Source organism: Peribacillus sp. NPDC097198, assembly GCF_044762055.1.
Classification (GTDB): Bacteria; Bacillota; Bacilli; order Bacillales; family DSM-1321; genus Peribacillus.
In genome coordinates, this window is the sequence record NZ_JBIWDO010000007.1 from 230,686 (window position 1) to 287,918 (window position 57,233).

A 57,233-nucleotide genomic window follows, 5' to 3' on the forward strand; every position below is an offset into this window, starting at 1 on the left:
ATGCCGAAGAAGGAAATCAAACCGAGGGTTTATCAGTTGAATGAAGCTCAAACGTTGTTCTTTGGTGGATTGGCTCGTTTGGATTATGTATCAGGAGGCAGACGCTCTCTGACATGTTATCTTTCCAATGAATTGAACATTCACCGTACGAAATTGGAGAAAGCGGATGAATTATATAAGAATCATGCTGGAGAAATGCTGACGCCTCCACGTCCGGCTCAATTGGAAGAATTCCCGAAATTGATTCCGCATGAGTTTACTTTAAAAGAAGGTAAAATGGATATTGTGTTTTCAGGTCTTGGCTGGGTTACAGTCAATGAACCAGGAGCAAAGGTCGTTGCGCATGTACCGAAGGGCGTTAACGTAATCGTCCGTAAATCATTAATCTAATCCATAGGGGAAGGGATTCCATGAAGAAGATATTTGGTGTAATAGGGGATCCAATTGCTCATTCGATGTCCCCGGACATTCATAATGATGCTTTTGAAAAAGAAAATATACAGGCCGTTTATCATCATTTTCATGTCAAACCAGATAGTTTGCCTGATGCGATAAAAGGCATGAAAGCCCTTGGTGTATCAGGGTTTAACATAACGATTCCACATAAGACCCCAGTCATTCCCCTACTCGATGAGGTAGACGAATTGGCGCTTGCCATCGGGGCAGTAAATACAGTTTTTAACGAAAAAGGCCGCTTTATAGGGTATAATACAGACGGAATAGGATTTTATAGATCTTTATGCGATGAAATATCAGGTGACATTAAGGCTAAAAAAACGTTAGTGATCGGAGCGGGCGGTGCTGCACGTGCCATTTACTTTACCCTTGTTAAAGAAGGGGTAAAGCAAGTTGATATCGCGAACCGGACGAAGGATCGGGCAGCCCACCTTGTTTCTGATTGCCCATATGATAAAGAATCAAAGGCGCTCACGATTGACGAGGCGGAACAAAGCTTATCACAATATGATTTGATCATCCAAACAACATCTTGCGGGATGAGTCCGAAGTTGGATCAATCCCCAATGAAGTTAGACCAGCTTAAGGCCGGTGCATTTGTCAGTGACATTATCTATAATCCTTTGCAAACGCAGTTTCTACGTGAAGCCAAGGAAAAAGGAGCGGTAACGCTTAATGGACTTGGCATGTTCGTCAACCAGGCTGCGTATGCTTTCGAGATTTGGACCGGAATCAAGCCGGACACAACAAGAATGACAGATATTGTCTTGAACAAACTAGGAGGTAACACATGTTAACAGGAAAGCAGAAAAGATTTTTACGTTCAAAGGCCCATCATCTAAATCCAATTTTCCAAGTTGGAAAAGGCGGGGTCAATGACAATCTCATCAAGCAAATTGGTGAGGCGCTAGAAGTACGCGAATTGATTAAAGTGAGCATCCTGCAAAACTGTGATGAGGAACGTAATGAAGTAGGACGTGCTTTATCAAAAGGTGCAAGAGCGGAATTGGTTCAAATTATAGGTAATACAATCGTATTATATAAAGAATCAAGAGAAAACAAACAAATTAAATTACCGTAAGGGACCTACCTATCTTATGAAAAAAATTGGAATTCTTGGCGGTACATTCAATCCTCCACATATCGGACATTTAATTATTGCTAATGAAGTGCTAGATGCTCTAGAGTTAGATGAAGTCAGATTTATGCCCAATCATGTTCCTCCCCATAAGGAAAAAACGGAGGAAGTTACCGATTTGGACAGGATGGCTATGCTTGAAGATGCTATAGCCGGGCATCCCTCTTTTTATATAGAAGGTATTGAAATTGAAAGAAAAGGCACATCCTATACACATGATACAATGAAATTGCTGAAAGAGCGTGAACCTGACACAGAATTCTTTTTCATCATTGGTGCGGATATGATCGAGTATTTACCTAAATGGCATCGTATTGACGAGCTAGTCAAGCTTGTGAACTTTGTCGGGGTGAAACGGCCGGGCTATAACGAAAAAACGGACTACCCTATTACGATGGTTCAAGTCCCACAGATGTTCATCTCCTCCTCCATGATCCGAAGGAAGTTAAGGACAGGGAAAACCGTGAAATACTTATTAGCCGATCCAGTGGTGAAGTATATAAAAGGGAATGACTTATATGAATCGTGAGGAAGCATTAGCGCTTGTCAGAGAACAAATCACCGAGCGTAGATATATTCATACTTTGGGCGTGGTCGAGTCTGCGATTGAACTTGCAGGACGATATGGTGCCGACGTCAAAAAGGCGGAACTCGCAGCCATTTTTCACGATTATGCAAAATTTCGTCCAAAAGAGGAAATGGAGCAAATCATCATCTCTGAAAAAATGGCACCGGACCTACTGGAATACAATATGGAGCTTTGGCATGCCCCGGTTGGTGCTTACCTGGTAGAAAAAGAGGCCGGGATCACCGATCGTGAAATACTTGATGCAATCGCCTATCACACGTCAGGCCGGGTGGGAATGAGCCTTTTGGATAAGGTCGTCTATCTTGCCGACTATATTGAACCAGGGCGTTCTTTCCCAGGGGTCGACGAAGTGAGGCAGACAGCCAAGGAAAACCTGGATCAGGCTGTCATACAGGCTTTGCGAAATACAGTGGCCTTTTTAATGAAAAGAAATCAGGCCATTTACCCTGATACATTTAAGACATATAATGATCTAATCATGAATTTGAAGGAGAAGATGTAATGACTGAACGTGAACTTCTAACAATTACAGCAAAAGCGGCGGACGATAAAAGAGCGGAAGATATCGTTGCCTTAAATATGAAGGGAATTTCCTTGGTGGCGGATTACTTTTTGATTTGTCATGGTAATTCCGAAAAACAAGTACAAGCCATCGCACGTGAAATGAAGAGCAAAGCGGACGAAGCGGGCATCAATGTTAAGCGCCTTGAAGGGTTTGATGAAGCGAAATGGGTACTTGTTGACCTAGGTGATGTGGTTGCACACGTTTTCCATAAAGATGAAAGAAACTATTATAACCTTGAACGTCTATGGGGAGATGCACCTTTCGAAGATCTTGAGGGTGAACTGACTCAATGACGTACGAACGCTTTGCCTATGTATACGATGAATTAATGAAGGATGCTCCCTATGAAAAATGGTTGTTAATTCTGACGGCGAAGCTAGAGCAATATGGGATAGAAGGAAAGAAAGTACTGGATTTGGCCTGTGGTACCGGTGAGATTACCGTTGAACTGGCGCAGCATGGTTTTGATGTATCCGGTGTGGACTTATCTGATGAAATGCTGATGGTTGCCAATGAAAAAGCGGCGAAGCAAGGATTATCGATTCCTTTATTTCAGCAGGATATGGCAGAACTCGAAGGGCTTGGTCTATATGACTGTGTCACGATTTTTTGTGATTCGCTGAACTACCTTCGCGAGGAAGCTGATATTGTAAAAACTTTCAGCCGGGTTCATGATCATTTGAAGGAAGGCGGATTATTCCTGTTCGATGTCCATTCGATTTATAAGATGGAAGAGATCTTTCATAATAATACGTTTGCCGTCAATGATGAAGAAGTCTCCTACATTTGGGACAGTTTCCCCGGGGAAGAACCATACAGTGTCGAGCATGACCTTAGCTTTTTTGTCAGGGACGATCAAAGCGGTTTATATGACCGTTTCGATGAATTACATTACCAGCGCACCTATCCGATTCAACAATACAAACAATGGTTGCAGCAAGCAGGATTCGAAACCCCCGAAATACTGGCGGACCTAGAAGAAAAACCGCCCGTTAACGAAACCGAACGAATCCTTTTTGTAGCCAGGAAATAATATGGGAAATAATAAGGGCCAGACCCCCTTTCGCACGGCGATGCACGAAAGGGGGTCTGGCCCTTATTTTATTTTTTATTGGGAAGGAGTTTTGATTTTGGTTCTCGAATAGTTAGTAAGGATGGCCAAATTGTTTTTCGACTTCTTCAAGATCTTCTGCGAATTTTTCATGTGTTGCATGAAAAAGGTGATGAAACATCTCTCCGGTTTCTGCTTCTAAAACTTTGATTCCCTCACCTGTTATCCCGCCTTTTACACACACCTTTTCCTGTAAGGTCGGTAAGGTGTAAATGCCTTTACCCAGCAGTTCCCCCAATCCTATCAACATGTTCTCCGTTAAAATCGTTGCCGTTTTTTTATCGATTTTCGTCGTGTCTACCGCCCCTTCAATAAATGCCTGTGCTAAATAGCTAAAGAATGCAGGGCCACAGCTGACTATGTCAGAAGCGACACGGGTGATGTCATTATCGATGATGGTTGGCTCTGAGATGGATGAGGCAAGCTTCTGTAGCGACTCCTGCATCTCCTTGCTGCACGTTTCACTGAAGCTCAGTAACGATACCCCTGAACCGACCCGGTTCGTTATGCTGGGAATAAAGCGTGCGCATGGCCCCTTAACTTCTGCTTCAAGCTGAGAGACAGAGAGAGGGCTTGTGATGGATATGAGTAATTGTTCCTTTTTTATATGATGTTTGATGCCCTGCAATAGGCTATGGATTTGTAAAGGTTTTACGCAGAGAAAGATAAAATCAGCTTGATGGACGACTTCAACTGCACTTGCCGCCAATTGGATGCCAGGATGCTTTTCCTTCAATACTGAGGCTTTGGAAAGCGTTCGATTGGTAATGATTAAATCCTTTGGCTTCAATACCTCCGCTTCAAGCCACGATTCTATTAAAATCGTCCCCATATTTCCGGTACCAATCACACCGATTTTCTTCATGACTACAACTCCCTTCAAAGAAGCACAACTTCTCAATAAACACTATGGCCGTTTACCCTGTCCTATGACAATGGAATGATGAAATGATACGGAAGGAGCTCAATTAATTATGGAGGCAATCCTCAAAAAGAAACTAACAGTGGTAGCCGTTGCCATCGTTATTGTGGTAATAGGTTTTTATCTTTTTTTTCAACCAGAAGACGAAACGGCTGGCACAGAAGATATCTTTGCCGCTTCCGCAAACGAAGAGATGGAAGAAGAAACGAAGCCAGAAGCCGAATCGGAACCCAGAATTATGAAAGTCGATGTGAAGGGGGCCGTCCGGGCTCCTGGTGTATTTACGGCACAAGCTGGCGATAGGGTAATTGACTTGATTACCGAAGCAGGAAGTTTCACGGATAAGGCTGATATGGATAAAGTAAACCTGGCACAGCTTGTGGAGGACCAAATGGTCATTTACGTACCGAAGATAGGCGAAGAAGATGTAGAGGGTCCTGCGAATGTTGCTGCCGCTCCAACTGGTTCCATGGCTTCTGAAGGGGCATCTAGTAGTACGGGAGGTCAAGTGAACTTGAATGCAGCCACACAAGCGGACTTAGAAACGCTTTCTGGAATCGGTCCGTCAAAAGCCACAGCCATCCTTGAATATAGGGAGACAATCGGGAAATTCAAGCAGGTGGAGGATTTAAAAAACGTTTCTGGTATCGGGGATAAAACGTTTGAAAAGTTAAAGGATTCGATTACGGTTCAATAAATAATGAGAATGGGTACACAAAAGGACGGGAAGAAGGTAAAATTGAAGAAAGAAATTTACTGAGTCAAAGGGGACGACAACACATGAATCGGATTAGCTGGGATCAATATTTCATGGCTCAAAGCCATTTGTTAGCGTTAAGAAGCACGTGTACTCGTCTAACTGTGGGGGCAACTATTGTGCGGGATAACCGGATTATTGCGGGTGGGTATAACGGCTCGATTGCGGGTGGCACCCATTGTATCGATGATGGCTGTTATGTCATCGATAATCATTGTGTCAGAACGATTCATGCTGAAATGAACGCGCTTTTACAATGTGCCAAATTTGGCGTGCCGACAGCGGGAGCAGAAATTTATGTGACGCATTTTCCGTGTTTACAATGCTGTAAATCGCTGATACAGGCCGGGATCAAGGCTGTTTACTATGCAGAGGATTACAAAAACCATCCTTATGCTATTGAATTGTTCGAACAGGCCGGAGTTAAGATGGAAAAGGTTGAAGCAAAAGGGGCCATCGACGTGAATGGCAAAGAGAAGCAGGACTTTGTTTTATCTTTGTTAAGTCAACTGGAACAAAACGGTCTTGGAAAAGAGGTAGTTTTGGACCTGGAAAAGCAGGCCAAGCGGTTATTTGATTAGTAAATGAAAAGGAGGGCGGGCATGACCAGACACCTTCTTTTCTTAGCGGTTTCTGCCACATTGGGCGTTACGGCCCATTCGAATTTAAGCATGAAGCTTTTAATCTGCATTTTGTTTTTCTTATGTTTTCTTTTTTACTGGAGCGGTGGAAAGTGGAAGGTCCTCATCCTTCATATTGTCATCATGGGGATCTTTATAAGCTCCGCTTCCATAACCGAAATTCGAAACAAGTCCATATATGATGGATCGGAAATTCACTTCCTCGTAACATTTACTTCCCAGCCAAAACTCGATGGGAATTTGCTAAAAGGGTTCGTCACAAGTGAACAAGGCGAACAACTCCTCTTACGATATACTATCGCTTCCGAACAAGAAAAGGAAGGTTTAAATCAGCACTTGCGCACGGGAATATCCTGTCCGATACAGGGTAGTTTGCAGGTCCCTGAGCCACACCGTAATGAAAACGGCTTCGATTACCAGCAGTATCTTTCCCGTCAGAACACCCACTGGATAGTAAAAGCCGATTCGATCTCTTTTTCAAAATGTAAAATGTCAAAGGCTTCTCTTGTCGTCTCGATTCGCAATTTTCGGATGAAAGGGATTTCCTACATCAAAAAACACTTTCCTAAAGAATCGAGTGGCTTTGTCACAGCCCTGATTTTTGGAGATCAGAGTGAAATCGATGAAGAGGACCTTACCAATTACCAGCGGCTTGGTTTGGTGCATCTTTTGGCAATTTCGGGGCTTCATGTAAGCCTGTTAACGGGCATGTTATTTTATTTGGGAATTCGTATCGGCATCACCCGCGAAAGAATGATAATCCTCATCCTGGTCTTTTTGCCGATGTATACACTATTATCCGGCGGAAGTCCTTCTGTCATGCGTTCCTGTTTGATGGCCATGTTGTTCTTTATCCTGATGCTCTTTAAAAAAAGGCTTTCAGCGAGTGTCACGATTGGCGTCATTTATCTGGTTTTGTTATTTCTTCAGCCAAACATGCTTTATAACATTGGCTTTCAGCTGTCCTTCGCTGTCACATTTTCCATCATCATGTCCTCGGGCATCTTCTTGCACTATCCCCAAAAGATCATGCAGCTCCTCATCATTAGCACAAGCTGTCAATTGGCGGCCCTCCCGATATTGCTTTTCCACTTTTACGAAGTTTCCCTCCTGGGTGTCCTGTTGAATGTCTTGTATGTACCTCTTTATTCCGTGATATTGCTTCCATTTTCATTAATAACGGTCGTTGTGAATCTTTTAGTGCCAGCTCTCGGCCACCCACTCATAACACTCCTTAATGTGACCTTCACGCTCTGCAATCGTGCCGCCGACTTGGCTTCTGATTTTCCCCTGGCCTCGGTCTCGTTTGGTAAACCAGGCTTTATCATGCTATTGTTCCTACTTGTATCGATTTTGGGCTTGTTTGTGAATTGGGAGACTTCTTTTCGCGCAAGTAAAACTTGGTGGGGGATGTTCATTTTACTTTTACTTCTTCAATTCAATATTCAAAAGCTATCTCCCTTCGGTGAAGTGCAGATCATTGATATTGGCCAGGGTGACTCGATTTTGATTACCCTGCCGTTTAACGCCGGGAATTATTTAATTGATACAGGGGGGCAAATCGCATTTCCACTGGAGGAATGGAAGAAGAAGCGTAAGACCTATAATACAGCAGAGGATACCATAATCCCGCTATTGAAAAGTAAAGGAATCCATCATTTGGACAAGCTGATTTTAACGCATGCGGATGCCGATCATATGGGAAGTGCAAAAAAGTTGATCGAGAATTTCAAGGTGGAGGAAGTAATTATTGGTAGCTGGGGCGAGGAGCAATATCGGGATAAAGACTTTATCCCTGTAGCCCGAGACAAGGGCATAAGAATCAAGATGGTGAAAAGAGGCGACTCTTGGAGCGTTGCGGATGCTAAATTTTATGTGTTGAATCCCCACAAGAAGGAAGAAAATACGAATGAGGCCTCCGTTGTTTTGTATGCCGAGATTGGTGGGCTTTCCTGGGTTTTCACGGGTGATATGGGTGAACCGGGGGAAATGGAGCTCATCGATGCATTTCCACAACTACGGGCAGATATTTTGAAGGTGGGCCACCATGGAAGTAAAACATCTTCTTCGATCCCCTTCCTAGAGCAAATTCAACCTAAAGCTGCCATCATTTCCGTAGGAAAGGAGAATAGATATGGCCATCCACACGGCCAGGTGTTGGAGTCGATGAAAGCAAATAAAATCATGGTGTTCAGGACGGACGAAGATGGAGCCGTCATTTACAAATATACTAAAAAGGGAGGAACCTTTCGGAAGATTCTTCCATAGTATGTAGAAATCCAAAAGAAAGAGACTGCATCAGCAGCCTCCTTCAGGGAAAAATAAGTGCATGAAAATTAGGATCCTACTGCTTTAACGACGACAGCAATGGTGAACATGGCAGCGAAAAATACAAATGAAGCGATGAATCCGATTGCGGAATCAGCGACGTCATCAGTCTTCGATTGGACATTCTTTTCGAATTCGTTCATTGTTTACCCCTCCTATTTCTGCTAATAGTATAAAACATTACCAAAAAAAAATCCACAGGTCACATTCTTCATTTCCTTTACTGACAAGAGTTGTCACAAATAGTTTGCTTAATTGAGGTCAAAATAAAAGTACAAACAAAGCAAGCACGTAATTGTTCTACATGAATGGTTATCGTTTTCAAGGAAGTTTTCCTAGGGCCTTTCTTGAGAGCGTTCATATAGATCCGGAACTAGACCTTAGGGGCTAGTTCCCTTTATAGCTTGTCAAATGGTTCCTCCCACTATACCATTAGAGAAGAATACATAAAAAAGAGGCGGATTCTATTGGTATTAGACGTTTGGAAGAATATAAAAAAAGGGCAATTCGCTCCCGTATATTTGGTATATGGAACAGAAGCCTATTTAATTAATGAAACGAAGCAACTCTTGATAGAGCATGTCCTTCATGAAGATGAAATGGATTTTAACTTTTCTCAATTTGATTTAGAGGAGACACCGGTCGAAACGGCTCTTGAAGACGTGGAGACCCTCCCTTTCATTGGGGAAAGGCGTCTTGTTTTCATGCAGAACCCATTTTTCCTGACAGCGGAAAAATCAAAGTCCAAGGTGGAACATAATGTGAAAAGATTAGAAGCCTACCTCTCGGACCCTGTTCCTTATTCCATTGTGGTCTTGACGGCCCCTTACGAGAAGCTGGACGAGCGGAAAAAAATCACCAAGGAACTGAAGCGTAAGGCCGTCCTCATTGAGGCGAAGAAGCTGGGCGACCGTGAGCTTAAGGTATGGGTCAAAGAACGGGTCGCAGAATATCAGGTGCAGATCGATGATCAAGCCACGGAACTCCTTTTGGAGCTTGCGGGTACAAACTTGATGATGCTGACGAACGAACTGGATAAAATGGCATTGTATGTAGAAGATGAGAAGCGGATATCGACGGAAGTTGTCGAAAAGTTAGTGGCTAAATCGCTTGAACAGAATATCTTTACCCTGGTTGATTCGGTCTTGCAACGAAAAATGGAAAGTGCCATGACCATTCTCCATGATCTACTTCGGCAAAATGAAGAGCCCATTAAGATTTTGAGTGTGATGGCTGGACAAGTGAGGCTCATGTATCAAGTGAAGGAACTATCTCGACAAGGGTATAGTCAGCAAAAAATCGCGGGACAATTGAGGGTGCATCCATACAGGGTGAAACTGGCCCTTGAAAAGACAGGGAAATTTCAGGTGAAAGAGCTGCTTAGCATTATAGATGACTTGGCTGAGGCGGATTATCGGATGAAAACTGGTCAGGCTGATAAAGCAATCACTTTAGAATTACTACTACTGAAATTCAGATGAAGGCTTAAAGGGGAGGGGATGGAATGATTCTTTCCCCTTTTTGGGCATAAAAAAAACGACCCGGAAGGTCGTTTCGTTTTCATTAAGCGTTAAGAGCGTTAAGTCTTTTCGCTAAACGAGATTTTTTACGGGCTGCCGCATTTTTATGGATTAATCCTTTAGATGCAGCTTTGTCTAATTTTACAGCAGCTGTTAAAAGAGCTTCTTTAGCAGCTTCAACGTTTTCTCCAGCTAAAGCAACTTCAGCGTTTTTCACTGTAGTACGCATAGTAGATCGAACTGTAATGTTATGAACGCGTTTTGTGTCGTTAGTTTTCACACGTTTAATAGCAGATTTAATGTTTGGCATTCCGTTCACCTCCTACAAAGAAATCGAGATTATATGAACTCGACTTTTCAAATCCATATCAAATAGCACAAATGATATTCTATCAGACTGCTTAAGATTATGCAATACTCCAGATTGAGAATCGAAAAGTAATTATAATTTCTGAAATTAATTCATCTCGTCATAATGTATTGTACCAAAAAAATGAATAATACAAAAGCTAAAATGAAAGAATGTTTAAGAGAGATGATTAAAATACTAGATTTGACTCATATAAACAGCAGGAGGCGCTATGGTGAAACATTTGGACCTAAGTAATTATAGTATTCGGACAGATCTGGCAATTGAAGCGAAAGAAATTGCCCTTGAAATGAAAGGTGTCGTCGAAGAGAAGGATGTCTCCCATATTGAAGGTGTGATCATTAAAGAAAAAGAAGTGGATGATTTGAAGATTTCCCTAGTTGAGGTCACGGCGGAAGGGGAAAAGGAGATTGGCAAGAAAGAGGGGAGTTATCTAACGATAGAGGTCCAAGGGATCCGCCAACAGGATACGGATACACAGCAACGGGTGGAAAAGGTATTCGCCAACGAGTTAGCGTATTTTTTGAAAAGGAACAAGCTCACAAAGGAAAGCGGTTGCTTAGTCGTTGGTCTGGGTAACTGGAATGTCACCCCTGATGCACTCGGACCGGCTGTCATCGAAAACTTGGTCGTTACGAGACATTTATTCGAGCTGCAGCCGGAGTCGGTAAAGGAAGGATATCGTCCGGTCAGTGCAATTTCTCCCGGGGTGATGGGAATCACGGGGATCGAGACGAGTGACATCATCAAAGGCGTCATTGAAAAAAGCAAGCCGGATTTCCTTATCATTGTAGATGCCTTGGCGGCCCGTTCCATTGACCGGGTGAATTCAACCATTCAAATAACGGATACGGGCATCCATCCCGGTTCAGGGGTAGGGAACAAACGCAAAGAATTGAGCCAGGAAACATTAGGCGTCCCTGTTATCGCCATTGGGATCCCTACTGTCGTCGATGCCGTATCGATCACGAGCGACACAATCGATTATATCCTGAAGCATTTTGGCAAGGAACTGAAAGAAGGAGGTCGGCCTTCACGCGCCTTGGCCCCCGCTGGATTCAGCTTCGGAAAAAGGAAAAAGCTAAAAGATGAGGATATGCCAGGCGAGAAGGAACGGGAAACTTTCTTGGGAATGGTCGGTGTGCTTCCGGATGAAGAGAAGCGTAAATTGATTTATGAAGTGCTCTCGCCACTAGGTCATAATTTAATGGTTACACCAAAGGAAGTCGATGTATTCATTGAAGATATGGCCAATCTGATAGCCAACGGTTTGAATGCGGCGTTACATGAATCAATCAATCAAGGTAATGCAGGCTTCTACACCCGCTAAACGGCATTAGTGCCCAAAAATGGTGTTCTACCCTCTCTAGCAAAGTCATAAGTATTAGTAGACAAGCTATAGAGAGGGTGGACGGATGAAAAGGAGAAAATCTCCAGGTATTATTACAGCTATTCACGGATCAACGATTGTAAAAACGTTTCTAGGTATCCTAGCCTTGCTTCTTTTTGTTTTTTCCGTCAGCGGGGTCATGACTTCATTACGGCCGGAATATCGCATTACCTCGAATTCCGTACATACTGTCGCTAACCAATTTTCAGGTAAAATGCTATTTTCGATGCTGGCCAATGAAAACCATTACTTCTTCAGTGCCTTGCCTGAAGGAAAAGAACAATCGATTGTCATGGAGCAGTTAGTAAAGCTTTCGACCAACATCTCAATGGAGGATCCCCGTAGTTTGCTAGGTCGGGAATTACCAGGGTTCTCGATTTTTGATAACGAGATCCTTGTCGCAGGTGAAGGAACGAACTATACGAATATGCCGTATGAATCTCCACCACCTTTAGAGGTGATGAATGATGAAAGAGATGCATCTCTGCAAAATCTGGATGAAATAGAAGAACCTGATAAGAAGACAACGCCCAATCAACCCAAGCAAACGACCAATGGCCGCAAGGTGGTAGAAATATATCATAGCCATAATCGGGAGTCGTACCTGCCTTATCTAAAGGGTGTCACCGACCCAGATCTTGCGTATCATTCTGAAATCAATATTACAAAACTCGGAACACGGATGACCGCCGATCTCGCGGATAAAGGTATAGGAGCCTCTCTAAATAAAACGGATGTGATGGGGAACTTGAATAGCAAGGGCTTGAATTTTGCAAAAGCGTACCAGGAATCACGTAAAACCGTTCAGACGGCAATGGCGAATAATAAGGATATAGAATATCTCATCGATATCCATCGTGATTCCAAAAGGAAAAAACATACGACGATCACCATTAATGGCAAACAATACGCCAAGATAGCTTTTGTTGTGGGAGGGGACAACCCGAATTATGAAAAAAATGCGGCACTTGCCAATAAAATGCATAAAGCGTTAGAAAAAAAATACCCTGGTATCTCGCGTGGGGTCATGAAACAGGGAGGGGCAAGAAATAATGGAGTTTACAATCAAGATTTGACGGGTAATGCAATGCTTTTGGAAATTGGAGGCGTCGATAATACATTCGAGGAAATGTATTTAACGGTCGACGCATTCACTGATGTGTTCAGCGAATTGTATTGGGATGCTAAGGCTGTGGATGGCATCAAGGGAGAATCGGAAGCAAAGTAATTTGGAAGGAGCCTCTATCATGGTTCGATTTTGGTTGAAATGCACGGGCGTTTTACTTATTTTGTTTTTAGGTGTACTTATCGGGATGCAGCAGGCAAACGACGGCATGAAAAAAATGAAAGGGTATGAAGACCCCGCTTTAAATAGTGCTTTCACCATTAACCAATCGGAGCACGGAGAAATGGAAGCGGATATCCTTGGGCAAAAAGTGACGAGTCATGATATAGAGACGAAAAAAGAAAAGCTGGAGGAAATGAAAGCTTATAATTTTTTCTCCTCCCTTGGCAAGAGTCTGGGTGAAACCGTATCAGCAGCTTTTAACGCACTCTTTAATATGATTTAGTAGTAGGATAAGCCGGTAGAAAGTTCTAGAAAAAGGCTCCATTCAAATTGAATGCAGCCTTTTTTGCTATCTCCTTCTACATAATGGACTGTCCTTGTAACTATTCTGTTGAATCTTGCATTTTCTATTGATATAATGAAAAATAGTGTATTGTGTCGACTATTGGGAGTGAACGTTATGAATAGAGAAGAGAAATTAAAAAGACAATCAAAGATTCGTAACTTTTCCATCATCGCTCATATTGATCATGGTAAATCAACATTGGCGGATCGTATCATAGAAAAGACGAACGCCATGACTCAACGTGAAATGAAGAGTCAATTGTTAGATTCTATGGACTTAGAGCGTGAGCGTGGAATTACGATTAAATTGAATGCGATTCAATTGAAATATAAGGCGAAAGATGGCGAAGAATATATCTTCCATCTTATCGATACACCGGGGCACGTAGATTTCACTTACGAGGTTTCACGAAGCCTTGCTGCGTGTGAAGGTGCAGTCCTTGTCGTGGATGCTGCTCAAGGCATCGAGGCCCAGACGCTTGCCAATGTTTATTTAGCATTGGACAATAACCTGGAAATTTTACCTGTCATCAATAAGATTGACTTGCCAAGTGCCGACCCTGAGCGGGTCCGTGGTGAAATCGAGGATGTAATCGGTCTTGATGCATCTGATGCCGTTTTATGCTCGGCTAAAGCTGGAATTGGAATTGAGGATATTTTAGAACAGGTCGTAGAATTGGTTCCGGCACCTCAGGGTGATCCGGACGGACCGTTTAAAGCACTTATTTTTGACTCCGTATTTGATGCTTATCGCGGTGTAGTAGCTTACATCCGGGTTGTTGAGGGTTCTATAAAAGTGGGCGATAAAATCAAGATGATGTCCACTGGTAAGGAATTTGATGTGACCGAATTGGGCGTCTTCAATCCGAAAGTCCAAATGCTTGATGAACTGACAGTGGGGGATGTAGGTTTCCTGACCGCAGCCATTAAGAATGTCAGTGATACGACTGTAGGGGATACGATTACGAGTGCCAATAATCCCGCGACAGAAGCCTTGCCTGGTTACCGGAAGATGAATCCGATGGTTTATTGCGGTTTATACCCGATTGATGCATCTAAATTCAATGATTTACGTGATGCTTTAGAAAAACTGGAGTTGAATGATTCAGCGTTGCAATTCGAGGCAGAGTCTTCTCAAGCGTTAGGATTTGGTTTCCGTTGTGGCTTCCTTGGCCTTCTTCATATGGAAATCATTCAAGAACGTATCGAGCGTGAATTCAAAATTGATTTAATCACGACAGCACCAAGTGTTATATATGACGTTATCCTTACAGATGGAACGTCCATAAAGGTGGATAATCCATCCAATATGCCGGATCCACAAAAAATCGAAAACGTCGAAGAACCTTATGTTAAGGCGACCATGATGGCACCAACAGAATTTACGGGAACCATCATGGAAATCTGCCAAAACAAACGTGGGAATTTCATCGATATGGAATACGTGGATGAAACTCGCGTAAGTATCCATTATGAGATTCCGTTGTCAGAAATCGTCTATGATTTCTTTGATCAATTGAAATCCAATACAAGAGGGTATGCTTCATTCGATTATGAGTTAATCGGATATAAGCCATCCAAACTTGTCAAAATGGATATCTTGTTGAATGGCGAAACGGTCGATGCATTAAGTTTCATCGTCCATAAGGACTTTGCTTATGAACGTGGAAAAATCATCGTTGAAAAATTGAAGAAATTGATTCCAAGACAGCAATTCGAAGTGCCGATCCAAGCGGCTATCGGACAAAAAATCGTGGCCCGTTCTTCCATTAGTGCCATGCGTAAAAACGTATTGGCTAAATGTTACGGTGGCGATATTTCCCGTAAACGTAAATTGCTTGAAAAACAAAAACAAGGTAAAAAGCGGATGAAACAAGTGGGTTCCGTTGAAGTGCCACAAGAAGCCTTCATGGCTGTCCTGAAAATGGATGATACGACTCCAAAAAAATAAATGATAGTAGAAAAAAGAGGGTAGACAGGATCTAGCCTCTTTTTCTATCGGTCCATTCGATTAAATAAAGGTTGTGAACTTAATGATTAAAAGTGCTTACCTGCATATCCCGTTTTGTGAACATATTTGCCACTATTGTGATTTTAATAAAGTTTTCTTACAAGGGCAGCCCGTTGATGAATATTTACGGATGATGAAAAGGGAAATGGAAATGCAACTTGCTAAATATCCGACAACGGAACTGGATACGGTCTTTGTTGGTGGGGGAACACCTACCTCGCTTGACGAAGAGCAGCTATCCTTCCTTTGTGAGGCCATCAATGAGACCCTCCCTTTCGATGCCAAACAGGCTGAGTATACGTTTGAAGCCAATCCCGGGGACCTTTCGAGAGAAAAGCTTGAAATCCTCTTTCAAGCAGGCGTGAATAGGCTAAGTTTTGGGGTACAAAGCTTTAATGACGAATTATTGAAGCGCATCGGCCGAACACATCGGGCATCCGAGGTGTATGAAACCATTCAGTTGGCTCAGGATGTGGGCTTCACCAATATTACGATTGACTTGATTTATGGATTACCGGGGCAAACTATGGAAGATTTCGAGGATACACTCGCGAAAGCCCTTGCGCTGCAACTTCCTCACTATTCCAGTTATTCCTTGATCGTCGAACCAAAGACGGTCTTTTACAACCAAATGCGTAAAGGTACATTGAATCTCCCTCCACAGGAACTAGAGGCTTCCATGTATGAGCGGCTGATGGAAGAGATGGAGAGGCATGGAATGCATCAATATGAAATCAGTAATTTTGCTCGGCCTGGTTTTGAAAGTAAGCATAACCTGACATACTGGGACAATAAAGAGTATTATGGCATCGGTGCTGGAGCTCATGGATATACGGGTGGCAAAAGAGTGGCCAATCATGGTCCGGTAAAAAAATACATCACTCCTTTGCTAAAAGGTGAATTGCCTGTTTTAGATGAACATCCTGTGCCGCTCTATGAAAAAATGGAAGAAGAGATGTTTTTGGGGCTTCGGAAAACAAAAGGCGTCTCCCTAGAAACATACAAAAGTAAATTTTCTGTAGAAATGAAGGAGATTTTCGGGGAATCGCTCGAAGAACAAATGAAAAAGGGGTTACTCACGATTGAGGACGGGTTCGTAAGCCTGACTGAGCGTGGCAAATTGCTTGGTAATGAAGTGTTTCAATCGTTTTTGGGAGTGGTTAATACGGATTGATGGAAATCTCTTGTCCTATAAACGGTAATTTAGCGGTTTTCATTATTGACATCATCAGCTTCATTTGATAATTTATTAGTATATTAGCACTCAGGAAGTTAGAGTGCTAACAGAGGTGATCATACATGCTAACTGATCGTCAATTATTGATTCTGCAAGTGATAATCGAGGATTTTATCCATTCAGCCCAGCCTGTCGGGTCGCGAAGCTTGTCGAAGAAAGATGAAATTACGTTCAGCTCGGCCACTATTCGCAATGAAATGTCTGATCTTGAAGAATTGGGTTTTTTAGAAAAAACTCATACATCTTCAGGAAGGGTTCCTTCTGAAAAAGGGTATAGATATTATGTGGATCATTTACTTTCTCCTCAAGCTCCAAAAAAGAATGAAATGAAATTGTTGAAATCCGTGTTCGTGGAGCGCATTTATGAACTGGAAAAGATTGTCCAAAAGTCAGCTAAGATACTCTCTGAATTGACGAATTACACGGCAATCGTTCTTGGCCCCAAAGTCAATGAACATAAGCTGAAAAAGATTCAAATCATTCCATTGAGTCCTGAAACGGCAATTGCGATCATCATCACTGACACAGGCCATGTTGAAAATCGAATGATTTCCCTGCCTCCTTCTTTCGATATCAATGAAATCGAGAAGGTAGTCAATATTTTAAATGCCCGGTTAGTGGATGTACCGCTTGTCGAGCTGAAGGATAAGATCTATAAGGAAGTGGCGGTCTTATTGAGCCATCACATCCATAATTATGGATCGGTCGTTTCCGTTCTTGCGGACACCCTCACGGATACGAAACCGGAAAAAATATTTTTCGGTGGTAAAACGAATATCTTGAGGCAGCCTGAGTTCCATGACATTGCAAAAGTCAGCACACTTTTATCCATGATCGAACAGGAACAAGGATTTTATGATCTCATTACGAAAAACCCATCTGGCATTCATGTCAAGATTGGCCGTGAAAATCAAAATACCGTCCTTGAAGATTGTAGTTTGATTACCGCGACGTATTCAATCGGACAGGAACAAGTGGGCACCTTGGCAATATTGGGTCCAACTCGAATGGAATATTCGAGAGTAATCAGTCTCCTTTCTTTTTTCTCGAAGGATTTAACGACGTTGATGACAAAGCTGTATCAAAAATAGGAGCAAAGGTAATAGTAAGGTGGCGGTAAAAGGGTTACCACCGCCCAACCTATTACTTAAGCATAAATTTGTATAATCCTTTAGGGGAGGTGAGATTGTGGAAAATAAAAACAATGAACAGACATTAAATAATGAAACAATCGAGGAAAGCACGGAAGAAGCGGTTTTTGCTGAAGAAGTGAATTCATCGGAAGAAACTCAGGAGGAAACTCCGGTAGAAAAAGATGAGCTACAGTTGGCTCAAGAAAAGATTCAGGAACTAGAAGCTAAAATCGAAGAAATGGATAACCGTTACCTTCGTTTGCAAGCTGATTTCGATAATTCTAGACGCCGTGCAAAGCTTGATATGGAAGCGGCTCAAAAATATAGAGTGCAAGATATTGCTGGGAATTTGGTCGAGGCTCTTGATAACTTTGAAAGAGCGACTAAAATCGAAGCGGATAATGAGCAAACAAAGTCCCTTCTTCAAGGCATGGAAATGGTCTATAAAGGCATTATTGGTGCATTGGCGAAAGAAGGCATCGAACCGATCAATTCTGTCGGTGAAGAATTCGATCCGCGTTTGCATCAAGCCGTCATGCAAGTTCAAGATGAGAACTTCGGTTCGAACATCGTTGTGGAAGAATTCCAAAAAGGATATCTTCTTAAGGACCGAGTGATTCGCCCGGCCATGGTAAAGGTAAACGAATAAAGAAATCATTACATATAAATATTGGGAGGTAGTGTAACAATGAGCAAAATTATTGGTATTGACTTAGGTACTACAAACTCTTGCGTATCTGTACTTGAAGGCGGGGAACCAAAAGTTATCCCGAATCCAGAAGGAAACCGTACAACACCTTCTGTTGTGGCATTTAAAAATGGGGAACGTCAAGTAGGGGAAGTGGCAAAACGCCAAGCAATTACGAACCCGAACACAATCATTTCCATTAAACGTCATATGGGTACTAACCATAAGGAAGTAATTGATGGAAAAGAATATTCACCGCAGGAAGTATCTGCAATCATCCTTCAATACTTGAAATCTTATGCTGAAGAATATCTTGGAGAAAAAGTAACAAAAGCGGTTATCACCGTGCCTGCTTACTTTAATGACGCTGAACGTCAAGCAACTAAAGACGCTGGTCAAATTGCTGGTCTTGAAGTGGAACGTATTATCAATGAACCTACAGCTGCAGCACTTGCTTACGGATTGGATAAAACGGAAGAAGACCAAACCATCCTTGTATTCGACCTTGGTGGCGGTACATTTGACGTATCCATCATGGAACTTGGAGACGGAGTATTCGAAGTACGTTCAACAGCTGGTGACAACCGCCTAGGTGGAGACGACTTCGACCAAGTAATCATTGATTATTTAGTAGAAGCATTCAAAAAAGAGAATGGCATCGATCTTTCTAAAGACAAAATGGCTGTTCAACGTTTGAAAGATGCAGCTGAAAAGGCGAAAAAAGACCTTTCAGGTGTAACTTCTACTCAAATTTCATTACCATTCATCACAGCTGGAGATGCTGGCCCACTTCACTTGGACGTAACGATGACTAGAGCTAAATTTGATGAGCTTTCATCAAGTCTTGTTGAACGTACGATGGGACCTACTCGTCAAGCATTGAAAGATGCTGGACTTTCAGCTTCAGAAATCGATAAAGTCATCCTTGTTGGTGGATCTACTCGTATTCCTGCAGTAGTGGAAGCAATCAAAAAGGAAATCGGTCAAGAACCTAGCAAAGGCGTTAACCCTGATGAAGTAGTAGCAATGGGTGCTGCCATTCAAGGTGGCGTGTTAACTGGAGACGTTAAAGACGTGGTTCTTTTAGACGTAACTCCACTTTCACTTGGAATTGAAACAATGGGCGGTGTATTCACTAAGTTAATCGACCGTAATACAACGATTCCGACAAGTAAATCTCAAGTGTTCTCAACAGCAGCAGATAACCAAACAGCTGTGGATATCCATGTTCTTCAAGGTGAACGTCCAATGTCAGCGGATAATAAAACGCTTGGCCGTTTCCAATTAAGCGATATTCCACCTGCACCACGTGGAATTCCTCAAGTAGAAGTAACATTCGATATTGATAAAAACGGTATTGTTAATGTTCGTGCAAAAGATCTTGGTACAAACAAAGAGCAAGCCATCACAATCAAATCATCTTCAGGTCTTTCTGATGAAGAAATCGAGCGTATGGTACGCGAAGCAGAAGAAAATGCCGATGCTGATAAACAACGTAAAGAAGAAGTGGAACTTCGTAATGAAGCCGACCAACTTGTCTTCCAAACGGAAAAAACGCTTAAAGATCTAGAAGGTAAAGTAGACGAAGCGGAAGTAACAAAAGCGAACGAAGCGAAGGATGAACTGAAAGCTGCAATCGAGAAAGATGAGCTTGAAGAAATCCGTACGAAAAAAGATGCTCTAAACGAAATCGTTCAAGCTTTAACTATGAAGCTTTACGAAGAAGCGGCTAAAGCACAGCAAGCTGCCCAAGAGGGTGCTGGTGAAGCTGGAGCTCAAGACGATAACGTCGTTGATGCAGAATTTACAGAAGTGAACGAAGACGAAAAAAATAAAAAGTAACCCTTTTGGGATGCTGAAATAGTGGGTAGTGAAATGCTGCCTGAAGTAGAAAAGTCAAAGTCAGGTTATCTTGGCTTTGGCTTTTTTTACAATGGATGGAGCTAAATATAGGAATGATAGGGCTATAAAGAGATGAAATGACAGTTTGAGGGGACATTCCCACTTCTTTTATGGATGGGTGTTCAAACTGTTTGTGCTTTTCTAGTTGATTATTATCTTCCTACAGTGATAATATAATCTTTATGTGAATCGAATCGGGAGTGGATTTAGATATGAGTAAACGCGATTATTATGAGGTGTTAGGCCTTTCGAAGAGTGCTTCGAAGGATGAAATCAAGAAAGCGTATCGAAAGCTCTCCAAACAATATCACCCTGATATTAATAAAGCAGACGATGCTGCGGATAAATTCAAGGAAATTAAGGAAGCTTACGAAGTATTAAGCGATGAACAGAAAAAAGCCCATTATGATCAATTTGGGCATACGGATCCGAATCAAGGCTTCGGTGGTGGTCAAGACTTTGGTGGTTTTGGCGGATTCGAAGATATTTTCAGTAGTTTCTTTGGTGGTGGAGGTCGTAGGAGAGATCCTAATGCACCTCGTCAAGGGGCCGATCTGCAATATACGATGACGCTTTCTTTTGAAGAAGCCGCATTTGGGAAAGATACAGAGATTGAAATTCCACGTGAAGAGAATTGTGATACATGTAAGGGCTCAGGTGCAAAGCCTGGTACAAAAGTCGAAAACTGTTCACACTGTCACGGAACTGGTCAGTTAAATGTTGAACAAAATACAGCTTTCGGGCGTATCGTTAACCGGAGAGCTTGTCACCATTGTCAAGGAACAGGTAAAATCATTCCGAATAAATGTTCAACGTGTAAAGGTGAAGGAAAAGTTCAAAAACGTAAAAAAATTCAAATCAAAGTACCTGCAGGTATCGATGACGGACAACAGCTTCGAGTTTCCGGTCAAGGGGAGCCTGGAATCAATGGTGGCCCATCCGGAGATCTATATGTAGTCTTCCATGTCCGTACTCATGAATTCTTTGAACGGGATGGCGATGATATTTATTGCGAAATGCCGATTACATTTGCCCAATCTGCGTTAGGAGACGAAATTGAAGTCCCAACCTTGCATGGCAAAGTTAAATTGAAGATTCCTGCCGGTACACAAACTGGTACGCGTTTCCGTTTAAAAGGAAAAGGCGTTTCGAATGTCAGGGGCTATGGACAAGGCGACCAGCATGTAATCGTATTGGTGGTCACTCCAAAGAAATTGACGGAAAAACAAAAAGAACTTCTTCGTGAGTTCAGCGAAATCAGTGGCCAATCAGGCATTGATGAACAAGAAGATGGCTTTTTCTCGAAGGTAAAGCGTGCTTTTAAAGATAGATGACTAAAAGTAAAAGAAGAGATCGGGAGTTGGTAGGTTATGAAGTGGTCTGAATTTGCAATCCACACAACAAATGAAGCGGTTGAACCTGTTTCAAATATCCTTCATGAGGCAGGTGCAAGCGGTGTTGTCATTGAGGATCCTCTTGAATTAGTCAAAGAACGTGAAAATGTCTTTGGCGAAATCTACCACCTGAACCCAGATGATTATCCGGACGAAGGTGTTTTGATCAAGGCGTACTTGCCGGTTAACAGCTTTCTTGGTGAAACGGTTGATGCTATTAAGGAATCCATCAATAATCTCCTGCAATTTGAAATAGACCTAGGGAAGAACCTTGTTTCAATCAGTGAAGTGAATGAGGAAGAATGGGCAACTGCCTGGAAGAAATATTATAATCCAGTCAAGATATCCGAGCGATTCACCATTGTCCCTACTTGGGAAGACTATACGCCAGTAAGCAGTGATGAATTGATCATAGAACTGGATCCGGGCATGGCATTCGGGACGGGTACCCACCCGACAACCGTCATGTGTATCCAAGCCCTCGAACGTACTGTTGTACCGGGTGATCTTGTGGTTGATGTTGGAACGGGTTCTGGAGTCTTGAGCATAGCGTCCGCATTGTTGGATGCAAAACGAGTTCAGGCACTTGATTTGGATGAAGTGGCTGTTCGGTCGGCCATTCAAAATGTTGAACTGAACAATGTTCAGGAAAAGGTCTCTGTTTCGCAAGGTAACTTATTGGATGGAGTAGATGAACGGGCGGATGTCGTAGTAGCCAATATTTTGGCCGAAGTGATTATGCGCTTTACGGACGATGTTGCGAAAATCGTGAAACCTGGTGGGCATTTCATTGCCTCTGGAATCATTCAACCTAAAAAACAAGATGTGAAGGAAGCGATTCAAGCTTCCGGATTCATAATTGTGGAAACCATCCAGATGGAAGATTGGGTTGCGTTCATTGCTAAAAGAAATGATTGAATGATGAGTTACTCTGATTATCTTATCCACAGGTAATCAGAGTACCTTTTTTTACGCTCAAACCTTGGCAAGGCACAAAGCATTCAAGGGAAGATGCCTTTGACTGCTTGCCTTTGAGTTTTTTTAGACTAGACGGAGTAGGTGGCACTATGCAACGATATTTTCTTAATGAAATGGACTTTCAGGGACAAACCGTGACCATTACAGGTGATGATTTTCACCATATTGCCAGAGTCATGAGAATGGAACCTGGAGAGCGAATCATAACTGTAAAGGGCAGTGGCATGGCTGCAGTCACGGAAATCTCGGAAATTACGAGTGATACAGTTATAGGAAACATTTTAGAATGGAAGAATGAAGAAAAAGAACTTCCCGTCCAGGTGACGATAGCGAGCGGTCTGCCTAAAGGGGATAAGCTGGAGTATATCGTTCAAAAGGGGACGGAATTGGGCGCTTACAAGTTTATCCCTTTTATTGCGGCTCGTTCGGTGGTAAAATGGGACCACAAAAAGGTCGGCAAGAAACTAGAAAGACTCCAAAAGATTTCCAAGGAGGCGGCCGAGCAGTCCCACCGTACAGTTGTCCCTTCCGTAACCGAACCGATGTCAATCGCTCAAGTAACGGAGCTTGCTTCTGAATACGATCATTCATTAATCGCATTTGAAGAAGAGGCAAAGCGCGGTGAAACATCCGTGCTAGCGTCGGTGTTGGAAAACATCAGGGCTGGACAGTCGATTCTTTTCGTTTTTGGGCCTGAAGGGGGCCTAGCGGAAAAAGAAATCGAGAAATTAACATCTTCCGGTTTTGTAGCATGTGGACTTGGACCTAGAATATTAAGAACTGAAACAGCACCTTTATATGCACTTTCCGCTGTTTCTTATCATGTAGAACTTTTGAGGTGATGAAAAATGGCAACGGTCGCTTTCCATACATTAGGCTGTAAAGTAAACCATTATGAAACAGAAGCTATTTGGCAATTATTTAAGACAGAAGGATATGACCGTGTTGAATTCGAAAACACATCGGATGTGTATGTCATCAATACGTGTACGGTAACGAATACGGGCGATAAGAAAAGCCGCCAGGTCATCCGTCGTGCTATCCGTAAAAACCCGAATGCCGTCATTGCAGTAACAGGATGTTACGCACAGACGTCGCCTGCTGAAATCATGGCAATCCCGGGCGTCGATATCGTGGTGGGCACACAGGACAGGGGAAAACTGTTAGCATACATCGAACAATTCAAGGTGGAACGCGAACCGATTAATGCAGTTGGAAACATTATGAAGAACCGTGTATACGAAGAATTGGATGTACCAGCTTTTACCGACAGAACCCGAGCTTCTTTAAAGATCCAGGAAGGTTGTAACAATTTCTGCACGTTCTGCATCATTCCATGGGCACGTGGTTTAATGCGTTCCCGTGATCCAAAGGAAGTTATCCATCAAGCTGAACAGCTTGTCGAAGCAGGGTATAAGGAACTTGTGTTGACTGGCATTCATACAGGTGGTTATGGTGACGACTTGAAGGATTATAATTTGGCCATGCTCTTGCGTGATTTGGAAAAGGTCGAGGGACTTAAACGGATCCGCATATCTTCCATTGAAGCGAGTCAAATAACGGATGAAATCATTGAAGTGCTTACGAAGTCCAAAAAAGTGGTTCGCCATTTGCATATTCCGATTCAATCAGGATCAGATACTGTGTTAAAACGGATGAGACGTAAATATACGATGGATTTCTTCGGGGACCGTATCGAAAAATTAAAAGTGGCGCTTCCTGGCCTTGCCGTTACATCTGATGTCATTGTAGGTTTCCCTGGAGAAACCGAAGAAGAATTCATGGAGACATATAATTTCATCAAGAAATATAAGTTCTCTGAATTACATGTATTCCCTTACTCGAAACGCACAGGGACACCAGCGGCACGCATGGATGATCAAGTGGATGAAGATGTGAAAAACGAACGTGTTCATCGCCTGATCTCTTTGTCCGATCAGCTGGCAAAAGAGTATGCTTCTCAATTCGAAGGAGAAGTACTGGAAGTGATTCCTGAAACACCATTGGAAAATGGGCTTTATGAGGGGTACTCCGATAATTATATGAAGGTTATTTTCCCGGCTACTGAAGAAATGGTTGGAGAAATCGTAAAAGTGAAAATTACACAATCCGGCTATCCACATAGTGAAGGACAGTTTGTTACGATTGTGAAAGATCTTCCATTACAACAAGCAGCTAATCTTTAAGACGGCGATTTATCGCTGTCTTTTTTTTCTTCTTTTTAGAGTGATAACGGAACATAAGGGTATAGTTTATATATATCGTCATTTTGAAATTATTATGGTATCATGAGAGGTACGGACAACTAGTTTTTTTATGAATATTAAGGAGGATTACTAAATGACACAAAATGTAGCAGGTTTAATCGATCACACTTTATTAAAAGCGGATGCAACGAAAGAACAAATAAAAGTTTTATGTGAAGAAGCAAGAGAATATAAATTCGCATCAGTATGCGTGAACCCAACTTGGGTGAAGTATGCTAGTGAGTTATTGGAAGGTTCAGAGGTAAAGGTTTGTACGGTAATAGGTTTCCCTCTAGGAGCGTCCACTCCTGAAACTAAAGCCTTCGAAACAAAAGATGCCATCAGCAACGGTGCGCATGAAGTTGATATGGTAATCAACATCGGTGCTTTGAAGGACAAGGATGATGAATTGGTTGAGCGGGACATTCGTGCCGTTGTCGCTGCAGCGACTGGTAAGGCCCTTTCAAAGGTCATTATTGAAACATCATTATTGTCAGAGGAAGAAAAAGTGCGTGCTTGCGAAATAGCTGTTAAAGCGGGAACGGATTTTGTTAAAACTTCAACAGGATTCTCAACAGGTGGTGCTACGGTTGAAGATGTAGCGCTTATGAGAAAAACGGTTGGACCGAATATCGGCGTTAAAGCTTCAGGTGGGGTTCGTAACACGAGCGATGCTGAGAAGATCATTGAAGCAGGAGCATCTAGAATTGGTGCAAGTGCTGGTGTATCCATTGTAAAAGGCTTAACAGCTGATTCTGATTATTAATTTTCATGGCCGCATTCTTAGGAATGCGGCTTATTTTTTTTGAGGACGATGCAGCATTAAAATGAAGTTGGAAAATTGGCTTGCGAAAGGTAAAACGATCAAAGAAGTCGTAATATTAAAAATGACACTAGCATGTGCAAGCTGGGTCGCTTTATTTTCAGTGAAAAAGGCAGCCGTTCGTTCTAGAACGTCCACAAGAGGAAGGAAGGCAGCCACACCGATCACATTCAGCCATATATGTGCATATGCTGTAAAGGCAGCTTGTCTACCTGAACCGATGCTAGCCATATAGCCTGTGATACACGTACCGATATTAGAACCGAGCATCATGATGATGGAAGAAGAGACGGATAGCTCCCCACTCATTAAAAAACTCATGGCGATTCCGATGGTCGCGGAGCTAGAGTGAATCAGCGCCGTTAACAGGATACCTGCCAACAAAGCATAACTAAGATGGCTTTCTATGCCACTGAGTACATGCTGAACCGATGGATAGGCAGCGATGGGCTTGGAGAGCATCTTAAAACCGCTCATCGCCGCGAAAATGGCAGAGATGCCTATAAGGGACATTCCGGCGCTTTTTAATGCGATTTTGGGCATAAAGCAAAGAGCGGCACCGCATAAGACTCCTGGAATGATCCAGCGGTCCAATGAAAAGGTCATGAATTCAGCTGTAAAGGTCGAACCGATATTCGTTCCTAAAATGATGCCAATCGTCTGTGGAAAGGATAAACTGCCGGCGGAAACGAGACCCACAGTCATGACCATGACCGCCGAGCTGCTTTGAAGGATGCCTGTGAAAATCGTACCTGCAAAAAAACCTTTCCATGGTTTATCGGTCACCTTAGAAAGAAAGGATTTTAATTTAGCGCCGGACAGGTTGAATAAGCCGATGCGTAAAACGGCCATACCCGCTAAAAATAAAGTGATGAATAAAAGGAATAAAAGTAACTCGTACATGACCAACACCTCTTGAACAGTCTATGGCCCATAGGGGAGAGACATGCTATAAAAAACTTCAAAGTTGCAATTAGAAAAAAATATGGTAACAACATGATAATATTTCAAATAAGTTTCGTTTTATTGGTTGACCTGTCAAAGATGATATATTATAATTGTTTAGTACATGTATAACATGTTGACAACTTGAGTTAGTGTGTTGTTTTCGGAGGGAGGGAAAGAGATGTCTAAAACCGTCGTTCGTAAAAACGAATCGCTTGAAGATGCTCTTCGTCGTTTCAAACGTACTGTATCTAAAGCAGGATCGCTTCAGGAAGCTAGGAAGCGTGAATTTTATGAAAAGCCAAGCGTAAAACGTAAGAAAAAGTCTGAAGCTGCAAGAAAACGTAAATTCTAAGAGAGGGTGGAAAGATGAGTCTTCTCGAGCGTTTAAATAATGATATGAAACAAGCGATGAAGAACAAGGAAAAGGACAAACTATCTGTTATTCGTATGTTGAAAGCTTCGCTTCAAAACGAAGCCCTAAAACAGAGACAAGATTTAACAGATGATGAAGAATTGACAGTGCTCTCTCGCGAATTAAAACAACGCAAAGACTCCCTCCAGGAGTTTGAAAACGCAGGTCGTTCCGATCTCGTGGATAAAGTCCGCACCGAATTGGGATACGTAGAGGCATATATGCCTGAGCAACTATCAGAAGAAGAGATTTCTGAAATTGTTAAATCAACAATTGAGGAAGTCAATGCAACATCCAAAGCAGATATGGGGAGAGTTATGGGAGCTTTAATGCCTAAAGTTAAAGGTAAAGCAGATGGTTCTCTAGTAAACAAGTTAGTACAACAACATCTATCTTAAACTCGAAACCTAACCGCAGGCATTAGCCTGTGGTTTTTGTGTGTTTACGTGATTATTTCGCCTCTTTTAGACGTATAGTAACTAGTGAAAGGGCAGCCGATTGGTTTTATATAAATTAATTGCTTTTTAAATGAAACCTTTTTCATATACATACGTATTAACTAAGTAAGTGACGATAATAAGTGGATTCGATTAGCAAGGGTGAAATATGCCTTTTAGGTAATGGAAAGGCCGGCTTACAGGCGCTTAATACGGGAAAGGAGGCGTTCCATTGAAAATATGGCGTGGTCTATCTGTTCTCTTATTCGGATTGCTGCTTATAGTGTCTTTCTTGGTGCCGGGTGCTTCTGCAAAGGAGAAGATTGTTTACCAGGTTCCCATTCAAGAAACGGTGGAAAAGGGTTTGGCCGCCTTTTTGCAAAGGGCACTATCGATTGCAGAAGAGAATAACGCAGATCTTGTAATTTTCGAGGTGAATACCCCAGGTGGTGCCGTAGATGCTGCAGGGGAGATAGCCAAGTTACTATCTAATTCCTCAGTAAAAACAGTGGCTTACGTCAATAATCGTGCTTTATCTGCGGGTGCCTATATTTCGCTCAGTGCCGATGAAATTTATATGGTCCCCAGTGCTACAATGGGTTCAGCTGCGGTGATTGACTCTTCGGGAAATGCAGCGGGAAAAAAAGCGGAATCTTATTGGTTGGCTGCAATGAAAACGGCAGCCGAACAGAATGGACGCGATCCCATTTATGCACAAGCGATGGCTGATGAGGATATCGACCTTCCAAAATACGGAGCCGAAAAAGGAAAATTACTGACATTAACTGCTGATCAGGCAAAAAAGGCCGGCTACAGTGAAGGGACCGTTTCGGGGAAAGCTGAGTTATATAGTATACTCGGGGTGGAAGATGCGGATATTCGAACCATAGAGGAAAGCTTTCCAGAAAAGTTAGCTCGCTTTTTGACCAATCCTTTTGTGATTCCCATCTTATTGACGATAGCAGGCATCGGGATTGTGGTAGAGTTGTTTTCGCCTGGTTTTGGCATTCCTGGTTTTATTGGAATCACTGGCCTCGTATTGTTCTTTTATGGACATTTGGTCGCAGGCATCACGGGCTATGAGTCGTTAGCGCTATTCATCTTAGGAGTCATCCTTGTGCTCTTGGAGTTTTTCCTCCCTGGAGGAATTATCGGGGTGCTTGGCTTTAGTGCAATTATAGGCAGTTTATTTCTCGCTTCAGAAGATCCGGTCCATATGACCATTTCTTTGTTAATTGCGATTACCGCATCCATTTTGGTTTCTATCCTATTTGTAAAGGTGCTTGGTAAAAAAATGAACTTTTTTAGAAAAATGATATTAACCGATGCAACAAAAACAGAGCAAGGGTATGTCAGTTCCCCGAATCGCTTGGAATTATTAGGTGTTGAAGGTAAGGCAATGACAGACTTAAGGCCATCTGGAACGGCTTTAATTAATGATGAACGGGTCGATGTTGTGACAGAAGGAAGCTTTATTTCCAAAGGGACATCCATCAAAGTCGTGAAAGCTGAAGGGTCGAGAGTAGTCGTTCGGCAAATTCCGGAATCAAATCAATGAAAATAGGAAGGGTGAATGTTTAGGTGATAACTTCAGGAACAATATTTATCGTGTTGGCTGTAATTGCGGCCATCATCATCTTATCGGTATTTTTCACATTTGTACCAGTTATGTTATGGATCTCAGCTTTAGCGGCTGGAGTCAAAATCAGTATCTTTACATTAGTGGGAATGAGGCTTCGTCGTGTTATACCAAGCAGGGTAGTTAACCCGCTTATTAAAGCCCACAAAGCGGGAATCAATGTATCGACGAATCAATTGGAGAGCCATTACCTTGCAGGAGGGAATGTTGATCGTGTCGTCAATGCACTGATTGCAGCAGAACGTGCGAATATCGCATTGCCATTTGAAAGAGGGGCAGCCATCGATCTTGCAGGACGTGATGTACTGGAAGCGGTTCAAATGAGCGTTAACCCTAAAGTGATCGAAACGCCATTCATCTCCGGCGTAGCGATGAATGGGATTGAAGTGCAGGCAAAGGCAAGAATCACCGTTCGTGCCAATATCGAACGATTAGTCGGTGGTGCTGGGGAAGAAACGATCATCGCGCGTGTAGGTGAAGGGATTGTTTCGACAATCGGTGCTTCAAAAAAGCATACGGATGTCCTTGAAAACCCTGATTTAATTTCTAGAACCGTTTTATCGAAAGGTCTCGATTCAGGTACAGCATTTGAAATTCTATCGATTGATATCGCTGATGTGGATATCGGGAAGAATATCGGGGCTATCCTACAGACTGACCAGGCTGAAGCGGATAAGAAAATCGCCCAAGCAAAAGCGGAAGAACGTCGCGCGATGGCTGTTGCCTTGGAACAGGAAATGGTAGCCCGTGTCCAAGAAATGAGAGCGAAGGTTGTAGAATCCGAGGCAGAAGTGCCATTGGCTATGGCTGAAGCGTTGAAGAGCGGAAATCTAGGGGTAATGGATTACATGAATATCCAAAATATCACGGCGGATACGGATATGCGGGATTCCATCAGTAAGATATCGGATAACCCAAAGGACAAGGATAACAATTAATTCCCAGAAGGGAGGCCTTTAAATGGGAGATCTCATTCAATTCTTTCTCAGTAATCCATTCCTTCTGATTATCTTGATAGCTGTTGCAACATCCATGTTCGGCAGGAAAAAACAGCCGCAACCAAACAATCCAAACAACCCGCCGAAAAAGAAATGGCAGGAAATCATGCAGGAGCTTCAAGGCGAGATGCCACAAAAGGAACAACGGCAAAGCCCTGTTCCGGCATCTGCCCAAAAAGCAGAGAAGCGTGTCGTAAACTCTACTGGGCCTGTGGATGAAACGAAAGCTCAGGCTGAAAAAAGGATTGCTGAACTAAGAAGGCTGCAGCAGAAATATGAGCAAGAGCGTGTGGAACAAAAAGATAAGGCAGATCGAATTACTACAGCCATTTCTGACGATAGCAGTTCCGTCTATCATAAAGGTCCTTCCTTCACTAAGAAACAGTTGATTGATGGAATCATTATGTCTGAGGTGCTCGGACCTCCAAGGGCTAAGCGTAGTTTGCAAAGGTCAAGGAGATAATTCGGAAGAACTTGTATCCCGCGTTCATTCGTTCAACATGAAAAAATAGAAATTGAACCTTTATAATTTTGTGCTAGAACCCTCTTTCATTTCATACATTGAGATGAAAGGGGGTTCTTTTTTATGGCTCGCAATTGGGGAAAAAAAGTGAAACAGCTTATGACCAAAACAATGGACCTTCCGCAAGATGTCATGATGGACCTGCCGCGAATTACCATGATCGGACAATTACATATATATATTGAAAATCATCGTGGCTTGTTGGCCTTTACTGACAGTGAAGTGAGGTTAATGCTTAAAAATGGCCAGCTGCTAATAAAGGGAACTGGCTTTGTCATCAAGACCATCTTGCCGGAGGAAATCATGTTAGAGGGCAAAATTGACAAAGTATATTTTATCAATGAATGATCCCGGGAGGTTTCCATGAAAAACCAATGGACAAACTATTATACAGGCTATGTAAAAGTGAAGGCATATGGAAGAGGAACCGAAAGGCTAATCAATATGTTGACAAGGAGAGGGCTTCATATCTGGGATGTGAAGCGTGTAGGAAGTGAATCCCTGATTTTCCATATGGATTTCAGGGAAATTTCAAAATTGCGTCAGGTCCTGCGAAAAAGCGACTGTAAAGTGAAATTCCTCCAAGGCAGGGGGTTTCCGTTTCTCATGAAGCGGGTGATGAAAAATAGTGGATTCTTGGCGGGTTTGATTGCCTTCCTTATTTGCATTTTTGTACTTTCCAATATGGTGTGGGGGATAGAAGTTAAAGGGGCAAAACCGGAAACCGAACATGCCATCCGTAAAGAATTGGACAAAATGGGCGTGAAAATTGGAAAGGTGCAATTTCTAGTGGACGATGTGGATACGATACAGCGAAAGCTCTCTGATCGCATCGGTGCCCTAACCTGGGTTGGTGTGGAGCTTAAGGGGACAACCTACCATTTCCAGGTGGTGGAAAAACGGCAGCCGAAGGAAATAGAGAAAACCTCCTCACAAAATTTGGTTGCTTCAAAAAAGGCGGTCATCACCAATATGTTCATTGAAAAAGGCCAACCTAAAGTCAATGTGCATGATTATGTAAGTAAAGGACAACTTCTTGTGTCAGGGTTGATTGGGAAGGAAGATAAACCAGAAATTGTTTCGGCGCAGGGGAAAGTAATGGGGCAAACTTGGTACAAGGCGAATGTGGAAGTCCCTCTGAAAACCAATTTTTCCGTCTACAATGGTAATGAAACCAGTAAGCATTATATAAAAGTGAGCAGCTTATCTATACCTATATGGGGGTTTAAGGATCCGGGCTATAAAAAGCAGGAAAAAGAATCGACTGATCGGCCGTTTCATTTTCTGCAATGGGAACTGCCCATTTCCTATAAAGTCGAGACATTAAGGAGTAAAGACGATATCGTCCGGAGTTATACGAAGGAAGAAGCGATTAAGGAAGGGAAGAAGATGGCCCAGGCCGACTTACGGAAGCTTCTTGAAGAAGAAGACCAAATTATAGGGGAAAAAGTTTTGCACGAAAGCATGGAGAATGGTAAAGTGAAATTATCTATACATTACCAAGTTATTGAAGATATTGCTGTAGGACAACCAATCATTCAAGGAGACTAGCGAATGGCAGATGAAGTGAAGGTTATTAAGTTGGAAATTGAATCACCTAATGAAGCGGTCGCTTTATTGGGCAATGGAGATTCTAATGTAAAAGTGCTTGAAGACGAGCTGGGCATTTCGGTCATCACCCGCGGGGAAGGTATAAGCGTTGCCGGTGAATTAGAGCGGGTGACGATGGGACAGGATATCCTGAAGGCGCTGTTATCTGTGATCAGAAAAGGGATTACGATAAGTTCTAGGGATGTAATGTATGCTATAGAATTGGCTCGCAAGGGAACATTGGAATATTTCGGAGAATTATATGAAGAAGAAATTGCTAAAACGGCTAAAGGTAAATCGATTAAGGTCAAAACAATTGGCCAGCGATATTATATTCAGGCCATAAAGAAGCTCGATTTAGTATTCGGGATTGGTCCTGCTGGGACCGGGAAGACCTATCTAGCTGTAGTGATGGCAATCAATGCCTTGAAAAACGGACAGGTTAAACGAATTATCTTGACGAGACCTGCCGTTGAAGCTGGCGAAAGTTTGGGATTCCTTCCTGGGGACTTAAAAGAAAAGGTAGACCCGTACCTACGTCCGTTATATGACGCTCTTCATGACCTACTGGGGATGGAACAGACCCAAAGGATGATTGAACGCGGGACGATTGAAATCGCTCCCTTGGCCTATATGAGGGGACGTACGCTCGAGGATGCCTTTGTAATCTTGGATGAGGCACAGAATACTACCGAAGCCCAAATGAAGATGTTTTTAACGAGGCTCGGTTTTGGATCGAAAATGGTCATTACGGGAGATCGTACCCAAATCGACCTTCCAAAAGGGATGAAGTCAGGTTTGATTCGGGTTGAGGAGATTCTCAAGAATGTCAAAGGCCTTTCATTTGTGTATTTTGAACAGAGTGATGTAGTCAGGCATCCGCTCGTCGCCAAAATTATCAGCGCATATGAACAGGCAAAAGAATAGAGGGAATCCGCCAATGAAATGGCGGATTTTTTCATGGTGATTCGCTTGCCCATCATGAATGGAATGTGAAATTGTGGTGAAAAGCAAGGGTTTTATCATAACATGATGAAAAGTAGAGGGAAAACTGTTATCATTTTACATATCTAGCATATTAACCATCTTTTTTTAGGAGGACCTTCTTTGAACCGTATCCAAAAATTTTTCACCAAAATAAAAGGCCTGCTGGTCCATCGCTTTTTTCAAGTACTCTTGTTCGTCGTACTTGGTTTGTTTGCATATGGGTTAATGCTATCCAACGTTAAGCCTGAAAAGATCCAAGTGGAGCTTTTTAAGCCAGCGGAACAAACGATACGATCCACCAAGACTATAGAAGATACATATAAGACTACGAAAGAAAAAGAAGAAATTTCAAAACAGGTGGCGGATGTTTATACATTAAAAAAGGAATATGCCAAAAATAAAGTCGATTTGATCTCTTCAATTTTTGATTCTGCGATTGAAGTGAACAAAGAAACAGATCCTAATAAGGGCGGTAAAAAAGGAATTAAAAAGACGGATGGCCAAAAGGTTTCCATCTTGAAAGAAAAATTGACGGAGGAGGTCAATAAAGATATAGAAGAATCTGTTTTCATGGCATTGGTACAGGCGGATGAAGATGAACTGGAGATAGCGAGGGACTCTACGATAACCGCTGTAAATAATGTGATGAGTGAGCGGATCTCGGCCAGCGATGTTGAAAATGCAAAGAAAAAAGTGGTAGATGAACTGAGCTATATGAGTATAAATAGTGATATGAAGAAGGTCTCCATATCACTTGCCCGTTCGGCGATTATTCAAAATGTTTTTTTTGATAAAGATAAAACGGAGGAACAACGCCGAAAAGCAGTGGAAAGTGTGGAACCAGTCAGGATTCTCCAGGGGCAGATTATCGTCGAAGAAAATCAATTAGTGGACCGGGACGTGTACAGGCAGCTTGAATTGGCTGGGTTTTTAAGTACCGAGTCCACTATCTTTCCATATGTAGGGCTCCTGCTTTATATTTTTTTAACTTTTACGGCTTTTTATTACTTTTTTTACTATTCCATAACGAAACGGGATAATAAGTACAATCAGTTGTTGGTTTTCAGCCTTGTTTTCATTTTTGCAATGGCAACGATGAAAACAGTCAGCATATTCGCTGAACTGAAAGATTCGAATTTAGAATATATTTTCCCTGCTGCCATGGCAGCGATGCTTATTAAGATATTATTAAATGATAAATTGGCTGTTGCCATGACAATTTTATTAGGATCTTATGGTACGATAATATTTAATGGCGATACGCCAGGAAATCTTGACTTCTCTATGGGGCTTTATATCATTTTTAGCGGATTGATGGCCATCATAATATTATCGCGTTCCAATTTCAAATCAAGAGTACTGGTAGCGGGTCTCATGATGTCAGTGATCAATATCGCTTTCGTCTATTCGCTCATTTTCATTATGGATGGCCATTACACAAAAGTGGAGTATCTATATTATGCGGCAGCGGCTATAGGATCTGGGCTTGGTTCCGCTGTGTTGACAATGGGGCTGCTTCCATTTTTCGAGGCGGGGTTCGGGATTTTATCTTCAATGAAGTTGATCGAGCTTTCCAATCCCAATCACCCCCTATTACGAAAAATCTTGATTGAGGCACCTGGTACCTACCACCATAGTGTAATGGTTGCCAATTTGGCTGAATCTGCATGTGAAGCAATTGGCTCGAATGGGTTGCTTGCAAGAGTCGGATCTTATTACCACGATATAGGCAAGACAAAGCGGCCGCACTTTTTCATCGAGAACCAGTTAAATGAGGAAAATCCGCATGATAGGCTACAACCGGAAACGAGCAAGGACATTATCATTGCGCATGCCGTGGATGGCGGAGAAATGCTTCGCAGCCATAAGTTCCCGAAGGAAATTGTGGATATAGCGGAACAACATCATGGGACGACTTTATTGAAATTTTTCTATCATAAGGCATGTAAGGAAGATGAAGCGACACGCGAAGTCGACTACCGGTATCCGGGGCCTATGGCGAAAATGAAGGAAGTGGCCGTCATTGGAATTGCAGATAGTGTTGAGGCTGCAGTCAGGTCGATGAAGCATCCTACACCCGAGAAGATCGAGGAACTGGTAAGTTTCATAATCAGTGACCGGATTCAAGACGGTCAATTTGATGAATGTGACATTACTATGAGAGAATTAAGTATCGTAAAGCATTCGCTTTGTGAATCGCTGAATGGTATCTTCCACTCAAGGATCGAGTATCCTGACATGGATAAATTAGGACAGAAGGTGAAAAAATGATTTTAACAATGGATTTAATCGATGAAACGAACGAAGTGACGGAAAAAGGGCAGCAGCTTGTTGAAAGCATTTTGCAATTTGCCGCCAATAAAGAGAATATCGAAGAAGGTACGGAACTATCCGTCACTTTTGTCGACAACAAAAGGATTCAGGAGATTAATAAAGAATACCGTAATAAGGATTCGGCTACCGATGTCATTTCTTTTGCACTGGAAGAGATGGGGGAGGAAGAAGTCGAGATTATCGGGGCGGAAATGCCTCGTATGCTTGGTGATATCATCATTTCAATTGAACGCACAAAAGAGCAGGCCGAGGAGTATGGACACTCTTTTGACCGCGAACTTGGCTTTTTAGCCCTACATGGTTTTCTTCATTTGCTAGGCTATGACCATATGACTGAAGAAGATGAAAAAGTGATGTTTTCTAGACAAAAGGAGATATTGGGGGAATATGGGCTCTCGAGAGAAGGGTAAGCCAAGGTATCCACTCGTAAAAAGCTTTTCATTTGCTTGTCAAGGGATTTTGGAAGCGGTACGGACCGAGCGAAACATACAGATCCATTTCGTGGTGATGGCAGCCGTCGTGTTCTTTGGTTGGTATTTTTCATTGAACGGAATGGAATGGTTGTTTATTTTGACGGCAATTGCTGGTACGATTGCATTAGAACTAGTGAATTCGGCCATTGAACGGGTTGTTGATTTAGTGACAGACCAAATCCATCCTCTTGCCAAGCAGGCAAAAGATATTGCAGCCGGGGCTGTATTCATATATGCTATATTTTCTATAATAGTTGGATTGATTATTTTTTTGCCAAAGTTGGGTATGTAGGTTCTTTTATTCATCCAATGTAGAGGGGGAATTGTATAATGAATACGAATGAATTGATTGAAGAAGCTAAAAAAGCTAGAGAAAAGGCTTATGTCCCTTATTCAAAGTTTAAAGTGGGAGCTGCTTTATTGACTGCCGATGGTAAGGTATATCATGGCTGTAATATTGAAAATGCAGCATACAGCATGTGCAACTGCGCGGAAAGAACTGCATTATTCAGTGCCTATGCGCATAATGACAAGCAGTTTAGCAAACTTGCGGTCGTAGCGGACACGGACCGACCGGTATCCCCATGCGGAGCCTGCAGACAAGTCATTTCAGAACTATGTGAACCGGATATGATGGTTGTTTTAACCAACTTGAATGGTGATACTAAAGAATTAACAGTACAGGAATTGCTTCCAGGAGCTTTTTCACCGGAGGATTTAAATGAATAAATTAGTTAGCGATACACAGGTAAAAGGATATAAATCAGGATTTATATCCATCATCGGCCGTCCAAATGTCGGCAAGAGCACGTTTTTGAACCGTGTAATCGGTCAAAAAATCGCAATCATGAGCGACAAGCCTCAAACGACAAGAAATAAAGTTCAAGGTGTACTTACACAAAATGATTCACAAATGATCTTCATTGATACACCGGGCATTCATAAACCTAAGCATAAGCTTGGGGACTTTATGATGAAGGTTGCGACGAATACCTTGAAAGAGGTCGATCTGATTCTATTCATGATTAATGCTGAAGAGGGCTACGGTCGTGGAGATGAGTTTATCATTGAAAAGCTACAATCGGTTAAAACACCCGTTTTCCTTGTAGTCAATAAAATTGATACGATGCATCCTGATGACCTTCTGCCCATCATTGAAAAGTACCAAAAGCTGTATCCTTTTGCAGCAGTGGTGCCTATTTCAGCTCTTGAAGGTAATAATGTCGATACATTGCTCGCCCAAATCAAGGAACATCTTCCTGAAGGGCCGCAGTTTTACCCAGCCGATCAAGTAACGGATCATCCGGAGCGTTTCATCATTTCTGAATTGGTCCGCGAAAAGGTTCTGCACTTAACTCGTGAAGAGATTCCACATTCCGTGGCTGTTGTGATTGACTCAATCAAAAAAATGGATAACAGTGACACAATCAATGTTATGGCGACCATCATTGTCGAGAGGGATTCCCAAAAAGGAATTGTCATCGGTAAGCAAGGGAAAATGCTGAAAGAAGTCGGTAGCCGCGCGAGAGTCGACATTGAGAACCTATTGGGCTCTAAGGTTTTCCTTGAGCTATGGGTCAAAGTCCAGAAAGATTGGCGTAATAAAGCAAGTCAGCTTCGTGATTTTGGATTTGATGAGAAAGAATATTAATTAACAAATTTTACGCTTCATGAAAGTGTGAAAAACGGTCAAGCTAATCATTAAGGACGGATATTTATCTGATATTGCTAGTCATAATGAAGGGTGGGCTTTATATGTTGGATTTTACCTGGGAGTTATTTAGTGAGACAGGTAATGTGGACACCTATTTACTTTATAAGGAGATAGAAGTCGAAAGGCAGGAAAGACCATTAGTATCGAATGAAGAGCTAGCTGATATTGATTTTCCTGTTTCTTAAGGATTAGCTAAGGCGAGTATGGGTGGTGTCTTTTATGCTTCAGAAATGTGAAGGCATTGTCATTAGAAGGACGGCATATGGAGAAAACAATAAAATTATAACGATTTATACCCGAGAGCTAGGGAAAATAGGGGTCATGGCTAGAGGTGCGAGCAAGCCAAATAGCAGGCTTGCCGCCGTGACCCAGCTTTTTTGCTCCGGGTATTTCCTTGTTTCGACATCTAGTGGACTTGGAAGCCTTCAGCAGGGGGAAATGGTTGACTCGCTTCGTTTTATCAGGGAGGATCTTTTCGCCACTGCCTATGCTTCCTATATCGTCGAATTGCTCGATAAGAGTGTGGACGATAAAAAACCAAATCCATATCTGTTTGAATTGCTTTCACAAACTTTACATTACATAAATGAAGAATACGACACTGAGGTTTTGAAATTCATTTTTGAAATGAAAATGCTTCCTGTAAATGGAATCAACCCGGTTTTGAACCAATGTGCCGTTTGTGGGGAGACCGAAGGGGAATTTGCTTTCTCCCTAAGGGAAGCCGGGTTTATTTGTCACCGATGTTTGGACAAGGACCCTTATCATTATAAAATTTCTCCTTCTGCGGTGAAACTTCTGAGGATCTTTTATTATTTTGATTTATCCAGGCTTGGTAACATATCTGTTAAACCGGAAACTAAAAGGGAATTGTCAAAAATCATTGATGCCTATTATGAGGAATATTCAGGGTTACATCTGAAGTCCAAAAAGTTTCTCAAACAGATTGATTCGATGAAAGATATGTTTTAGGTTCGAACTATTGACATTCCGGTTTTGTTTGTATAAAATTTTAATCATCAAAATAAGAAGAATGCGTCGATGGAAGAGAGTACCTGTTTTAATTCATAAAAGCGAACCCGGGATGGTGCAAGCCGGGATATGAAGACACAGGGAAGGGCGTTCCGGAGCATGATTAGGTTTGAAAAGAGGCCGTTTCATAACGGCAATTAGGGTGGAACCGCGGGTAAACTCTCGTCCCTATGCATTACGCATAGGGACGGGAGTTTTTTGTTTGCCTTGAGGAATCCTAGGCAAAAGATACTTCCCGCCCCTGAATCTGAAATTTAGTAAGCCGCTTTAAATAATCTGGAGGTGTACGATGAATATTCAAAATATGATTTTAACTTTGCAAAAGCATTGGTCTGAGCAAGGCTGTATCTTAATGAATGCTTATGATGTCGAAAAAGGTGCCGGGACGATGAGTCCTTATACCTTCCTTAGAGCAATTGGGCCAGAACCTTGGAGTGTTGCTTACGTGGAGCCTTCAAGACGTCCTGCAGACGGCCGGTATGGAGAGAATCCTAACCGTCTTTATCAACATCATCAATTTCAAGTGATCATGAAGCCTTCTCCGGATAATATTCAAGAACTTTATTTGGAGTCATTACGGAAGCTAGGCATCAATCCATTGGAGCACGACATTCGCTTTGTTGAGGATAACTGGGAAAATCCATCCCTTGGCTGTGCGGGTCTAGGATGGGAAGTATGGTTGGATGGAATGGAGATTACCCAATTCACCTATTTCCAGCAAGTTGGTGGACTAGAGTGTAAACCAGTCTCCGTCGAAATTACATACGGAATTGAACGTTTGGCTTCATACATCCAAGACAAAGAAAATGTCTTTGAACTTGAATGGACGGATGGATTTACTGTTCGTGACATCTTTGGCCAACCGGAATACGAGCATTCAAAATATACATTCGAGACATCCAACCTTGATATGCTGTTCGAACTTTTCACGATGTATGAAAAGGAAGCGCATCGTCAAATGGAGGAAGGTCTTGTACATCCGGCTTATGACTATGTATTGAAGTGTTCTCATACGTTCAATCTGCTGGATGCCAGAGGTGCCATTTCAGTAACGGAAAGAACGGGTTATATTGCCCGTTGTCGTAATTTAGCGCGTAAGGTTGCCAAAACTTTTTATGAAGAGCGGGAAAAATTAGGCTTCCCGATCCTGAAAGTGAAAGGGGAGAAAACAAATGAGCAAGCGTGATTTGTTATTGGAAATTGGGTTGGAGGAGCTACCGGCTCGATTTGTTACAGCTTCTATGAAACAGTTATCCGACAAAGTACAAAAGTGGTTGACACAAAAAGCGATTGAATTTGGTAAAGTCGAAGCATTTTCAACACCAAGACGTTTGGCGATATTGGTAAAAGATGTTGCGGAATCACAAAAGGACATTGAAGAAGAAGCAAAAGGACCGGCTAAGAAGATCGCTTTGGACGCCGAAGGCAACTGGTCTAAAGCAGCGTTAGGTTTTGTAAGAGGACAAGGCATGACGGCTGAGGATATTTATTTCAAAGAACTTAAAGGTGTGGAATATGTCCATGTGAATAAATTCATCAAGGGGCAACCGACAGCTCAGTTATTGGCGGAGCTACAAGAAATCATAACTGGCATGACCTTCCCGAAAAATATGCGTTGGGCCAACCAGGACCTTCGCTTCGTCCGTCCGATTAAATGGTTAATTGCTTTGTTCGGTAAAGAAGTAATACCTTTTACCATAGCTGAAGTAGAAACAGGCCGAGAAACGAAAGGTCATCGCTTTTTAGGTGAAAGTACAGTTATTGAAACTCCTGACCAGTATGAAAAGTCACTTAACGAACAATTTGTCATGGTCAATCCAGACAAACGCCGTACCGTGATCTTAGATCAAATCAAAAACCTGGAACAGGAGAATGGCTGGATCATCCCGGTCGATGAAAATCTTCTGGAAGAGGTAAATAACTTGGTTGAATATCCAACGGTGTTATTTGGCCGTTTTGAAGAAGAATTCCTTGAATTGCCTTCTCAGGTGCTGATTACATCGATGAAGGAACATCAACGGTATTTCCCTGTAAAAGATCAAGATGGAAAGTTGCTTCCTTTCTTCGTGACTGTTCGAAATGGGGATGACCGTCACCTGGATATGGTATCGAAAGGGAACGAAAAAGTATTGCGTGCCCGTTTATCGGATGCAGCTTTCTTCTACAAAGAAGATCAGAAAAAAGAGATTGCTGATGCTTTGAAAAAGCTGGATAGCATCGTTTACCATGAAGAAATCGGTACTCTAGCCGAGAAAACTGAACGTGTAACAGAGGTAACCGGAGCATTGGTGGATGCCTTGAAACTGAAAGTGGATAAAGAATTGGCGCTACGTGCTGCAAAAATAGCCAAGTTTGATTTAGTGAGTCATATGGTTTATGAGTTCCCTGAATTACAAGGGTACATGGGTGAAAAGTATGCCCTTCTAAAAGGTGAAGCGAAAGAAGTGGCGACAGCGATCAATGAACATTATATGCCACGACATGCAGATGACGATGTACCTCCATCCTTAATCGGGGCACTTGTGAGCGTAGCGGAAAAAATTGATACACTGGCATCATTCTTCGCCATCGGAGTGATCCCTACCGGTTCTCAAGATCCATATGCTTTAAGAAGACAAGCAAGTGGGGTCGTTCAAATTCTAGCGGAGAAAAAGTGGGATATCACACTGGAGGAACTTATCACTTTGGGTCTTAAAGGACTTGAAGCAAAAGGCCTCTTGAAACGTGATATGGATGATGTAAAAGCGGATATGCATACATTCTTTAAAGCCCGTGTGAAGCATTTGCTTCAGGAACTACACATTCGTTATGATTTAATCGATGCTGTTTTGGCTAATGAAATTGGTTATATCCATTCTGTTGTTGAACGCTCCCAGGTATTAGAAGCGAAGAAAGAGGAAGCTGGCTTTAAAGAAAGTCTTGAGGCGTTAAGCCGTGTCATGAATATCGCTGGGAAATGCGATAATAAGGTGACAGTGAACCCGGGTGCTTTTGAAAATGAAGAAGAAAAAGCGTTGTATGAGAAATTTGGAACGGTTGCTTCAGCCTATGCCGAAACGAATGATGAGATGGAGCATTTCGAACAGCTAATATCGCTTCAAAGCGAAATCGAGGCTTATTTCGAGCATACAATGGTCATGGCGGAAGATGAAGCCGTACGTAATAATCGTTTATCCCTTATGAAAGAAATTAGTGATTTAGTTTCCAGCTTTGGGGCTGTGAACAAAATAATCCTTTCTTAATCCAATGAAATGATCGGGACCCTTTTTATGAAGGGTTTCCGATTATTACAACTAATAGAGATGAAAACTGCTTTTATCAAATGATATAGTATATAATCGTTATATGAAGATCCTTTGTTACTTTACTCTGCGAAAAGCAGTAGGGTGGTGATTACAATTCAATTGAATAAACGTCAGGAACAGATTTTACAAATTGTTAAAGAGAATGGACCGATTACTGGAGAGCATATTGCAGATAGGTTAAGCTTAACGAGGGCGACGCTTCGTCCGGATTTGGCTATCTTAACGATGGCCGGTTTTCTAGATGCACGTCCACGTGTCGGGTATTTCTATACAGGTCGCTCGGGTACACAGCTATTGACGGATAGTCTGAACCATCTGTATGTTCGTGACCATCAATCGATCCCTGTCGTTGTGGATGAGGGTATATCTGTTTACGATGCGATTGTCATGATGTTTTTAGAAGATGTCGGCACTATGTTCGTAGTGGATAAGCATGCATTACTCGTAGGGGTACTGTCCAGGAAAGACTTGCTACGTGCAAGTATTGGAAAACAAGAACTGAATTCCATCCCGGTCAATATCATCATGACAAGGATGCCTAACATTACAATGTGTACTAAAGAAGATTTATTGATCGATGTTGCCAAAAAATTGATTGAGAAACAAATTGATTCATTACCTGTCGTCAAAGAAACAGAAAAAGGCTATGAGGTAATTGGAAGAGTGACGAAAACCAATATAACAAAAGCATTCGTAGCTTTAGCTGATGAAGGCTATTAGGGGGGCTTGCAAAGGAATGACGGAGAATATGAACGGTTCTATTATATATGTTGTATCGGATTCAGTTGGGGAAACAGCGGAGTTAGTTACTAAAGCTGCGGCTAGTCAGTTTTCTAGTTCCGCTTTTACTATTAAACGAATTCCGTATATTGAAGATGAACATAACGTGGATGAAGTAATTTCACTGGCCAAATTAGATGGGGCAATCATCGCCTACACTCTTGTGAAGCCTGCTATTAGAGACTACATGAAAGCACAGGTGGAAAAAGAAAACCTGTCTGCTTATGACATTTTAGGACCGCTCATGGATATCCTTCAGGAAAGAACATCTAAAGGACCTCTTAATGAGCCGGGGCTCGTAAGAAAACTTGACGATGATTATTTCAAACGTGTGGAAGCCATTGAATTTGCTGTAAAATACGACGATGGACGGGATCCACGTGGGATTTTACGTGCGGATATCGTGTTGGTTGGTGTTTCTCGCACGTCCAAAACACCTTTGTCCCAATATTTAGCTCATAAACGCTATAAAGTGGCCAATGTTCCTTTAGTACCAGAGGTAGAGCCGCCAGAAGAACTATTCCTGGTCCCGCCTGAAAAATGCATTGGGTTGAAAATAAGTCCTGAAAAGTTAAATCATATTCGGAAAGAGCGATTGAAGTCACTTGGACTCAATGATCATGCTATATATGCGAATGTGGAACGAATCAAAGAAGAGTTGACATACTTTGATAAAATTATTTCAAGGCTCGACTGCCCAATCATTGATGTTACGAATAAAGCTGTCGAAGAAACGGCCAACTTAATTATGAATATTCTTCAAAATAAAAATCGGTAGATTTCTCTTATTCTTAAAATTGAGATTAATCAAAATGTGAGCTGGACACTTTTAGTGTCGGCTCACATTTTCATGCTCAAGGTTTATTAGGTTTTAAATGTAAAACATGGATGACACTTACATAATTCCTCTTTTGTTAAACAATTCACAACCCACTTTTTAGATGTTTGAAATTCAGAATCTAATTGGTAGCATCTTTTTAAAAAATAGATTATAATAAAAAATTGTGAGAAAAAAGTAATCTTGAGGTTTAGACTTGGTTATTAAGGAATAAACTAAGGATTATAAGAAGTCAAGTTTTTTATCATAAAAAAATTCGACACATTCAGTATAATTGATGAGGCAAAATAGGGTGTAACACTTGTTTAGAGGATACCGTTTGTATATTCTTGCGAATGACTTCAGGATAAGTGTTTGGAAGTTTCATTATATCTCGATAAAGTTTAGGGGAGAAAAAAGGATTATGCAGAATGATGTAGAATTAAAAGGTATGATAAATAAACCAATAATACATGTTGACGCCGATGCATGTCCGGTGAAAGATGAGATTCTTCATTGTGCAAGACAATGCGATGTCGATGTCTGTTTTGTTGCATCATATAAAAATATGATGAACAACCCTGAAGGCAAATGGGTATACGTCGATGCAGATAAAGAAGCAGCAGATCTTTATATAGTGAATTCTGTAAAAAAGGGTGATATTGTTATTACTGCTGATATTGGATTAGCTGGTACCCTGCTTCCTAAAAGCGTTTATGTTCTATCTCCGAGGGGAAAAGAATATACAGATGAAAATATTTTCATGCTTCTCGATATGCGCTACCAGTCAGCGAAACTTCGCAGGCAGGGGAAGCATACGAAAGGACCGAAAGCCTTTACAAAGGATGACAAAATATGTTTTACAAATAAACTTTTGAAAATTTTGTCGAATTTTGCAGGGAATCAGGATTCAATATCGAATTAAAAAACTATCACCAAAATCGCAAGGTGAAAAAATGACAAATGGTCGTATAGAAGATGAAAAGATAAATCAGATCCGAGAAGCAGTGGACATCGTCGACTTGATTGGAGAATATGTCCAGCTGAAGAAGCAAGGACGGAATTATTTTGGGCTTTGTCCTTTCCATGGTGAAAACTCACCATCATTTTCTGTTTCCACAGAAAAACAGATTTTCCATTGTTTTGGCTGTGGTGCAGGTGGGAATATTTTCACTTTCTTAATGGATATCGAAGGATATAATTTTGTGGAATCTGCAAAGGTCCTGGCTGAAAAAGGGAATATACCTTTGGACGTTGAAATAAATAAGGACTCCCAACGGTCTAATATGCCGGCTGGTTCTCAACAGATGCTTGAAGCCCATGACTTGCTTCGAAAGTTTTACCATCATCTTCTTGTAAATACCAAGGAAGGCCAAGAAGCTTTGGAGTATCTCCTTAATAGAGGATTTACCGAAGAAACGATTGAAAAGTTCCAAATTGGTTACTCACTGGATTCTTGGGATTTTGTTTCCAAGTTTCTTTTAAAAAGGGGTTTCCCGCCAGAATTTATGGAACAGGCTGGGTTGATTATTTACAGGGAAAAAGATGAGTCATACTTTGACCGTTTTAGAAATAGAGTCATGTTTCCAATTATGGATCATCAAGGGAATACGATTGCGTTTTCGGGTAGAGCAATGGGGGACGATGAGCCCAAATACTTGAATAGCCCCGAGACCCCAATCTTTAATAAAAGTAAAACTTTATATAATTTCCATCAAGCAAGACCGCACATTCGCAAGAAGGAACAAGTTGTAATTTTCGAAGGTTTTGCCGACTGTATTTCCGCAGTCCGTGCCGGAGTGGAGAATTCGGTTGCTACGATGGGGACCGCTCTAACCGATCAGCACATTCAGCTTTTAAAAAGAAATACGGACCAGGTTTTAATCTGTTATGATTCGGATTCGGCTGGTTTGAATGCAGCTAACCGCGCAGTTAACATGCTACAGGAAACGGATTTTACCGTTAAGGTAGCACTTATGCCTGATAATATGGACCCCGATGACTACATAAAGGAATTTGGTGAGAAAAGCTTTGTTTCTGAGGTAATAGGGGCCAGTTTAACCTACATGGCATTCAAGATGCATTATTTACGTCGAGGAAAAAATGTAAATAATGAAGGAGATCGAATTCAATATATCGAAGAAGTCCTTAAAGAAATTTCTCGTTTGCCAAGTGCAGTGGAGCGGGATCATTATCTTAGGCAGCTGTCCTCAGAGTTTACACTTTCGTTGGATGCGCTTGAACAGCAGCAACGACAGGTATTTTTTGCGGAACGTAAAAAGGGTACACTGCCACAACCTGCTGCTCAAAAGAAAATGACCCTTCAGTATGAGCATAAATTAAAACCTGCTCATCACAATGCTGAAATTAAGTTGATGGCCCATATGCTGAAAAGTAGGGAAATGACTTATAAGATTCAACAGTTGCTTGGACAAACACTCTTTCATGTAGATGAACATCAGGCCATCATCACCTATTTATATGCTTTCTATGAAGATGGACACGAGCCTGATCCAAGCTTTTTCCTTACTTATTTGCCGGATCCAAACTTGAGAAGGATCGTTTCGGAAATAGAAATGATGTCAGTTAATGAGGAAGTTTCCGATAAAGAACTGACTGATTGTATAAATCAAGTGTTGAAATATGAAAAGATGTTAAAGATAAAAGAAAAACAGGCAGAAGAAAAAGATGCAGTGAGACGCAGCGATCCTAAAGCTGCCGCCAGAATTGCAATGGAAATCATTAAGTTGCGCAAAATGTTGTAGTTGTTTAGGTGTAAGACCTGGAAGGAGGGGAACTAATGGCTGAAAAACCAGCACGTTCCAAACAAGTTGATAATGAATTTAGCCTTGAGCAGGTTAAAGAAAAATTAATAGAGCTAGGTAAGAAAAGAGGCTCTTTGACCTTAGAAAAAATTGCCGAAAAAATTGGCGGTTTCGAATTAGATTCCGATCAAATGGATGAGTTCTATGAGGTGCTAGCTGAAAATGGAATCGAGATTCTCACGGATGGTGAGGAAGAAGAGGATGAAGATGATCCGGATTCCAAAAAACTTGCTAAAGAAGAAGAGTTTGACTTAAATGACTTAAGTGTTCCTCCTGGTGTTAAGATTAATGATCCTGTCCGGATGTACTTGAAAGAGATCGGTCGGGTCGACCTTTTATCTGCAGAAGAGGAAATCTCTTTAGCGATGCGAATCGAGGAAGGGGACGAAGAGGCAAAACGCCGTCTAGCCGAAGCCAATCTACGTCTGGTAGTCAGCATAGCCAAACGTTACGTGGGACGCGGTATGCTTTTCCTTGACTTGATTCAAGAAGGAAATATGGGTCTTATCAAAGCGGTAGAGAAATTCGATTACCGCAAAGGGTACAAGTTCAGTACCTATGCAACTTGGTGGATTCGTCAGGCCATCACTCGTGCGATTGCTGACCAAGCAAGAACGATCAGGATACCGGTGCATATGGTTGAGACCATCAATAAATTAATCAGGGTACAAAGACAGCTTCTTCAAGATCTTGGACGTGAACCATCTCCAGAGGAAATTGCAGAGGATATGGATTTAACTCCGGAAAAGGTTCGTGAAATCTTGAAGATTGCTCAGGAGCCTGTTTCATTGGAAACCCCAATTGGTGAAGAAGATGATTCACACTTAGGTGATTTCATTGAAGACCAAGATGCGACTTCTCCATCTGAACATGCTGCATACGAATTGTTGAAAGAACAACTTGAAGATGTGTTAGATACACTGACTGATCGTGAAGAGAATGTCTTGAGACTTCGCTTCGGACTTGATGATGGTCGTACACGCACTCTTGAAGAGGTAGGTAAGGTGTTTGGCGTAACCCGCGAGCGTATCCGTCAAATCGAAGCTAAGGCACTACGAAAGCTTAGACATCCAAGCCGCAGTAAACGCTTGAAAGATTTCCTAGAATAGAATAACGCCCTTTACAGAGCCCTCTTTGAATGCCCAGCGTTCGGGAGTGGCTCTTTTTTTCAGCCATTGGTGTGGAGAATAATCCTTTAAAGGAAATCAACACCAAATCCGACAGGCAGGATTAACCGAAAAATAAAAAAGCACAGTACGCATGAGGAAGTGTATTCATGGATGAAACAAGAAAGAAAATCATCATTCAAGAAATTAACTCTTGGAAGCAAAGTCGCATGCTCCCAGAACAATATTGCAATTACTTACTAGCCTTATATAGCCAGGGGGAGGCACAACCTGTTACCCCTCAGAAAAGCAAAAGCCGTAAAAAAGAATGGATTAATGGGATTGCAATGGGTGCTCTTTTTTTAATTAATATATTTTTGAATTATTTTACTGAAATATCCAACACAATGCAAATAGTCGTGACAACTTTCTCCATCCTTGCTTTTCTTTTCTTTCTTCGACGCTTCAAGAACACGAAACTCCTTTTACTATTATCTTTAATAGGATTGTTATTGTTAGTGTTAGTGGAAACAGTGCAAGTAACCGAGCTAATCGCTGCTGGAAAGAGGAGTATCCTGTATATAGGCTTATTTTTCAACTGTGGGTTATGGTTATGGATTGGCCAAAAATATAAGCTGCTCTATTTTTCGATATCTGGAATTTTGGGATTAGTTGTAATAGCTTACTTTTTATTGATATAATTAAAAACAGATGCTTGTTTGTTTTATCATGAATAGGGGTATTATGGAAATAATCCAATAAAAGTCAAAATTGTTCGTAAATATACATAAATTTTTGACAAATTTGAGAAAAAATATAATATCTTCTATTTTTGGGGTTTTACTTGAAACTCTTTTCAAGTAAAATAATATATAGTAATTTGTATATAATATTAAATATGGTAAGTTTAGGTTCTACATAGAGGAGGAAATACTATGAATCGCAATCCAGTTATGCCTTTTATTATTATCATGGTTTTTGGTATTGGACTTATGTTTTTACTTTCATTCAAAGGTTTAGGAGATGCCAAAGATCTTGCTAAAGAAAAAGAAGGCGGAGAAAAAACAGAGGAAACGGAAAGTGCCTCATCCTCACCTGAAGACATTTATAAACAGAATTGCATTTCATGTCATGGTGATGCCTATCAAGGTGGAGTCGGACCTGCCCTTAAGGGTGTTGCCGACCGTTTATCCGAAGATGAAGTCAAAGAAGTCATCGCTAATGGACGAGGAGCTATGCCTGCTGGTTTAGTTGACGAATCGAATCTCGATGCCATGGCAAAGTATATTCACGGATTAAAATAAGCAGGAAGCTGATTCAAAACGTACATTCGTTTTTGAATCAGCTTTTCTTTTATCTTCGGTATTCTCCTCCTTTTCCCTGATGGATCCCCCCATGTTGTCCTCGTTCTGTAATTTTTCCTTGGAACTTGTTATAATCGAATGGGAAATGAAATGATATAAATATGAATTTGAAATAAGAGAGTTGATAGTATAATGAATCACGAGAAATTATCAAAGAGATTAGAAAATGTCGCGTTACATATACCGAAAGGGAGCATTCTGGCCGATATCGGTTCCGATCATGCTTACCTGCCTTGCTATGCTGTATCCAATGGACTCTGTGACCGTGCGATAGCGGGTGAAGTTGTGGAAGGTCCCTATCAGTCTGCCCTTAAACAAGTGAAGGGAACGGGATTAGAGGACCTCATAGAAGTCCGTAAAGGCGATGGGCTTGAGGTATTAAAACCGGATGAAGCTACATGTGTTACTATCGCAGGAATGGGCGGTACATTAATCGCTAGTATATTGGAAAATGGAAAAAAAAAGTTGGGGAAGGTGGAGAGACTCATTCTTCAGCCCAATGTAGGAGCCCTAAACGTTCGTAATTGGCTAATTGATAACGGTTGGGAATTAATCGATGAAGATATTCTGGAGGAAGATGGAAAGATCTATGAAATCTTGATTGCGAAAAAAGGGGACCCTCTTCAGCCCTATCATGAAAATAAGCAAGTTGGGCTTATGTTCGGGCCATTCCTGTTAAAGAAATTCAGTGATACTTTCATAAAGAAATGGCAACATGAGAAGGCGCACTTCGAAAGAATCATTGAGCAATTGGATGCGAGTGGCCGAAGTGGCTTAGAAACGAAGCGCAAGGAAATGGAAGTACAAATTTCATTCATTGAGGAGGTGCTTAAACGATGAAAACAGCTAATGGTATGCAGATTATTGAAATGTTCGAACAGTTCTCTCCGAAACGATACGCAATGGAGGGGGATCCAATTGGACTACATGTCGGGGAATTGAATAAGCCCGTTTCAAAAGTGATGATTGCACTTGATGTCCTGGAAGAAGTGGTGGATGAAGCGATAGAAAAAGGTGTCGAACTGATCATTGCCCATCATCCCTTGATTTATCGGCCGTTGAAGAAAATAGATACAGCTAAGGCTAGTGGCCGAATCATCGAGGAATTGATCAAGCATGATATTGCCGTTTATGCCGCACATACTAACTTGGACGTAGCCAAGGGCGGTGTAAATGATTTACTTGCTGATGCATTGCAATTACAAAATACAGAGGTCCTTGTCCCTACCCATGAAATCCCTCTAAGAAAATTAGTGGTGTATGTACCAAAAGAGGACGAACAAAAGGTAAGGGATGCCTTGGGTAAGGCAGGAGCCGGTTCGCTAGGAAATTACAGCTACTGTTCGTTTACAGTTGAGGGTACAGGCAGGTTTTTACCCGGGGAAGGTAGTGAACCGTCGATTGGTACACGAGGCAAGATTGAAAGGGTTTCAGAAGTGCGAATTGAAACCATATTCCCTGAACCCATTGAAAAAAAAATACTTTCTGCGATGATTAAAGCCCATCCATATGAAGAAGTGGCTTATGATATTTATAAGTTGGAAAACAAAGGCGAATCCTTGGGGCTAGGCAAAATCGGGGTTCTTGCAGAAGAAATGTCCCTTGGACAATTTGCCGAGCATGTTAAAGAGACTCTCGAAGTGGAGAATGTCCGTGTAGTTGGAGACCTGAACAGTACCATAAAAAAAGTTGCCGTTCTTGGCGGTGATGGAAATAAATACTTCACGACCGCTAAGTTTAAAGGTGCCGATGTGTATGTAACGGGTGATATGTATTATCATACGGCTCACGACGCCATGATGATTGGATTGAATATCGTGGATCCGGGCCATAATGTTGAGAAAGTGATGAAAAAAGGTGTAGCTCGAATCTTGAATGAGATGTGCGTCAATAAAAATTTGGATGTAGAATTCATACCTTCTGAGCTCAATACAGATCCTTTTACATTTATATAAAAGGATAGAAAAAGGCAGCCACTACCATTTGTGGCTGCCTTTTTTTCAGGCTTTCTTTACTTTGATTTTAGGTAATATTTTATGCAAGGGTGTTTTCTTTTCCGTATCCCATGTCGATTCGTCAGTAGGTTCATATTGTTCAAGGAATCTAATGACCTCTTTCGTTATAGGAGTAGGCGTCGAAGCTCCCGAAGTGACAGCCACCGTTTTGGCATCTTTTAACCATTCGAGGTTCAGTTCGGAAATATCGGCTATGCGATAAGCCGTGGTTCCTGCAATTTCTTCGGATACTTGTGCAAGCCGATTGGAGTTATTGCTTTTTGGGTCACCGACGACGATAAGGACATCCGCTTCTCCAGCTTGTTGTGCTACGGCCTCTTGACGGACCTGTGTGGCTAAACAGATTTCTTTATGGACCTCAGAATGGGGGAACTTTTCCTTCACCTTCTCCATGATGTCCAGGACATCCCATTGACTCATTGTCGTTTGATTGGTCACAATGATCTTTTCACTATTCAATGATAAGGCTTCGACATCTTCAGCATTTTGCACGAGGTGAACGACATCAGGGGCTACCCCAACTGCTCCCTCTGGCTCAGGATGTCCTTTTTTGCCGATATAGATGATTTGATACCCTTCCGATTCTTTTTCCCTGATCAAGTCATGTGTAGCGGTAACGTCAGGACAAGTAGCATCAAGGGTGACAAGGCCTTTTTCCTTCGCAATCTTCCGAATCTCAGGGGAAACGCCGTGAGCGGTAAAGATGACAGTTCCCGTTTCCACCTGATTGATGATTTCATTTCGGTTACTGCCATCTAGCGTTATGATCCCCTCTTCTTCAAAAGCATCGGTAACGTGCTTGTTATGAACGATCATTCCTAAAATGTAAATAGGGCGTGGCAAGGTTTTATCTAAAGCCGCATTCCTGGCAATAACCATGGCATCAACTACTCCATAGCAATAGCCCCGCGGGGAGATTTTATTTACTTTCATCTATGTGTCCTCCTTCAAAGGCAAGAAACTTACGCGTATTCCCTTCTATTATATAAGACCATAGATGATTTTACAAAATATCGTATTTCATGAATGATGCCACGGGCGCAAATTTATAATGGTTTAAATATAAAGTTTAGGTCCGGATGATCGATTCCTTGTCTTTTTGGGGAGAGCCTCGGCAGCCGGTTCTACGTTTAATTCGATTTTTGGCTTATCGCTATTCACAGCGGGTTCGGATTCCTGAATCTTGGGAGAAGTGGTTAAATTGGTGTTTTCTTCTGCTGGTTTTTCCGTTTCTTCACTTGATGATATGCTGCGGAACACCTTCCACATGGAGGGGAGGTTTTTAATTACTGGCCCATACTGCTGCACCATTGGCGTGAATTGCTCGGCCGCTTGCAATACCTTTTGGGTGTTGTTTAGCATATTGTTGAGTGAATCGGGTTTGGTTAAGTTCTCCAGGATGCCGCCGCCACTACTTCTTGAAGAACTAGTGGTAGTGGAATTGGCTGGTGCGAATAAGTTTGGGGGAGCGGCATTTTGTTGTTTGGACCTACCTAGAAGCTTGGCTAAAATCCCTTCTTTCTTAGGAAGTTGCTGTTCTGGTCTTTGTTGTTGATTGAAGGGGGCTCCTCCCCGGAAGCCTTGTTGGGGTCCCGGTGGTCCTTGTGGTCTTCCTTGAGGCGGCCTCATTGGCTGAAAAGGTTTGCTGTTTGGGTACTGTGGTCCCCTGAAGGGTCTAGGTTGCTGCATCCTTGGGCCATTATTAGGTTGCTGGAATCCAGGACCGGGGGAACGGTTTCTATCTTGGAACATAGGTTTCACCTCTTTATGGTTTAGGTATTGATGTGTTCTTCCCTATAAATTATGCAGCATGGTAAAAAAGGTTTGAGGAAAGGATAGATGGAATGTTGTGAAGTGGTCGGAAAGAAGGTAAGATGGTAACGGTAGTCTTTTTGCTCCATGTCTGCGGGGGATACGCTATGACCAGGACAGGTGCTTTTCTTTTGCAAGAGTCCATTAAGAGAACTGACCAAAGCGCTTGCGCTTTTTGTATAATCCAGCTCCAGCGTCTAGCTCGCTGTGAAAAAGATGATGGACCACATAAGGCAAAAAGCGCCTTATGGGCCAATCCCTATTTTCTTCACGAGCTACCAAGACGCTTGCGCTTTTTGTATAAAATTTATTATAATAATAAGACGTGTCTAATGAAAGACAAGAATAAAGGAGATATTTGATGAAACAAAACCAATTTGAACGATTTAATTTGAAAAGCTACATTCTAGATGCAGTTCGTACTTTAGGGTTCGATAAGCCGACGGAAATACAGGAACGCGTGCTCCCGTCGCTTTTAAAGGGAAGTAGCTTAATTGGACAGTCGCAGACAGGTACAGGGAAGACTCATTCCTATTTGCTGCCGATTATGAACAAGCTTGATGCTGGGAAAAATGAAGTTCAAGCGATTATTTCCGCACCAACCCGTGAGTTAGCGAATCAAATCTACAAAGAAGCTTTGAAAATTGCGGACCATTTCCCTGAAGATGAGCAAATTCAAGTACGTTGCTATATCGGTGGTACCGATAAACAGCGTATGATCGATAAATTGAAGACCCAGCCACAGTTGGTCATTGGGACTCCAGGAAGAATCAAGGATTTGGTTGAGGCTCAAGCCCTTCAGGTATATACGGCTACGATGCTTGTTGTTGATGAAGCGGACCTTATGCTCGATATGGGCTTCCTTGAAGATGTTGACCAATTTGCTTCCCGTATGGCGGAAAAAATTCAAATGCTTGTTTTCTCGGCAACCATTCCGGAAAAGTTAAAGCCATTCTTGAATAAATATATGGAAAACCCGAAATATGTTCAAGTTAATCCGAAACAGGCGACAGCCGCAAAGATTGAACATGTTCTGATACCTCTTCGTCACCGTAACAGGGAGCAGTTATTACATGATATCATCGTTCGTTATAATCCGTATTTGGCTATCGTTTTCACCAATACGAAAAAAATGGCGGATCATGTAGCCAACTCCCTGATTGAAAAGGGATTGAAAGTGGGCCGGATCCATGGAGATTTATCGCCTCGTGATCGTAAGAAAATGATGAAGCAAATCAATGATCTGGAGTATCAATTCATTGTCGCTACTGATTTGGCTTCTCGCGGAATTGATATTGAAGGTGTCAGTCATATCATTAACTATGAATTACCGACGGACCTGGACTTCTACATTCATAGAACGGGAAGAACTGCCCGCGCCGGATACTCAGGAATTGCAGCAACGATATATGGTACATCTGATGAAGATGCATTGAACCGCCTTGAAAAGATGGGGATTGAATTCCATGATGCCGATATTCAAAATGGCGATTGGGTAGATATAGACGAACGTAACAAACGGAAAAATCGTAAGAAACAAAAATCAGAGATAGATGTAAAGGCAAGTAGGCATGTTAAGAAGCCGTCTAAAGTTAAACCTGGTTACAAGAAGAAAATTCAACGTGACGTGGAAAACTTTAAAAAACGCGAACGCCGCATACAAAGAAAGAAATAAAAGGGAGTAATTAGATGCTGAAGATTGGGTCGCATGTTTCAATGAGCGGGAAAAATATGCTACTTGCTGCGAGTCAGGAAGCGGCTTTATATGGTTCCAATACATTCATGGTTTATACAGGAGCCCCGCAAAATACAAGACGCAAGAAAATAGAGGATTTGAATATTGAAGCAGGTAGACTGCATATGGAGGAGAATGGGATAACGGATATTGTTGTACATGCTCCATATATAATCAATATTGCCAATACCACAAATCCAGCTACTTTCGACTTGGGAATCAATTTTTTGCGCAGTGAAATCGATCGGACGGAAGCAATCGGTTCGGGTCAAATCGTCCTACATCCTGGTGCCCATGTCGGTGCAGGCACTGAAATCGGAATTAAAAGAATCATTGAAGGTTTAAATGAGGTTCTTTCTACAGATGACAAAGTGCAAATTGCCCTTGAAACGATGGCAGGGAAAGGTACGGAATGTGGCCGTTCTTTCGAAGAATTGGCAATGATCATGGATGGTGTAATCCATAACGATAAGCTATCTGTATGTTTCGATACGTGTCATACACATGATGCTGGATACAATATCGTCGAAGATTTCGATGGAGTCCTGAATGAATTTGATAAGTTGATCGGCGTTGAACGGATCAAGGTGCTCCATATCAACGACAGCAAAAATGTCCGTGGTGCGCATAAGGACCGTCATGAGAATATTGGTTTTGGACATATCGGCTTTAAAGCGTTGAATTACATTGTCCATCATCCTCAGTTAAGCGAAGTTCCAAAAATCCTGGAAACTCCTTATGTAGGAGAAGACAAGAAGGATAAAAAGGCTCCGTATAAATTCGAAATCGATATGCTTAAGAACCAGCAATTCGACGAGGGTGTACTGGAAAAAATCATGTTGCAAATGTAAGTAGAAGGGACGATCCATCGGCATGTCGATGAATCGTCCCTTATTTTACATAGGAAATTAGATGATGCCGGCTACCCTTGTTTACATATTGGCTGTAAGGTTGTTGAAAAGGGTTTCGATTGCCCGGGCCGTATTCGCTCCTGCCACTTGGGTGATTTGACCAAGAACGTTTTGCCTTTGGCGAATATCGAATATATTGATGTTTTTACCGGCCAGCAGTGCAGTAATATCACTTGCCTGTTTTTGTGTTAGACTAATCTGATGTTGTTTAGCAAGGGAAAGTAGTTCATCCGGGCGTATCTGATTTATTTTATGGTTGACCATCATTTCGAATAATTTCATACGATCTCCTCCTCCTTTAAAACATATGAAGAAAGATAGGGTATGTGAACTCGAAAGTTTACGGATTGTTGGAAATTTACGGATGTATGGTTTTTGTTAACAGTTAGACCATGTGAAGTCTGGAGCGAATTCTTTACTTCTGAACATCTTTGATTTATACTAACCTTTGTTAATCGTAATGATTCTTAAAAAAAAGGTGATAGTTTTGGACAATGTAATCAACCCCATCGTTAAATTAGAAGATATATCTTACAAATATACAAAAGATTTAGTGCTGGAGCATGTATCACTTGAAATACCTAAAGGGGCCTTTTTAGCTATCGTCGGTCCGAATGGATCCGGTAAATCCACTCTGTTGAAGTTGTTACTTGGTGTATTTAAACTCCAAAAAGGAAAAATTAATTTATTTGGGGAAGATATCCGACGCTTTAGGGATTGGCAAAAGATAGGGTTTGTTTCTCAAAAGGCAAATTCCTTCAATTCCGGTTTTCCTGCTACCGTTTTTGAAGTGGTTCAAAGCGGTTTGACAAAAAAAATCGGCCTGTTCAAATTCGCAAGCAAAGAAGACAAGAAAAAGGTGAAGGATGCTCTGGAATCAGTGGATATGCTCGAGTATCAAAACCGAAACATCGGTGAATTATCCGGAGGTCAACAGCAGAGGGTGTTTATTGCGCGGTCAATTGTCAGTGAGCCTGAATTGTTGATTTTGGACGAACCAACTGTTGGTGTTGATTCAAAAAATGTCCATCAGTTTTACGAAATGCTTGAGATGCTAAATAAAAAATTGGGGATTACCCTAATATTGGTTACACATGATGTCGGTACTGTGACCGATAAAGTCACACATGTTGCCTGTTTGAACAAGGTGCTTCATTTTCATGGCGATGCCGTCGAATACAATGGCCTGAATGAGGAAGAATTGTCTTCCATTTACGGACATGGCGTTCAGTTTTTAAACCATAATCATTAATAAGTTTTGGAGGATAGCCCAATGATATCGGGGATATTGCAATTTGAATTTCTGCAGAACGCTTTTTTGACTGGGATCATCATCGGAGCGATTGCGCCACTTGTAGGCGTTTTTGTCGTGGTAAGACGGATGTCGATGATTTCCGATGCACTTAGTCATGTAGCGCTAGCAGGAATTGCATTCAGTTTATTGCTTCAGAAAAGTTTTCTTTCTCTTGCCGGATTGAATCCGCTTTATATAGGGATGGCCTTTTCTGTTGGAGGATCGTTATTCATTGAAAAGTTAAGAGGGGTGTACAAGCATTATCAAGAGCTTGCCATACCCATCATCATGGCTGGCGGCATGGGGCTTAGCGTCATTTTCATTTCCGTTGCAGATGGTTTTAATACGGA

The 57,233-nt window shown here is 41.8% G+C and carries 61 protein-coding genes and 1 other annotated feature (2 of these 62 only partly in view); of the genes, 54 read left to right on the forward strand and 7 right to left on the reverse strand.

Annotated elements, in window-relative coordinates; translation table 11 throughout:
- The 7 genes in view from yqeH to ACIQXQ_RS14600 are tightly spaced (at most 20 nt apart) and all read left to right on the forward strand, a layout consistent with a single transcriptional unit that may run on beyond the window.
- Nucleotides 1–390, forward strand: partial view of a ribosome biogenesis GTPase YqeH gene (gene yqeH, locus ACIQXQ_RS14570; RefSeq protein ID WP_402958367.1) — the 3' end only. 720 nt of this gene lie to the left of the window's left edge; the window shows 390 of its 1,110 coding nt (coding positions 721–1,110); its start codon lies beyond the left edge, outside the window; its stop codon occupies nt 388–390.
- Nucleotides 391–410: 20 nt separating this feature from the next.
- On the forward strand, nt 411–1,253 hold the full coding sequence (gene aroE, locus ACIQXQ_RS14575) for a shikimate dehydrogenase (protein WP_402958370.1): 843 nt from the start codon (nt 411–413) through the stop codon (nt 1,251–1,253).
- Nucleotides 1,247–1,537 (forward strand): ribosome assembly RNA-binding protein YhbY, encoded by a 291-nt coding sequence (gene yhbY / locus ACIQXQ_RS14580; RefSeq protein WP_402869643.1) that lies wholly within the window; start codon nt 1,247–1,249, stop codon nt 1,535–1,537. The genes aroE and yhbY overlap by 7 nt, the downstream gene beginning before the upstream one ends.
- 16 nt (nt 1,538–1,553) lie before the next feature.
- The gene (locus ACIQXQ_RS14585) at nt 1,554–2,123 is read left to right on the forward strand and encodes a nicotinate-nucleotide adenylyltransferase (protein WP_402869641.1); all 570 of its coding nucleotides are present in this window, start codon (nt 1,554–1,556) and stop codon (nt 2,121–2,123) included.
- The gene (yqeK, locus tag ACIQXQ_RS14590; RefSeq protein ID WP_402958372.1) at nt 2,113–2,685 is read left to right on the forward strand and encodes a bis(5'-nucleosyl)-tetraphosphatase (symmetrical) YqeK; all 573 of its coding nucleotides are present in this window, start codon (nt 2,113–2,115) and stop codon (nt 2,683–2,685) included. Before ACIQXQ_RS14585 ends, yqeK begins: the two co-directional genes overlap by 11 nt.
- Nucleotides 2,685–3,041, forward strand: coding sequence for a ribosome silencing factor (gene rsfS / locus ACIQXQ_RS14595; RefSeq protein WP_402869637.1), 357 nt, complete (start codon nt 2,685–2,687; stop codon nt 3,039–3,041). The genes yqeK and rsfS overlap by 1 nt, the downstream gene beginning before the upstream one ends.
- On the forward strand, nt 3,038–3,781 hold the full coding sequence (locus ACIQXQ_RS14600) for a class I SAM-dependent DNA methyltransferase (RefSeq protein WP_402958374.1): 744 nt from the start codon (nt 3,038–3,040) through the stop codon (nt 3,779–3,781). The genes rsfS and ACIQXQ_RS14600 overlap by 4 nt, the downstream gene beginning before the upstream one ends.
- A 112-nt stretch (nt 3,782–3,893) precedes the next feature.
- Here the strand turns inward: ACIQXQ_RS14600 and comER are convergent, their stop codons facing one another.
- Entirely contained in the window at nt 3,894–4,724 is an 831-nt protein-coding gene (gene comER / locus ACIQXQ_RS14605) for a late competence protein ComER (RefSeq protein ID WP_402958376.1), read from the reverse strand.
- Between the two features lie 109 nt (nt 4,725–4,833).
- On the opposite strand from comER, the gene ACIQXQ_RS14610 reads away from it, so the two are divergent.
- From ACIQXQ_RS14610 to ACIQXQ_RS14620, 3 genes are all read left to right on the forward strand, one after another.
- Nucleotides 4,834–5,478: a helix-hairpin-helix domain-containing protein gene (locus ACIQXQ_RS14610; RefSeq protein WP_402958379.1), complete on the forward strand. Its 645-nt coding sequence runs from the start codon at nt 4,834–4,836 to the stop codon at nt 5,476–5,478.
- Between the two features lie 83 nt (nt 5,479–5,561).
- Complete coding sequence (locus tag ACIQXQ_RS14615) at nt 5,562–6,119, forward strand: ComE operon protein 2 (RefSeq protein ID WP_402958381.1); 558 nt, start codon at nt 5,562–5,564, stop codon at nt 6,117–6,119.
- Nucleotides 6,120–6,140: 21 nt separating this feature from the next.
- Entirely contained in the window at nt 6,141–8,447 is a 2,307-nt protein-coding gene (locus ACIQXQ_RS14620) for a DNA internalization-related competence protein ComEC/Rec2 (RefSeq protein WP_402958383.1), read from the forward strand.
- 68 nt (nt 8,448–8,515) lie between these two features.
- Here the strand turns inward: ACIQXQ_RS14620 and ACIQXQ_RS14625 are convergent, their stop codons facing one another.
- A complete protein-coding gene (locus tag ACIQXQ_RS14625) occupies nt 8,516–8,650 on the reverse strand; it encodes a YqzM family protein (RefSeq protein ID WP_402869625.1) in 135 nt (44 codons plus the stop codon).
- A gap of 324 nt (nt 8,651–8,974) precedes the next feature.
- On the opposite strand from ACIQXQ_RS14625, the gene holA reads away from it, so the two are divergent.
- Nucleotides 8,975–9,988 carry a DNA polymerase III subunit delta gene (holA, locus tag ACIQXQ_RS14630; RefSeq protein ID WP_402958385.1) on the forward strand — a complete coding sequence of 338 codons (1,014 nt, stop codon included), beginning with the start codon at nt 8,975–8,977 and terminating at the stop codon, nt 9,986–9,988.
- An 82-nt stretch (nt 9,989–10,070) separates the two neighbouring features.
- Here holA and rpsT read toward each other — a convergent pair whose 3' ends face one another.
- Nucleotides 10,071–10,337, reverse strand: coding sequence for a 30S ribosomal protein S20 (gene rpsT / locus ACIQXQ_RS14635; RefSeq protein WP_402869621.1), 267 nt, complete (start codon nt 10,335–10,337; stop codon nt 10,071–10,073).
- Nucleotides 10,338–10,608: 271 nt separating this feature from the next.
- Here rpsT and gpr point away from each other — a divergent pair, with 271 nt between their 5' ends.
- The 13 genes from gpr (at nt 10,609) to deoC (ending at nt 25,775) form a co-directional block, all read left to right on the forward strand.
- Entirely contained in the window at nt 10,609–11,727 is a 1,119-nt protein-coding gene (gpr, locus tag ACIQXQ_RS14640) for a GPR endopeptidase (RefSeq protein ID WP_402869619.1), read from the forward strand.
- An 85-nt stretch (nt 11,728–11,812) separates the two neighbouring features.
- Nucleotides 11,813–13,015, forward strand: coding sequence for a stage II sporulation protein P (gene spoIIP, locus ACIQXQ_RS14645; protein WP_402958387.1), 1,203 nt, complete (start codon nt 11,813–11,815; stop codon nt 13,013–13,015).
- A 19-nt stretch (nt 13,016–13,034) separates the two neighbouring features.
- Nucleotides 13,035–13,358, forward strand: coding sequence for a YqxA family protein (locus ACIQXQ_RS14650; protein ID WP_402958389.1), 324 nt, complete (start codon nt 13,035–13,037; stop codon nt 13,356–13,358).
- 177 nt (nt 13,359–13,535) lie between these two features.
- Nucleotides 13,536–15,371, forward strand: coding sequence for a translation elongation factor 4 (gene lepA / locus ACIQXQ_RS14655; protein WP_402869612.1), 1,836 nt, complete (start codon nt 13,536–13,538; stop codon nt 15,369–15,371).
- An 82-nt stretch (nt 15,372–15,453) separates the two neighbouring features.
- Nucleotides 15,454–16,605, forward strand: a complete 1,152-nt coding sequence (hemW, locus tag ACIQXQ_RS14660; protein WP_402958391.1) for a radical SAM family heme chaperone HemW — start codon at nt 15,454–15,456, stop codon at nt 16,603–16,605.
- A 125-nt stretch (nt 16,606–16,730) separates the two neighbouring features.
- Nucleotides 16,731–17,759: a heat-inducible transcriptional repressor HrcA gene (gene hrcA / locus ACIQXQ_RS14665; RefSeq protein ID WP_402869608.1), complete on the forward strand. Its 1,029-nt coding sequence runs from the start codon at nt 16,731–16,733 to the stop codon at nt 17,757–17,759.
- A 94-nt stretch (nt 17,760–17,853) separates the two neighbouring features.
- Nucleotides 17,854–18,450 carry a nucleotide exchange factor GrpE gene (gene grpE, locus ACIQXQ_RS14670; protein ID WP_402869898.1) on the forward strand — a complete coding sequence of 199 codons (597 nt, stop codon included), beginning with the start codon at nt 17,854–17,856 and terminating at the stop codon, nt 18,448–18,450.
- Nucleotides 18,451–18,489: 39 nt separating this feature from the next.
- Nucleotides 18,490–20,331, forward strand: a complete 1,842-nt coding sequence (gene dnaK / locus ACIQXQ_RS14675) for a molecular chaperone DnaK (protein WP_402869607.1) — start codon at nt 18,490–18,492, stop codon at nt 20,329–20,331.
- 272 nt (nt 20,332–20,603) lie between these two features.
- The gene (dnaJ, locus tag ACIQXQ_RS14680) at nt 20,604–21,725 is read left to right on the forward strand and encodes a molecular chaperone DnaJ (protein WP_402869605.1); all 1,122 of its coding nucleotides are present in this window, start codon (nt 20,604–20,606) and stop codon (nt 21,723–21,725) included.
- A 36-nt stretch (nt 21,726–21,761) separates the two neighbouring features.
- Nucleotides 21,762–22,703, forward strand: a complete 942-nt coding sequence (gene prmA / locus ACIQXQ_RS14685; RefSeq protein ID WP_402869603.1) for a 50S ribosomal protein L11 methyltransferase — start codon at nt 21,762–21,764, stop codon at nt 22,701–22,703.
- 149 nt (nt 22,704–22,852) lie between these two features.
- A complete protein-coding gene (locus tag ACIQXQ_RS14690; protein WP_402958393.1) occupies nt 22,853–23,605 on the forward strand; it encodes a 16S rRNA (uracil(1498)-N(3))-methyltransferase in 753 nt (250 codons plus the stop codon).
- A gap of 6 nt (nt 23,606–23,611) precedes the next feature.
- Nucleotides 23,612–24,949: a tRNA (N(6)-L-threonylcarbamoyladenosine(37)-C(2))-methylthiotransferase MtaB gene (gene mtaB / locus ACIQXQ_RS14695; RefSeq protein WP_402958395.1), complete on the forward strand. Its 1,338-nt coding sequence runs from the start codon at nt 23,612–23,614 to the stop codon at nt 24,947–24,949.
- Nucleotides 24,950–25,103: 154 nt separating this feature from the next.
- Entirely contained in the window at nt 25,104–25,775 is a 672-nt protein-coding gene (deoC, locus tag ACIQXQ_RS14700; protein WP_402958397.1) for a deoxyribose-phosphate aldolase, read from the forward strand.
- 30 nt (nt 25,776–25,805) lie between these two features.
- Here deoC and ACIQXQ_RS14705 read toward each other — a convergent pair whose 3' ends face one another.
- A complete protein-coding gene (locus tag ACIQXQ_RS14705) occupies nt 25,806–26,735 on the reverse strand; it encodes a Na/Pi symporter (RefSeq protein WP_402958399.1) in 930 nt (309 codons plus the stop codon).
- Between the two features lie 223 nt (nt 26,736–26,958).
- Between ACIQXQ_RS14705 and rpsU the strand changes: the two genes are divergently transcribed.
- The 26 genes from rpsU (at nt 26,959) to ACIQXQ_RS14835 (ending at nt 51,071) form a co-directional block, all read left to right on the forward strand.
- Nucleotides 26,959–27,132 carry a 30S ribosomal protein S21 gene (gene rpsU, locus ACIQXQ_RS14710; RefSeq protein WP_028391853.1) on the forward strand — a complete coding sequence of 58 codons (174 nt, stop codon included), beginning with the start codon at nt 26,959–26,961 and terminating at the stop codon, nt 27,130–27,132.
- A gap of 14 nt (nt 27,133–27,146) precedes the next feature.
- Nucleotides 27,147–27,590: a GatB/YqeY domain-containing protein gene (locus ACIQXQ_RS14715; protein WP_402869597.1), complete on the forward strand. Its 444-nt coding sequence runs from the start codon at nt 27,147–27,149 to the stop codon at nt 27,588–27,590.
- Nucleotides 27,591–27,861: 271 nt separating this feature from the next.
- Entirely contained in the window at nt 27,862–29,187 is a 1,326-nt protein-coding gene (locus ACIQXQ_RS14720; RefSeq protein ID WP_402958401.1) for an NfeD family protein, read from the forward strand.
- Nucleotides 29,188–29,228: 41 nt separating this feature from the next.
- Nucleotides 29,229–30,206 carry a flotillin-like protein FloA gene (gene floA, locus ACIQXQ_RS14725; protein ID WP_402958446.1) on the forward strand — a complete coding sequence of 326 codons (978 nt, stop codon included), beginning with the start codon at nt 29,229–29,231 and terminating at the stop codon, nt 30,204–30,206.
- A gap of 22 nt (nt 30,207–30,228) precedes the next feature.
- Complete coding sequence (locus ACIQXQ_RS14730) at nt 30,229–30,729, forward strand: hypothetical protein (protein WP_402958403.1); 501 nt, start codon at nt 30,229–30,231, stop codon at nt 30,727–30,729.
- Nucleotides 30,730–30,852: 123 nt separating this feature from the next.
- A complete protein-coding gene (gene yqfC, locus ACIQXQ_RS14735) occupies nt 30,853–31,137 on the forward strand; it encodes a sporulation protein YqfC (RefSeq protein ID WP_402869591.1) in 285 nt (94 codons plus the stop codon).
- A gap of 15 nt (nt 31,138–31,152) precedes the next feature.
- Nucleotides 31,153–32,340, forward strand: a complete 1,188-nt coding sequence (yqfD, locus tag ACIQXQ_RS14740) for a sporulation protein YqfD (protein WP_402958405.1) — start codon at nt 31,153–31,155, stop codon at nt 32,338–32,340.
- A 3-nt stretch (nt 32,341–32,343) separates the two neighbouring features.
- Nucleotides 32,344–33,306 carry a PhoH family protein gene (locus ACIQXQ_RS14745; RefSeq protein WP_402869587.1) on the forward strand — a complete coding sequence of 321 codons (963 nt, stop codon included), beginning with the start codon at nt 32,344–32,346 and terminating at the stop codon, nt 33,304–33,306.
- A gap of 180 nt (nt 33,307–33,486) precedes the next feature.
- Complete coding sequence (locus tag ACIQXQ_RS14750; RefSeq protein ID WP_402958407.1) at nt 33,487–35,637, forward strand: HD family phosphohydrolase; 2,151 nt, start codon at nt 33,487–33,489, stop codon at nt 35,635–35,637.
- Entirely contained in the window at nt 35,634–36,110 is a 477-nt protein-coding gene (gene ybeY / locus ACIQXQ_RS14755; RefSeq protein ID WP_402958409.1) for an rRNA maturation RNase YbeY, read from the forward strand. Before ACIQXQ_RS14750 ends, ybeY begins: the two co-directional genes overlap by 4 nt.
- Nucleotides 36,088–36,465 (forward strand): diacylglycerol kinase family protein, encoded by a 378-nt coding sequence (locus tag ACIQXQ_RS14760; RefSeq protein WP_402958411.1) that lies wholly within the window; start codon nt 36,088–36,090, stop codon nt 36,463–36,465. Before ybeY ends, ACIQXQ_RS14760 begins: the two co-directional genes overlap by 23 nt.
- Nucleotides 36,466–36,503: 38 nt before the next feature.
- Entirely contained in the window at nt 36,504–36,902 is a 399-nt protein-coding gene (locus tag ACIQXQ_RS14765) for a cytidine deaminase (protein ID WP_402958413.1), read from the forward strand.
- Nucleotides 36,895–37,824 carry a GTPase Era gene (era, locus tag ACIQXQ_RS14770; RefSeq protein WP_402958415.1) on the forward strand — a complete coding sequence of 310 codons (930 nt, stop codon included), beginning with the start codon at nt 36,895–36,897 and terminating at the stop codon, nt 37,822–37,824. Before ACIQXQ_RS14765 ends, era begins: the two co-directional genes overlap by 8 nt.
- A gap of 104 nt (nt 37,825–37,928) precedes the next feature.
- Complete coding sequence (locus ACIQXQ_RS14775) at nt 37,929–38,072, forward strand: YqzL family protein (protein ID WP_402869576.1); 144 nt, start codon at nt 37,929–37,931, stop codon at nt 38,070–38,072.
- Between the two features lie 34 nt (nt 38,073–38,106).
- Nucleotides 38,107–38,859 (forward strand): DNA repair protein RecO, encoded by a 753-nt coding sequence (gene recO / locus ACIQXQ_RS14780; protein WP_402958417.1) that lies wholly within the window; start codon nt 38,107–38,109, stop codon nt 38,857–38,859.
- A 57-nt stretch (nt 38,860–38,916) separates the two neighbouring features.
- Nucleotides 38,917–39,092 (forward strand) — a binding site (T-box leader).
- Between the two features lie 116 nt (nt 39,093–39,208).
- Nucleotides 39,209–40,105: a glycine--tRNA ligase subunit alpha gene (gene glyQ / locus ACIQXQ_RS14785; protein ID WP_402869572.1), complete on the forward strand. Its 897-nt coding sequence runs from the start codon at nt 39,209–39,211 to the stop codon at nt 40,103–40,105.
- Nucleotides 40,092–42,161: a glycine--tRNA ligase subunit beta gene (gene glyS / locus ACIQXQ_RS14790; protein ID WP_402958419.1), complete on the forward strand. Its 2,070-nt coding sequence runs from the start codon at nt 40,092–40,094 to the stop codon at nt 42,159–42,161. Before glyQ ends, glyS begins: the two co-directional genes overlap by 14 nt.
- Nucleotides 42,162–42,305: 144 nt before the next feature.
- Nucleotides 42,306–42,944, forward strand: coding sequence for a transcriptional regulator CcpN (gene ccpN, locus ACIQXQ_RS14795; RefSeq protein WP_402869892.1), 639 nt, complete (start codon nt 42,306–42,308; stop codon nt 42,942–42,944).
- Between the two features lie 16 nt (nt 42,945–42,960).
- Nucleotides 42,961–43,782, forward strand: coding sequence for a pyruvate, water dikinase regulatory protein (locus ACIQXQ_RS14800; protein WP_402869568.1), 822 nt, complete (start codon nt 42,961–42,963; stop codon nt 43,780–43,782).
- 490 nt (nt 43,783–44,272) lie between these two features.
- Complete coding sequence (locus ACIQXQ_RS14805) at nt 44,273–44,746, forward strand: YaiI/YqxD family protein (RefSeq protein WP_402958448.1); 474 nt, start codon at nt 44,273–44,275, stop codon at nt 44,744–44,746.
- A gap of 31 nt (nt 44,747–44,777) precedes the next feature.
- A complete protein-coding gene (dnaG, locus tag ACIQXQ_RS14810; protein WP_402958421.1) occupies nt 44,778–46,586 on the forward strand; it encodes a DNA primase in 1,809 nt (602 codons plus the stop codon).
- A gap of 35 nt (nt 46,587–46,621) precedes the next feature.
- Nucleotides 46,622–47,755 (forward strand): RNA polymerase sigma factor RpoD, encoded by a 1,134-nt coding sequence (rpoD, locus tag ACIQXQ_RS14815; RefSeq protein ID WP_402869563.1) that lies wholly within the window; start codon nt 46,622–46,624, stop codon nt 47,753–47,755.
- Nucleotides 47,756–47,922: 167 nt separating this feature from the next.
- Nucleotides 47,923–48,453 carry a hypothetical protein gene (locus ACIQXQ_RS14820; RefSeq protein WP_402958423.1) on the forward strand — a complete coding sequence of 177 codons (531 nt, stop codon included), beginning with the start codon at nt 47,923–47,925 and terminating at the stop codon, nt 48,451–48,453.
- A gap of 234 nt (nt 48,454–48,687) precedes the next feature.
- Complete coding sequence (gene cccA, locus ACIQXQ_RS14825; protein WP_402869559.1) at nt 48,688–49,056, forward strand: cytochrome c550; 369 nt, start codon at nt 48,688–48,690, stop codon at nt 49,054–49,056.
- Nucleotides 49,057–49,248: 192 nt separating this feature from the next.
- A complete protein-coding gene (locus ACIQXQ_RS14830) occupies nt 49,249–49,956 on the forward strand; it encodes a tRNA (adenine(22)-N(1))-methyltransferase (RefSeq protein ID WP_402869558.1) in 708 nt (235 codons plus the stop codon).
- Entirely contained in the window at nt 49,953–51,071 is a 1,119-nt protein-coding gene (locus ACIQXQ_RS14835; RefSeq protein WP_402958426.1) for a Nif3-like dinuclear metal center hexameric protein, read from the forward strand. The genes ACIQXQ_RS14830 and ACIQXQ_RS14835 overlap by 4 nt, the downstream gene beginning before the upstream one ends.
- A gap of 45 nt (nt 51,072–51,116) precedes the next feature.
- On the opposite strand, the gene ACIQXQ_RS14840 is transcribed toward ACIQXQ_RS14835, so the two are convergent.
- Entirely contained in the window at nt 51,117–52,064 is a 948-nt protein-coding gene (locus tag ACIQXQ_RS14840) for a 4-hydroxy-3-methylbut-2-enyl diphosphate reductase (RefSeq protein ID WP_402869554.1), read from the reverse strand.
- 123 nt (nt 52,065–52,187) lie between these two features.
- Entirely contained in the window at nt 52,188–52,883 is a 696-nt protein-coding gene (vrrA, locus tag ACIQXQ_RS14845) for a VrrA/YqfQ family protein (RefSeq protein ID WP_402958428.1), read from the reverse strand.
- Between the two features lie 421 nt (nt 52,884–53,304).
- On the opposite strand from vrrA, the gene ACIQXQ_RS14850 reads away from it, so the two are divergent.
- Complete coding sequence (locus tag ACIQXQ_RS14850; protein WP_402869550.1) at nt 53,305–54,618, forward strand: DEAD/DEAH box helicase; 1,314 nt, start codon at nt 53,305–53,307, stop codon at nt 54,616–54,618.
- A gap of 14 nt (nt 54,619–54,632) precedes the next feature.
- Nucleotides 54,633–55,529: a deoxyribonuclease IV gene (locus tag ACIQXQ_RS14855; RefSeq protein WP_402958431.1), complete on the forward strand. Its 897-nt coding sequence runs from the start codon at nt 54,633–54,635 to the stop codon at nt 55,527–55,529.
- 81 nt (nt 55,530–55,610) lie between these two features.
- On the opposite strand, the gene ACIQXQ_RS14860 is transcribed toward ACIQXQ_RS14855, so the two are convergent.
- Nucleotides 55,611–55,871 carry a DUF2624 family protein gene (locus ACIQXQ_RS14860; protein WP_402958434.1) on the reverse strand — a complete coding sequence of 87 codons (261 nt, stop codon included), beginning with the start codon at nt 55,869–55,871 and terminating at the stop codon, nt 55,611–55,613.
- A 205-nt stretch (nt 55,872–56,076) separates the two neighbouring features.
- Between ACIQXQ_RS14860 and ACIQXQ_RS14865 the strand changes: the two genes are divergently transcribed.
- Together ACIQXQ_RS14865 and ACIQXQ_RS14870 are read left to right on the forward strand one after the other, a co-directional pair.
- Entirely contained in the window at nt 56,077–56,841 is a 765-nt protein-coding gene (locus ACIQXQ_RS14865) for a metal ABC transporter ATP-binding protein (RefSeq protein ID WP_402869541.1), read from the forward strand.
- Between the two features lie 21 nt (nt 56,842–56,862).
- On the forward strand, nt 56,863–57,233 hold the 5' end (the start) of the coding sequence (locus tag ACIQXQ_RS14870; protein ID WP_402869540.1) for a metal ABC transporter permease. 463 nt of this gene lie beyond the right edge of the window; the window shows 371 of its 834 coding nt (coding positions 1–371); it begins with the start codon at nt 56,863–56,865; its stop codon lies off the right edge, out of view.

What these genes read in the sequence shown, in the direction of transcription:
- ACIQXQ_RS14830 (WP_402869558.1), top strand. Translation starts at nt 49,249, where the DNA reads ATGAATCACGAGAAATTATCAAAGAGATTAGAAAATGTCGCGTTACAT.
- ACIQXQ_RS14690 (WP_402958393.1), top strand. Translation starts at nt 22,853, where the DNA reads ATGCAACGATATTTTCTTAATGAAATGGACTTTCAGGGACAAACCGTG.
- glyQ (WP_402869572.1), top strand. Translation starts at nt 39,209, where the DNA reads ATGAATATTCAAAATATGATTTTAACTTTGCAAAAGCATTGGTCTGAG.
- dnaJ (WP_402869605.1), top strand. Translation starts at nt 20,604, where the DNA reads ATGAGTAAACGCGATTATTATGAGGTGTTAGGCCTTTCGAAGAGTGCT.
- ACIQXQ_RS14730 (WP_402958403.1), top strand. Translation starts at nt 30,229, where the DNA reads ATGGGAGATCTCATTCAATTCTTTCTCAGTAATCCATTCCTTCTGATT.
- deoC (WP_402958397.1), top strand. Translation starts at nt 25,104, where the DNA reads ATGACACAAAATGTAGCAGGTTTAATCGATCACACTTTATTAAAAGCG.
- ACIQXQ_RS14745 (WP_402869587.1), top strand. Translation starts at nt 32,344, where the DNA reads ATGGCAGATGAAGTGAAGGTTATTAAGTTGGAAATTGAATCACCTAAT.
- era (WP_402958415.1), top strand. Translation starts at nt 36,895, where the DNA reads ATGAATAAATTAGTTAGCGATACACAGGTAAAAGGATATAAATCAGGA.
- ACIQXQ_RS14775 (WP_402869576.1), top strand. Translation starts at nt 37,929, where the DNA reads ATGTTGGATTTTACCTGGGAGTTATTTAGTGAGACAGGTAATGTGGAC.
- ACIQXQ_RS14620 (WP_402958383.1), top strand. Translation starts at nt 6,141, where the DNA reads ATGACCAGACACCTTCTTTTCTTAGCGGTTTCTGCCACATTGGGCGTT.
- glyS (WP_402958419.1), top strand. Translation starts at nt 40,092, where the DNA reads ATGAGCAAGCGTGATTTGTTATTGGAAATTGGGTTGGAGGAGCTACCG.
- ACIQXQ_RS14615 (WP_402958381.1), top strand. Translation starts at nt 5,562, where the DNA reads ATGAATCGGATTAGCTGGGATCAATATTTCATGGCTCAAAGCCATTTG.
- comER (WP_402958376.1), bottom strand. Translation starts at nt 4,724, where the DNA reads ATGAAGAAAATCGGTGTGATTGGTACCGGAAATATGGGGACGATTTTA.
- ACIQXQ_RS14705 (WP_402958399.1), bottom strand. Translation starts at nt 26,735, where the DNA reads ATGTACGAGTTACTTTTATTCCTTTTATTCATCACTTTATTTTTAGCG.
- cccA (WP_402869559.1), top strand. Translation starts at nt 48,688, where the DNA reads ATGAATCGCAATCCAGTTATGCCTTTTATTATTATCATGGTTTTTGGT.
- yqeK (WP_402958372.1), top strand. Translation starts at nt 2,113, where the DNA reads ATGAATCGTGAGGAAGCATTAGCGCTTGTCAGAGAACAAATCACCGAG.
- spoIIP (WP_402958387.1), top strand. Translation starts at nt 11,813, where the DNA reads ATGAAAAGGAGAAAATCTCCAGGTATTATTACAGCTATTCACGGATCA.
- ACIQXQ_RS14585 (WP_402869641.1), top strand. Translation starts at nt 1,554, where the DNA reads ATGAAAAAAATTGGAATTCTTGGCGGTACATTCAATCCTCCACATATC.
- rpsU (WP_028391853.1), top strand. Translation starts at nt 26,959, where the DNA reads ATGTCTAAAACCGTCGTTCGTAAAAACGAATCGCTTGAAGATGCTCTT.
- yhbY (WP_402869643.1), top strand. Translation starts at nt 1,247, where the DNA reads ATGTTAACAGGAAAGCAGAAAAGATTTTTACGTTCAAAGGCCCATCAT.
- rpsT (WP_402869621.1), bottom strand. Translation starts at nt 10,337, where the DNA reads ATGCCAAACATTAAATCTGCTATTAAACGTGTGAAAACTAACGACACA.
- rpoD (WP_402869563.1), top strand. Translation starts at nt 46,622, where the DNA reads ATGGCTGAAAAACCAGCACGTTCCAAACAAGTTGATAATGAATTTAGC.
- ACIQXQ_RS14760 (WP_402958411.1), top strand. Translation starts at nt 36,088, where the DNA reads ATGGGCTCTCGAGAGAAGGGTAAGCCAAGGTATCCACTCGTAAAAAGC.
- hemW (WP_402958391.1), top strand. Translation starts at nt 15,454, where the DNA reads ATGATTAAAAGTGCTTACCTGCATATCCCGTTTTGTGAACATATTTGC.
- aroE (WP_402958370.1), top strand. Translation starts at nt 411, where the DNA reads ATGAAGAAGATATTTGGTGTAATAGGGGATCCAATTGCTCATTCGATG.
- hrcA (WP_402869608.1), top strand. Translation starts at nt 16,731, where the DNA reads ATGCTAACTGATCGTCAATTATTGATTCTGCAAGTGATAATCGAGGAT.
- yqfD (WP_402958405.1), top strand. Translation starts at nt 31,153, where the DNA reads ATGAAAAACCAATGGACAAACTATTATACAGGCTATGTAAAAGTGAAG.
- ACIQXQ_RS14820 (WP_402958423.1), top strand. Translation starts at nt 47,923, where the DNA reads ATGGATGAAACAAGAAAGAAAATCATCATTCAAGAAATTAACTCTTGG.
- recO (WP_402958417.1), top strand. Translation starts at nt 38,107, where the DNA reads ATGCTTCAGAAATGTGAAGGCATTGTCATTAGAAGGACGGCATATGGA.
- ybeY (WP_402958409.1), top strand. Translation starts at nt 35,634, where the DNA reads ATGATTTTAACAATGGATTTAATCGATGAAACGAACGAAGTGACGGAA.
- mtaB (WP_402958395.1), top strand. Translation starts at nt 23,612, where the DNA reads ATGGCAACGGTCGCTTTCCATACATTAGGCTGTAAAGTAAACCATTAT.
- ACIQXQ_RS14600 (WP_402958374.1), top strand. Translation starts at nt 3,038, where the DNA reads ATGACGTACGAACGCTTTGCCTATGTATACGATGAATTAATGAAGGAT.
- ACIQXQ_RS14850 (WP_402869550.1), top strand. Translation starts at nt 53,305, where the DNA reads ATGAAACAAAACCAATTTGAACGATTTAATTTGAAAAGCTACATTCTA.
- ACIQXQ_RS14625 (WP_402869625.1), bottom strand. Translation starts at nt 8,650, where the DNA reads ATGAACGAATTCGAAAAGAATGTCCAATCGAAGACTGATGACGTCGCT.
- ACIQXQ_RS14860 (WP_402958434.1), bottom strand. Translation starts at nt 55,871, where the DNA reads ATGAAATTATTCGAAATGATGGTCAACCATAAAATAAATCAGATACGC.
- yqfC (WP_402869591.1), top strand. Translation starts at nt 30,853, where the DNA reads ATGGCTCGCAATTGGGGAAAAAAAGTGAAACAGCTTATGACCAAAACA.
- ACIQXQ_RS14835 (WP_402958426.1), top strand. Translation starts at nt 49,953, where the DNA reads ATGAAAACAGCTAATGGTATGCAGATTATTGAAATGTTCGAACAGTTC.
- vrrA (WP_402958428.1), bottom strand. Translation starts at nt 52,883, where the DNA reads ATGTTCCAAGATAGAAACCGTTCCCCCGGTCCTGGATTCCAGCAACCT.
- ACIQXQ_RS14715 (WP_402869597.1), top strand. Translation starts at nt 27,147, where the DNA reads ATGAGTCTTCTCGAGCGTTTAAATAATGATATGAAACAAGCGATGAAG.
- lepA (WP_402869612.1), top strand. Translation starts at nt 13,536, where the DNA reads ATGAATAGAGAAGAGAAATTAAAAAGACAATCAAAGATTCGTAACTTT.
- rsfS (WP_402869637.1), top strand. Translation starts at nt 2,685, where the DNA reads ATGACTGAACGTGAACTTCTAACAATTACAGCAAAAGCGGCGGACGAT.
- ACIQXQ_RS14805 (WP_402958448.1), top strand. Translation starts at nt 44,273, where the DNA reads ATGATAAATAAACCAATAATACATGTTGACGCCGATGCATGTCCGGTG.
- dnaK (WP_402869607.1), top strand. Translation starts at nt 18,490, where the DNA reads ATGAGCAAAATTATTGGTATTGACTTAGGTACTACAAACTCTTGCGTA.
- ACIQXQ_RS14840 (WP_402869554.1), bottom strand. Translation starts at nt 52,064, where the DNA reads ATGAAAGTAAATAAAATCTCCCCGCGGGGCTATTGCTATGGAGTAGTT.
- ACIQXQ_RS14610 (WP_402958379.1), top strand. Translation starts at nt 4,834, where the DNA reads ATGGAGGCAATCCTCAAAAAGAAACTAACAGTGGTAGCCGTTGCCATC.
- ACIQXQ_RS14800 (WP_402869568.1), top strand. Translation starts at nt 42,961, where the DNA reads ATGACGGAGAATATGAACGGTTCTATTATATATGTTGTATCGGATTCA.
- dnaG (WP_402958421.1), top strand. Translation starts at nt 44,778, where the DNA reads ATGACAAATGGTCGTATAGAAGATGAAAAGATAAATCAGATCCGAGAA.
- ACIQXQ_RS14765 (WP_402958413.1), top strand. Translation starts at nt 36,504, where the DNA reads ATGAATACGAATGAATTGATTGAAGAAGCTAAAAAAGCTAGAGAAAAG.
- gpr (WP_402869619.1), top strand. Translation starts at nt 10,609, where the DNA reads ATGGTGAAACATTTGGACCTAAGTAATTATAGTATTCGGACAGATCTG.
- ACIQXQ_RS14650 (WP_402958389.1), top strand. Translation starts at nt 13,035, where the DNA reads ATGGTTCGATTTTGGTTGAAATGCACGGGCGTTTTACTTATTTTGTTT.
- ACIQXQ_RS14855 (WP_402958431.1), top strand. Translation starts at nt 54,633, where the DNA reads ATGCTGAAGATTGGGTCGCATGTTTCAATGAGCGGGAAAAATATGCTA.
- prmA (WP_402869603.1), top strand. Translation starts at nt 21,762, where the DNA reads ATGAAGTGGTCTGAATTTGCAATCCACACAACAAATGAAGCGGTTGAA.